The organism is Amycolatopsis sp. NPDC059027 (genome assembly GCF_042739735.1).
GTDB lineage: Bacteria > Actinomycetota > Actinomycetes > Mycobacteriales > Pseudonocardiaceae > Amycolatopsis.
The window spans coordinates 37,067-92,991 of the sequence record NZ_JBHYIK010000005.1 but is presented as its reverse complement, the minus strand read 5'-3'; the positions used below and the strand labels follow the sequence as shown (position 1 = coordinate 92,991).

At 69.7% G+C, this 55,925-nt stretch carries 55 protein-coding genes (1 of these 55 cut by a window edge); 39 read left to right on the top strand and 16 right to left on the bottom strand.

Features of this window, described 5'->3' with window-relative positions; genetic code table 11:
* The 4 genes from ACFWY9_RS05205 to ACFWY9_RS05190 form a co-directional block, all read left to right on the top strand.
* Positions 1-516, top strand: partial view of a sigma-70 family RNA polymerase sigma factor gene (locus ACFWY9_RS05205; RefSeq protein WP_378338211.1) — the 3' portion only. Its footprint begins 450 nt before the window's first position; 516 of the gene's 966 nt are visible here — the last part of the coding sequence; its start codon lies beyond the left edge, outside the window; the stop codon is at positions 514-516.
* A gap of 41 nt (positions 517-557) precedes the next feature.
* Positions 558-1,979, top strand: a complete 1,422-nt coding sequence (locus ACFWY9_RS05200; RefSeq protein ID WP_378338210.1) for a 3' terminal RNA ribose 2'-O-methyltransferase Hen1 — start codon at positions 558-560, stop codon at positions 1,977-1,979.
* On the top strand, positions 1,976-4,522 hold the full coding sequence (locus tag ACFWY9_RS05195; RefSeq protein WP_378338209.1) for a polynucleotide kinase-phosphatase: 2,547 nt from the start codon (positions 1,976-1,978) through the stop codon (positions 4,520-4,522). The genes ACFWY9_RS05200 and ACFWY9_RS05195 overlap by 4 nt, the downstream gene beginning before the upstream one ends.
* A 76-nt stretch (positions 4,523-4,598) precedes the next feature.
* Positions 4,599-5,219: a TetR/AcrR family transcriptional regulator gene (locus tag ACFWY9_RS05190; protein ID WP_378325065.1), complete on the top strand. Its 621-nt coding sequence runs from the start codon at positions 4,599-4,601 to the stop codon at positions 5,217-5,219.
* 28 nt (positions 5,220-5,247) lie between these two features.
* On the opposite strand, the gene ACFWY9_RS05185 is transcribed toward ACFWY9_RS05190, so the two are convergent.
* Together ACFWY9_RS05185 and ACFWY9_RS05180 are read right to left on the bottom strand one after the other, a co-directional pair.
* Positions 5,248-5,943, bottom strand: coding sequence for a maleylpyruvate isomerase family mycothiol-dependent enzyme (locus ACFWY9_RS05185; RefSeq protein WP_378325064.1), 696 nt, complete (start codon positions 5,941-5,943; stop codon positions 5,248-5,250).
* The gene (locus ACFWY9_RS05180; RefSeq protein ID WP_378338208.1) at positions 5,940-6,533 is read right to left on the bottom strand and encodes a TetR/AcrR family transcriptional regulator; all 594 of its coding nucleotides are present in this window, start codon (positions 6,531-6,533) and stop codon (positions 5,940-5,942) included. The genes ACFWY9_RS05185 and ACFWY9_RS05180 overlap by 4 nt, the downstream gene beginning before the upstream one ends.
* A gap of 121 nt (positions 6,534-6,654) precedes the next feature.
* Between ACFWY9_RS05180 and ACFWY9_RS05175 the strand changes: the two genes are divergently transcribed.
* Positions 6,655-7,587, top strand: coding sequence for an alpha/beta hydrolase family protein (locus tag ACFWY9_RS05175; protein WP_378338207.1), 933 nt, complete (start codon positions 6,655-6,657; stop codon positions 7,585-7,587).
* Between the two features lie 3 nt (positions 7,588-7,590).
* On the opposite strand, the gene ACFWY9_RS05170 is transcribed toward ACFWY9_RS05175, so the two are convergent.
* Both ACFWY9_RS05170 and ACFWY9_RS05165 read right to left on the bottom strand, forming a co-directional pair.
* Positions 7,591-9,135 (bottom strand): flavin-containing monooxygenase, encoded by a 1,545-nt coding sequence (locus ACFWY9_RS05170; protein WP_378338206.1) that lies wholly within the window; start codon positions 9,133-9,135, stop codon positions 7,591-7,593.
* Positions 9,135-10,058, bottom strand: coding sequence for a diiron oxygenase (locus ACFWY9_RS05165; RefSeq protein ID WP_378325060.1), 924 nt, complete (start codon positions 10,056-10,058; stop codon positions 9,135-9,137). Before ACFWY9_RS05165 ends, ACFWY9_RS05170 begins: the two co-directional genes overlap by 1 nt.
* A gap of 113 nt (positions 10,059-10,171) precedes the next feature.
* On the opposite strand from ACFWY9_RS05165, the gene ACFWY9_RS05160 reads away from it, so the two are divergent.
* On the top strand, positions 10,172-10,825 hold the full coding sequence (locus ACFWY9_RS05160; RefSeq protein WP_378338205.1) for a TetR/AcrR family transcriptional regulator: 654 nt from the start codon (positions 10,172-10,174) through the stop codon (positions 10,823-10,825).
* Between the two features lie 74 nt (positions 10,826-10,899).
* On the opposite strand, the gene ACFWY9_RS05155 is transcribed toward ACFWY9_RS05160, so the two are convergent.
* Positions 10,900-11,952, bottom strand: coding sequence for a LacI family DNA-binding transcriptional regulator (locus ACFWY9_RS05155; RefSeq protein WP_378325058.1), 1,053 nt, complete (start codon positions 11,950-11,952; stop codon positions 10,900-10,902).
* Between the two features lie 72 nt (positions 11,953-12,024).
* Between ACFWY9_RS05155 and ACFWY9_RS05150 the strand changes: the two genes are divergently transcribed.
* From ACFWY9_RS05150 to ftsW, 7 genes are all read left to right on the top strand, one after another.
* Positions 12,025-13,395, top strand: coding sequence for a sugar porter family MFS transporter (locus ACFWY9_RS05150; protein ID WP_378338204.1), 1,371 nt, complete (start codon positions 12,025-12,027; stop codon positions 13,393-13,395).
* On the top strand, positions 13,392-14,558 hold the full coding sequence (locus ACFWY9_RS05145; protein ID WP_378338203.1) for an ABC transporter substrate-binding protein: 1,167 nt from the start codon (positions 13,392-13,394) through the stop codon (positions 14,556-14,558). The genes ACFWY9_RS05150 and ACFWY9_RS05145 overlap by 4 nt, the downstream gene beginning before the upstream one ends.
* On the top strand, positions 14,555-15,997 hold the full coding sequence (locus ACFWY9_RS05140; protein WP_378325055.1) for a class I adenylate-forming enzyme family protein: 1,443 nt from the start codon (positions 14,555-14,557) through the stop codon (positions 15,995-15,997). The genes ACFWY9_RS05145 and ACFWY9_RS05140 overlap by 4 nt, the downstream gene beginning before the upstream one ends.
* 14 nt (positions 15,998-16,011) lie before the next feature.
* Positions 16,012-17,187 carry a CaiB/BaiF CoA transferase family protein gene (locus tag ACFWY9_RS05135; RefSeq protein WP_378325054.1) on the top strand — a complete coding sequence of 392 codons (1,176 nt, stop codon included), beginning with the start codon at positions 16,012-16,014 and terminating at the stop codon, positions 17,185-17,187.
* A gap of 76 nt (positions 17,188-17,263) precedes the next feature.
* Entirely contained in the window at positions 17,264-18,058 is a 795-nt protein-coding gene (locus ACFWY9_RS05130; protein ID WP_378325053.1) for an enoyl-CoA hydratase/isomerase family protein, read from the top strand.
* A gap of 21 nt (positions 18,059-18,079) precedes the next feature.
* The gene (locus ACFWY9_RS05125) at positions 18,080-18,856 is read left to right on the top strand and encodes an SDR family NAD(P)-dependent oxidoreductase (RefSeq protein ID WP_378338202.1); all 777 of its coding nucleotides are present in this window, start codon (positions 18,080-18,082) and stop codon (positions 18,854-18,856) included.
* A gap of 205 nt (positions 18,857-19,061) precedes the next feature.
* Positions 19,062-20,375, top strand: coding sequence for a putative lipid II flippase FtsW (gene ftsW, locus ACFWY9_RS05120; RefSeq protein ID WP_378338201.1), 1,314 nt, complete (start codon positions 19,062-19,064; stop codon positions 20,373-20,375).
* Between the two features lie 18 nt (positions 20,376-20,393).
* On the opposite strand, the gene ACFWY9_RS05115 is transcribed toward ftsW, so the two are convergent.
* The 3 genes from ACFWY9_RS05115 to ACFWY9_RS05105 all read right to left on the bottom strand — a co-directional run bounded on the left by ACFWY9_RS05115 (position 20,394) and on the right by ACFWY9_RS05105 (position 23,393).
* A complete protein-coding gene (locus ACFWY9_RS05115) occupies positions 20,394-21,194 on the bottom strand; it encodes a TIGR03084 family metal-binding protein (protein ID WP_378325050.1) in 801 nt (266 codons plus the stop codon).
* A 94-nt stretch (positions 21,195-21,288) separates the two neighbouring features.
* On the bottom strand, positions 21,289-22,806 hold the full coding sequence (locus tag ACFWY9_RS05110; RefSeq protein ID WP_378325049.1) for a glycerol-3-phosphate dehydrogenase/oxidase: 1,518 nt from the start codon (positions 22,804-22,806) through the stop codon (positions 21,289-21,291).
* The gene (locus tag ACFWY9_RS05105; RefSeq protein WP_378325048.1) at positions 22,803-23,393 is read right to left on the bottom strand and encodes a TetR/AcrR family transcriptional regulator; all 591 of its coding nucleotides are present in this window, start codon (positions 23,391-23,393) and stop codon (positions 22,803-22,805) included. Before ACFWY9_RS05105 ends, ACFWY9_RS05110 begins: the two co-directional genes overlap by 4 nt.
* A gap of 65 nt (positions 23,394-23,458) precedes the next feature.
* Between ACFWY9_RS05105 and ACFWY9_RS05100 the strand changes: the two genes are divergently transcribed.
* On the top strand, positions 23,459-25,039 hold the full coding sequence (locus ACFWY9_RS05100; protein WP_378325047.1) for an FAD-binding oxidoreductase: 1,581 nt from the start codon (positions 23,459-23,461) through the stop codon (positions 25,037-25,039).
* 76 nt (positions 25,040-25,115) lie between these two features.
* Positions 25,116-26,039, top strand: a complete 924-nt coding sequence (locus tag ACFWY9_RS05095; RefSeq protein ID WP_378325046.1) for a diacylglycerol kinase — start codon at positions 25,116-25,118, stop codon at positions 26,037-26,039.
* A 71-nt stretch (positions 26,040-26,110) separates the two neighbouring features.
* Here the strand turns inward: ACFWY9_RS05095 and ACFWY9_RS05090 are convergent, their stop codons facing one another.
* A complete protein-coding gene (locus ACFWY9_RS05090) occupies positions 26,111-26,491 on the bottom strand; it encodes a hypothetical protein (RefSeq protein ID WP_378325045.1) in 381 nt (126 codons plus the stop codon).
* Between the two features lie 667 nt (positions 26,492-27,158).
* On the opposite strand from ACFWY9_RS05090, the gene ACFWY9_RS05085 reads away from it, so the two are divergent.
* From ACFWY9_RS05085 to ACFWY9_RS05050, 8 genes are all read left to right on the top strand, one after another.
* Complete coding sequence (locus tag ACFWY9_RS05085) at positions 27,159-27,953, top strand: MlaE family ABC transporter permease (RefSeq protein ID WP_378325044.1); 795 nt, start codon at positions 27,159-27,161, stop codon at positions 27,951-27,953.
* A gap of 10 nt (positions 27,954-27,963) precedes the next feature.
* Positions 27,964-28,833 carry an MlaE family ABC transporter permease gene (locus ACFWY9_RS05080; protein WP_378325043.1) on the top strand — a complete coding sequence of 290 codons (870 nt, stop codon included), beginning with the start codon at positions 27,964-27,966 and terminating at the stop codon, positions 28,831-28,833.
* Between the two features lie 76 nt (positions 28,834-28,909).
* The gene (locus ACFWY9_RS05075; protein WP_378325042.1) at positions 28,910-30,205 is read left to right on the top strand and encodes an MCE family protein; all 1,296 of its coding nucleotides are present in this window, start codon (positions 28,910-28,912) and stop codon (positions 30,203-30,205) included.
* A 76-nt stretch (positions 30,206-30,281) separates the two neighbouring features.
* Positions 30,282-31,316: an MCE family protein gene (locus tag ACFWY9_RS05070; RefSeq protein WP_378338200.1), complete on the top strand. Its 1,035-nt coding sequence runs from the start codon at positions 30,282-30,284 to the stop codon at positions 31,314-31,316.
* Positions 31,313-32,335, top strand: coding sequence for an MCE family protein (locus ACFWY9_RS05065; protein WP_378338199.1), 1,023 nt, complete (start codon positions 31,313-31,315; stop codon positions 32,333-32,335). Before ACFWY9_RS05070 ends, ACFWY9_RS05065 begins: the two co-directional genes overlap by 4 nt.
* Positions 32,332-33,516 (top strand): MCE family protein, encoded by a 1,185-nt coding sequence (locus ACFWY9_RS05060; RefSeq protein WP_378338198.1) that lies wholly within the window; start codon positions 32,332-32,334, stop codon positions 33,514-33,516. Before ACFWY9_RS05065 ends, ACFWY9_RS05060 begins: the two co-directional genes overlap by 4 nt.
* Positions 33,513-34,763: an MCE family protein gene (locus ACFWY9_RS05055; RefSeq protein ID WP_378338197.1), complete on the top strand. Its 1,251-nt coding sequence runs from the start codon at positions 33,513-33,515 to the stop codon at positions 34,761-34,763. The genes ACFWY9_RS05060 and ACFWY9_RS05055 overlap by 4 nt, the downstream gene beginning before the upstream one ends.
* Positions 34,764-36,002: an MCE family protein gene (locus tag ACFWY9_RS05050; RefSeq protein WP_378338196.1), complete on the top strand. Its 1,239-nt coding sequence runs from the start codon at positions 34,764-34,766 to the stop codon at positions 36,000-36,002.
* Here the strand turns inward: ACFWY9_RS05050 and ACFWY9_RS05045 are convergent.
* Complete coding sequence (locus ACFWY9_RS05045; RefSeq protein WP_378338195.1) at positions 35,931-37,019, bottom strand: AraC family transcriptional regulator; 1,089 nt, start codon at positions 37,017-37,019, stop codon at positions 35,931-35,933. The two genes, ACFWY9_RS05050 and ACFWY9_RS05045, sit on opposite strands and share 72 nt — an antisense overlap.
* Positions 37,020-37,213: 194 nt before the next feature.
* Between ACFWY9_RS05045 and ACFWY9_RS05040 the strand changes: the two genes are divergently transcribed.
* From ACFWY9_RS05040 to ACFWY9_RS05025, 4 genes are all read left to right on the top strand, one after another.
* Entirely contained in the window at positions 37,214-37,777 is a 564-nt protein-coding gene (locus tag ACFWY9_RS05040) for a DinB family protein (RefSeq protein WP_378338194.1), read from the top strand.
* Positions 37,774-38,313 (top strand): TetR/AcrR family transcriptional regulator, encoded by a 540-nt coding sequence (locus ACFWY9_RS05035; RefSeq protein WP_378325034.1) that lies wholly within the window; start codon positions 37,774-37,776, stop codon positions 38,311-38,313. The genes ACFWY9_RS05040 and ACFWY9_RS05035 overlap by 4 nt, the downstream gene beginning before the upstream one ends.
* Before the next feature lie 19 nt (positions 38,314-38,332).
* On the top strand, positions 38,333-39,100 hold the full coding sequence (locus tag ACFWY9_RS05030) for an alpha/beta fold hydrolase (protein ID WP_378325033.1): 768 nt from the start codon (positions 38,333-38,335) through the stop codon (positions 39,098-39,100).
* Between the two features lie 120 nt (positions 39,101-39,220).
* On the top strand, positions 39,221-40,402 hold the full coding sequence (locus tag ACFWY9_RS05025) for an FAD-dependent monooxygenase (protein ID WP_378325032.1): 1,182 nt from the start codon (positions 39,221-39,223) through the stop codon (positions 40,400-40,402).
* Positions 40,403-40,473: 71 nt separating this feature from the next.
* Here the strand turns inward: ACFWY9_RS05025 and ACFWY9_RS05020 are convergent, their stop codons facing one another.
* On the bottom strand, positions 40,474-41,379 hold the full coding sequence (locus ACFWY9_RS05020) for a class I SAM-dependent methyltransferase (RefSeq protein ID WP_378338193.1): 906 nt from the start codon (positions 41,377-41,379) through the stop codon (positions 40,474-40,476).
* A gap of 253 nt (positions 41,380-41,632) precedes the next feature.
* On the opposite strand from ACFWY9_RS05020, the gene ACFWY9_RS05015 reads away from it, so the two are divergent.
* Complete coding sequence (locus tag ACFWY9_RS05015; protein ID WP_378325030.1) at positions 41,633-42,061, top strand: MarR family winged helix-turn-helix transcriptional regulator; 429 nt, start codon at positions 41,633-41,635, stop codon at positions 42,059-42,061.
* On the opposite strand, the gene ACFWY9_RS05010 is transcribed toward ACFWY9_RS05015, so the two are convergent.
* The gene (locus ACFWY9_RS05010) at positions 42,058-42,795 is read right to left on the bottom strand and encodes a class I SAM-dependent methyltransferase (RefSeq protein ID WP_378338192.1); all 738 of its coding nucleotides are present in this window, start codon (positions 42,793-42,795) and stop codon (positions 42,058-42,060) included. The two genes, ACFWY9_RS05015 and ACFWY9_RS05010, sit on opposite strands and share 4 nt — an antisense overlap.
* Before the next feature lie 94 nt (positions 42,796-42,889).
* Between ACFWY9_RS05010 and ACFWY9_RS05005 the strand changes: the two genes are divergently transcribed.
* Positions 42,890-43,528 (top strand): NAD(P)-dependent oxidoreductase, encoded by a 639-nt coding sequence (locus ACFWY9_RS05005; protein ID WP_378325028.1) that lies wholly within the window; start codon positions 42,890-42,892, stop codon positions 43,526-43,528.
* Positions 43,529-43,589: 61 nt separating this feature from the next.
* Here the strand turns inward: ACFWY9_RS05005 and ACFWY9_RS05000 are convergent, their stop codons facing one another.
* Entirely contained in the window at positions 43,590-44,510 is a 921-nt protein-coding gene (locus tag ACFWY9_RS05000) for a proteasome assembly chaperone family protein (RefSeq protein ID WP_378325026.1), read from the bottom strand.
* 187 nt (positions 44,511-44,697) lie between these two features.
* On the opposite strand from ACFWY9_RS05000, the gene ACFWY9_RS04995 reads away from it, so the two are divergent.
* Together ACFWY9_RS04995 and ACFWY9_RS04990 are read left to right on the top strand one after the other, a co-directional pair.
* A complete protein-coding gene (locus ACFWY9_RS04995; RefSeq protein ID WP_378338250.1) occupies positions 44,698-45,186 on the top strand; it encodes a PH domain-containing protein in 489 nt (162 codons plus the stop codon).
* Positions 45,183-46,712, top strand: a complete 1,530-nt coding sequence (locus ACFWY9_RS04990; protein ID WP_378325025.1) for a PH domain-containing protein — start codon at positions 45,183-45,185, stop codon at positions 46,710-46,712. The genes ACFWY9_RS04995 and ACFWY9_RS04990 overlap by 4 nt, the downstream gene beginning before the upstream one ends.
* Positions 46,713-46,767: 55 nt before the next feature.
* Here ACFWY9_RS04990 and ACFWY9_RS04985 read toward each other — a convergent pair whose 3' ends face one another.
* The 3 genes from ACFWY9_RS04985 to ACFWY9_RS04975 are packed head-to-tail and all read right to left on the bottom strand — an operon-like array spanning position 46,768 to position 50,044.
* Positions 46,768-47,391, bottom strand: a complete 624-nt coding sequence (locus ACFWY9_RS04985; RefSeq protein ID WP_378325024.1) for a TetR/AcrR family transcriptional regulator C-terminal domain-containing protein — start codon at positions 47,389-47,391, stop codon at positions 46,768-46,770.
* The gene (locus ACFWY9_RS04980) at positions 47,391-49,004 is read right to left on the bottom strand and encodes an FAD-dependent monooxygenase (RefSeq protein ID WP_378338191.1); all 1,614 of its coding nucleotides are present in this window, start codon (positions 49,002-49,004) and stop codon (positions 47,391-47,393) included. The genes ACFWY9_RS04985 and ACFWY9_RS04980 overlap by 1 nt, the downstream gene beginning before the upstream one ends.
* Before the next feature lie 8 nt (positions 49,005-49,012).
* Positions 49,013-50,044: an amidohydrolase family protein gene (locus ACFWY9_RS04975; RefSeq protein WP_378325022.1), complete on the bottom strand. Its 1,032-nt coding sequence runs from the start codon at positions 50,042-50,044 to the stop codon at positions 49,013-49,015.
* A 115-nt stretch (positions 50,045-50,159) separates the two neighbouring features.
* Here ACFWY9_RS04975 and ACFWY9_RS04970 point away from each other — a divergent pair, with 115 nt between their 5' ends.
* From ACFWY9_RS04970 to ACFWY9_RS04935, 8 genes are all read left to right on the top strand, one after another.
* Positions 50,160-50,939 (top strand): IclR family transcriptional regulator, encoded by a 780-nt coding sequence (locus ACFWY9_RS04970; protein WP_378325021.1) that lies wholly within the window; start codon positions 50,160-50,162, stop codon positions 50,937-50,939.
* Positions 50,940-51,065: 126 nt separating this feature from the next.
* Positions 51,066-52,079, top strand: a complete 1,014-nt coding sequence (locus ACFWY9_RS04965; RefSeq protein WP_378338190.1) for an ABC transporter substrate-binding protein — start codon at positions 51,066-51,068, stop codon at positions 52,077-52,079.
* Entirely contained in the window at positions 52,076-52,840 is a 765-nt protein-coding gene (locus ACFWY9_RS04960; RefSeq protein WP_378338189.1) for an ABC transporter permease, read from the top strand. The genes ACFWY9_RS04965 and ACFWY9_RS04960 overlap by 4 nt, the downstream gene beginning before the upstream one ends.
* Positions 52,841-52,906: 66 nt before the next feature.
* Positions 52,907-53,707, top strand: a complete 801-nt coding sequence (locus ACFWY9_RS04955; protein ID WP_378325017.1) for an ABC transporter ATP-binding protein — start codon at positions 52,907-52,909, stop codon at positions 53,705-53,707.
* 67 nt (positions 53,708-53,774) lie between these two features.
* Entirely contained in the window at positions 53,775-54,296 is a 522-nt protein-coding gene (locus tag ACFWY9_RS04950) for a GNAT family N-acetyltransferase (protein WP_378325016.1), read from the top strand.
* Between the two features lie 4 nt (positions 54,297-54,300).
* On the top strand, positions 54,301-54,822 hold the full coding sequence (locus ACFWY9_RS04945) for a GNAT family N-acetyltransferase (RefSeq protein ID WP_378338188.1): 522 nt from the start codon (positions 54,301-54,303) through the stop codon (positions 54,820-54,822).
* Positions 54,823-55,016: 194 nt separating this feature from the next.
* Positions 55,017-55,235: a hypothetical protein gene (locus ACFWY9_RS04940; protein ID WP_378325014.1), complete on the top strand. Its 219-nt coding sequence runs from the start codon at positions 55,017-55,019 to the stop codon at positions 55,233-55,235.
* Positions 55,214-55,651, top strand: a complete 438-nt coding sequence (locus tag ACFWY9_RS04935) for a VOC family protein (protein WP_378325013.1) — start codon at positions 55,214-55,216, stop codon at positions 55,649-55,651. Before ACFWY9_RS04940 ends, ACFWY9_RS04935 begins: the two co-directional genes overlap by 22 nt.
* The last annotated feature ends 274 nt before the right edge of the window (positions 55,652-55,925 follow it).

Sequence of the window (55,925 nt, the reverse complement as noted above, 5' to 3'; positions counted from 1 at the left end):
GACGTCCTCGCCTGGCCCGCCGCGGACGTCGCCGAGTTGCTCGGCACGAGCACGGCGGCGGTCAAGAGCACGCTCCAGCGCGCACGCGCCCGGATGGACGAGGTCGCGCCTGCCGCCGACCAGGTCACCGAACCCACCGAACCGCAGAGCCGCGCGTTGCTGGAGCAGTACATTTCCGCCTTCGAGAACGCCGACCCCACCGCGCTGGAACGAATCCTGCGCGAGGACGCCGTCCTCGAGGTGACCCCGTCGCGCACGTGGTTCTCCGGACGCGCCACCTGCCTGCCCTATCTCACCCGGTACGCCCTCGGCGCGCCCGGCGACTGGCGGATGCTCCCGGTCAGCGCCAACGGCCAGCCCGCCGCCGTGGCCTATCGGCTCGGCGAAGACGGAGCGCACCACGTGTACGGCGTGGCCGTGCTCACCACCAGCCCGACCGGCCTCGCCCGCATCACGGTCTTCGGCGATCCCGGCCTCGCCGCCCGGTTCGGCTGCCCTGACACTTTGCCGCGATAACCGTTCGTGACCACCACCGCTTGTCGGGAATACTGACCGGCGTGCTGCTGACCATCACGACCACCCACCACCCGGCGAGCGACCTCGGCCATTTGCTGCACAAGCATCCCGATCGCACGCAGCGGTTCGAGCTGGCCGCCGGAGTGGCCCACGTCGTGTACCCGGAGGTCTCGGACGAGCGTTGCACCGCGGCGCTGGTACTCGAGGTCGACCCGGTGGAACTGGTCCGTTCGGCGCGCAGTTCGCCGGGCGAGGGCTTCTCGCTGGGCCAGTACGTCAACGACCGGCCGTACGCCGCGTCTTCGCTGCTCGCGGTCGCACTGGGCAAGGTGTTCGGCTCGGCGATGAGGGGCCGCTGCGCGGCGCGGCCGGAACTCGCGGAAACGGGGATCCCGCTGGAACTCCACGTTCCCGTGCTGCCCTGCCGCGGTGGTCCGGAGTTCGCCGGACGGCTCTTCGGCCCGCTCGGCTGGACGGTGTCCGCGACGCCGATCGCCCTCGATCCGGCATTCCCCGAATGGGGCGAAAGCCGGTATGTGGATTTGCGCCTGACCGGCACGCTCCGGCTGGCCGACGCGCTGACCCAGCTGTACGTGCTGTTGCCGGTGCTGGACGACGCCAAGCACTACTGGGTCGCGGCCGACGAGGTGGACAAGCTGATCCGCGCCGGAGGCGAATGGCTGGCCGCACACCCGGAGCGGGAGCTGATCACCGCGCGCTATCTCGCCCACCAGCGCCGCTTCGCCACCGAGGCGCTCGCTCGACTGTCCGAATTGGACGATCGCCCGGCCGAAGCGGACGAGACGCCCGAGGTGTCGAACACCCATGACACGGCGGACGAACGGCTGCCCTCCCTCGCCGAACAACGACGCGCCGCGATCCTCGCCGAGCTTCGCACCGCCCACGCGGCCCGTGTCGTCGATCTCGGCTGCGGTGAAGGAAATCTCCTGCGCACGCTGCTGTCCCAACGGGAGTTCACCGAGGTCGTCGGGGTCGACGTCGCGGCGGGAGCGCTGAACACCGCCGAAGCCCGGCTCCGGCTGGAAAACCTGCCGGAACGCCAGCGAGCGCGGATCAAGCTGTTCCAGGGATCGGTCACCTACGCCGACGACCGGCTCATCGGCTACGACGCGATCGTACTGTCCGAAGTGGTCGAACACCTCGACCTGCCACGCCTGCCCGCGCTCGCCGCCGCGGTGTTCGGGGTCGCCCGTCCGTCCACTGTGGTCATGACGACACCGAACGCCGAGTACAACACCCGCTGGGGATCCCTGCCCGCCGGCACGAAACGGCATCCGGATCACCGGTTCGAATGGACTCGCGCCGAGTTCGCCGCCTGGGCGGACGAGGTGAGCACCACCTACGGCTACGAAAACCGGATGCTGCCGGTCGGACCGGAAGACCCCGAACGGGGCGCGCCGACACAGCTCGCCGTGTTCACGAAGAACGAAGGAACGTCATGACAAAGCTCGCCATCCCCGAACTGAGCCTGGTAGCGCTCGTCGGCGCCTCGGGATCGGGCAAGTCCACCTTCGCTCGTACCCACTTCGCGCCGACCCAGGTCCTTTCCTCCGACATGTTCCGCGGCCTGGTCGCCGACGACGAGAACGACCAGTCCGCGACACCGGACGCCTTCGACGCGCTCTACTACGTGGCGGGCAAGCGACTGCGCGCCGGACGGCTCACCGTCGTCGACGCCACGCATCTGCACCGCGAGGACAGGGCGAAGCTCGTCGCGGCGGCCCGCGCGCAGGACGTGCTGCCGGTCGCGATCGTGTTCGACCTGCCGGAATCGGTGGCGCGGCGGCGGAACGCCGAGCACCGCGACCTGCCCGGCCATGTGCTCCGGCGGCAGCACGAGGCACTGCGCCGCTCGGTGCGCCAGCTGACCAAGGAAGGCTTCCGCAAGGTCCACGTTCTGTCCACTGTGGAGGAAGTGGTCGCCGCCGAAATCGAGTACGAGAAGGCCTACAACGACAAGCGCGAGCTGACCGGGCCCTTCGACGTCATCGGCGACGTCCACGGCTGCCGGTCGGAACTCGAAACACTTCTCGCACGGCTCGGGTACATCGTCACCCGTGACGAAGCCGGACGTCCCACCGGCGCACGGCATCCCGAAGGCCGGACGGCCGTGTTCGTGGGCGATCTGGTCGACCGGGGCCCCGACACACCGGGCGTACTCCGACTGGTCATGGGCATGGTCGCGGCGGGCACCGCACTGTGTGTCACCGGAAATCACGAGCACAAGCTGGTCCGCGCCCTCGACGGCCGCAAGATGACCGTCTCCCACGGACTTTCCGAATCGCTCGCCCAGCTCGCCGCCGAACCGGCGGAGTTCCGTGCGGCGGCACGGGAGTTCATGTACGGGCTCGTCAGCCACTACCGGCTCGACGGCGGAGCACTGGTCGTCGCACACGCGGGGTTGAAGGAGGAATACCACGGCCGGGCCTCCGGCCGGGTGCGCTCGTTCTGCCTCTACGGCGAAACGACCGGGGAGACCGACGAGTACGGCTTGCCGGTGCGCCACCCGTGGGCGAACGAATACCGCGGCGCCGCGTCTGTCGTTTATGGACACACGCCGGTCACCGAAGCACTGTGGCACAACAACACCCTCTGCCTCGACACCGGCTGTGTGTTCGGCGGCGCGCTGACGGCGTTGCGCTGGCCGGAACAGGAAATCGTGGCCGTTCCCGCGGAAGCGGTCCACTACGAACCCGTGCGGCCGCTGCGCGCGCCGGAACCCGAGCGGCAGCCCGATCTGCTGCGCATCGACGACGTCCTCGGCACGCGGGTCGTCGAGACCCGGCACCTCGGCCGTGTCAAGATCCGGGAGGAGAACGCCGCGGGCGCGCTCGAGGTGATGAGCCGGTTCGCCGTCGACCCGCATTGGCTGCTGTATCTGCCGCCGACCATGGCACCGTGCCCGACGTCCCCGGTGGACGATCTGCTCGAACACCCCGCGCAGGCCTTCGACGCCTACCGGGGCGAGGTCCGCGAGGTGATGTGCGAGGAGAAGCACATGGGCTCCCGCGCGGTCGTGTTGCTCTGCCGCGATGCCGAAGCCGGCAGGCGACGGTTCGGCGCCACCGACGGCGCCGCGGGCGTGATCCACACGCGTACCGGCCGTCCGTTCTTCACGGGTGACGATCGGGAGCTCGGTGTCCAACTGCTCGACAGGCTTCGCGACGCCGTCGGCACGGCGGGCCTGTGGGACGAACTGGAGACCGACTGGTTGCTGCTGGACGCCGAGCTGCTGCCATGGTCGGCCAAGGCGGGCGACCTCCTGCGACGGCAGTACGCCCCCGTCGGCACCGCCGCCAGGACCGTCCTGCCCGCCGCGATCTCCTTGCTGGAGCGAGCCGCGTCCCGCGGCCAGGACATCGACGAGCTGGTGGCGCGCCAGCGTGCCCGGCTCGCCAACGCCGAAGCGTTCACCAGGGCCTACGGCCGTTATTGCTGGCCGGTCCGCGAACTGTCCGATCTCGCGCTCGCACCGTTCACGATCCTGGCCGGCGAAGGTGCCTCCTACGCCGGTCTCGACCGCGCCTGGCATTTCGAGCGGATCGACCGGTTGGTGGCGGCCGATCCCGGCCTCCTGCGCACAACCCGGCGTCTGGTGGTCGACGTCGGCGATCCGGCATCGGTGGCGGCAGGCACGAAGTGGTGGACGGAGCTGACCTCGGAAGACGCGGGCGGCGAGGGCATGGTCGTCAAGCCACTCGCCGGGCTGGTGCGCGGCAAGCGCGGGCTCGCGCAGCCGGGCATCAAATGCCGGGGCCGTGAATACCTGCGGATCATCTACGGGCCCGACTACAGCGAACCGGGGAACCTCGCGCGGCTGCGGGAACGCAAGCTCAACCGCAAGCGGTCCCTCGCGCTCCGGGAATACAGCCTCGGGCTCGAGTCGCTGGCCAGGGTCGCCGGCGGGGAACCCCTGTGGCGCGTGCACGAGGCGGTGTTCGGTGTGCTGGCACTGGAATCCGAGCCCGTCGACCCTCGTCTGTAACACCGTCTCGCGAATACCCCGCCCGGCGGGATTCACTCGGGTCCCCCGGCGATAGGGCGCGTGTTATTTTCCTAGAATGAACCCCGAGATGGAGGGTGAACGCGTCAAACGGGAACGCAATCAACGGGGCCATGGCGAACGGCTGCGCATCGAGATCCTCGAAACGGCGAGTGTGCTGCTGAACGAACTCGGCGCGGCGGACGGACTTTCCCTGCGCGCCGTGGCCAAGCGTCTCGGCATCGCCGCGCCCAGCGCGTACGCGCATTTCAGCGGCAAGGCGGAGCTGGTCGACGCGCTGGTCGGCTACGAACGCGGGCGCATCGGGGATCACATGGACGCCGCGGCCGAATCCGCGGGCGGCAATCCCCGGGATCGGCTACGAGCGTCGGTGCACGCACTGGCGATGTTCCTGCTCCGCAATCCGGGCGCGCACCGGGTGCTGCTGCAGGCACAACGCGCGACGGACGAAGTGCCGCGCGAGAACAACCCCACCCTCGAGCGCATCACCGTGCTGCTGCGGTCATGCGTGGACGCGGGACTGACCGTGCGCCTGCCGGTCGCGCGCGCCGCCGTGCTGCTCGCCGTCGGAGCGCCGAGCGCCGCGCAGATGGCCCTGCCCCGGCATTCGAGCGCCGAGGCCGAGGCCGCCGTGTGCGAGTTCGTCGACGACCTGGTCTTCCTGGTTCTCGGCCACTGAATCGTCCTCTGTGGACACGCGGTGCTCGTCACAGCCACCTTCCCAGGTCGGGCGGATCGGTCAGCGCCCCCGCACCCCGGCCGGTCAGCCACCGGCAGAGATCGGCAGCCGAACCGTCCACAGTGGCCGGTCGCGCACCGGGGACGTCCACCTGCCAGGTCCTGCTCCTGTCCACCGGGCGCAGCAGCAGGCCGGGCCCCCTGCCTTGCCGGGCGGCCGTGAGATCGGTCAGCAGCGCGTCGAGCAGCTCCGGCGGGAAGTCGTCGAACCCGGCGCCGATGCCGAGATCGGCGCCGTGGATCCACAGCTCCCGCGTCCGCAGCCACGGCACCTCCGCCACCGGCACGGCCTTTCCCTGCGCGGTGACCACGAACGTTTCCCAGCCGTCGCCGGGGAACTCGGCCAGCACGGCGCGCAGGCGGGTGTCGTAGTCGCGCAGCAGTTCCCGCAGCTCCGCCGGGGCGAGGGTAGCGCCGTGGTCGATCTCGGCGTTACGGATCTTGCCGTCGGCGTACATCGGTGTCACCACACCGGTCCTGGCCCAGCGCAGCAGCCGCGACAGCGCCTTGGCGTTGTACCCGATGTGGGCTACGAGGTGAGCGACCGTCCAGCCGGGCAAGGTACTCGCGGTGGCGAACTCCGCGTCCGGCAAAACGTCCACATGCGACAGTACGCGTTCCGCGCCCGTTTCGACCCATGCCAGCCGCTGTTCGACCAGGTTCACTTTCGGACCCCCTCGTCGACTCGGCGTAGTCCCGCGACGAGAAGCGCGACCAGCCGCCGCGCGTCATAGCGAGAATTGCCGCCGGCACCCGCGCAAAGGCCACCGACGCCGCGCATGAGTTCGTACGCGTCTTGGCCGGAGCGAATCTCTCCCTCGGCCGCCGCGGCGTCGAGCAACCGGCTGCACACCGGCACGAGACGGTCGAGGAAGTAGGAGTGCAACGGGTCGAAGCAGGGGTCGTCGGACTGCAGCACGGCCGCGAGCCCCTGTTTGGTGACCACGAAATCGACGAAGAGGTCGATCCACCGCGCCAGCGCGGCGTACGGGGTCTCGCTGGTTTCCAGCAGGGTGGGGCCCTCCTCGGCGAGGAACTCGACCTGGTGCCGGTAGACGGCGACGATCAGATCCGCTCGCGTCGGGAAGTGCCGGTAGATCGTGGCCGTCCCGACTCCGGCCTCGGCCGCGATGTCCCGGATCGGCGCCTCCACGCCCGACCTGACGAAGACCGCGGCGGCCGCGTCGAGCAGGGTCTTCTCGTTGCGTCGCGCGTCGGCCCGCTTGGGCCGGGCCACACGTTCGCCCTCGTTCACCGCACCCTGCCTCCGCTCCCGACGTTGCTAAACGGAACACTGTCCCGTATCGTCAAACGGGACAGCGTCCCGCTTGCTCATCATGGCAGATCAGGGACTCGCTTGGAAGGAAGTTCGCTTCATGACCGCATCCGGCACGGTGATCACGGACGTCGATCTCGGCGTCTCCGCTCCCGTCGTCTCGGTGAAGCCGGTGGTGCTCCCTGCCCCGGGCCGCGGCGAGGACCTGCGAGTACGGGTGTCCGCACCCGCGACCGGCGATGCCTTGCCGATCATCGTCTTCTCGCACGGATTCGGCTCGTCGCTGGACGGCTACGGCCCCTTGGCCGACTTCTGGGCCGCGCACGGTTTCGTGGTGATCCAACCCACCCATCTCGACTCGAGAACACTGAACCTCGCGCCCGGAGATCCCCGCACGCCACGGATCTGGCGATTCCGGGTCGAGGATGTGAAGCGCGTACTCGACCAGCTGGATTTCCTGGAGACTTCCGTTCCCGGACTCGGCGGCCGCCTCGATCGAAACCGCATCGCCGCGGCCGGGCACTCCTTCGGCGGGCAGACGACGGGCAATCTGCTGGGCCTGCGCGTCCTCGATCCGGAGACCGGGGAGGGCGAGGATCTGTCCGACCCGCGGATCAAGGCGGGTGTGCTGCTGGCCACGGCCGGTACCGGCGGGGCCGACCTGTCGCCGTTCGCGGCCGAGCACTTCCCGTTCATGAACCCGAGTTTCACGGACATGACCACGCCCGCCCTCGTGGTCGCGGGCGATCGGGACGACTCCCCGCTGACCACGCGGGGGCCGGACTGGATGGCCGACCCCTACTTCCTGAGCCCCGGAGCCAAGAGCCTGCTCACACTGTTCGGGGCCGAACATTCGCTGGGCGGCATCCCCGGCTACGAGGTCAAGGAAACGACGGACGAGCACCCCGGACGGGTCGCCCTGATCCAGCGTGCCACCTGGGCCTATCTTCGCCACGCGCTCGGCATCGAGGACGCCGGCTGGCCGGCCTTGCTGGAGAGCGAGAATCCCTTGGGCCGTATCGAATCCAAGTAGAACTCAGCTCGCGGACCGGACGCGCGGGGCCGGATCCGGAACCACCCGGGGTCCGGGTGCCGTGCGGAGTTCGTAGTGCGACAGCGGGAAGTGGCCGGCCCGCCAGCGTGCGGTGAGACTCGATTGTGGACGGACGATCGACGGTTCCCCGTTGCGGTCGAGGTAGTAACTGTTCGAACCCGCGCAGGACGGGTCCAGGAACAGCCCTTTCCGGTGCTGACGCCGCACTTCGGCGAGGAACCGGTCGTGCGCGTCCTGCCGCACGGCCGCGTAGGTGGCACCCCGGCCCCGAGCGTGGCTGATGACGCGCTCGGCGTGCCGGGTCTGCGTCTCGGCCATCACGAGCCACGACCAGCTCGTCGCGAAATGCGGGCCGGGGATCAGGAACAGGTTCGGGAAACTCGGCACCGTGATGCCCTCGTAGGCCTGGAACCGGTTCTCGAGCCACCAGTCGCGCAGGTCCGTCCCGCCCTCGCCCCGCAGCGCGTAACCGGGAACGCTGTCGTACTCGAAGAACTTGAACCCGGTGGCGAGCACGAGTGTGTCGATAGGACGGACGCGGCCGCCCTCGGTCTCGATGCCGCCGGGCAGGATGCGGCGGATGGGCGTGGTGACCAGCTCGACGTCGTCGCGGTTGAAGGTACGCCAGTAGTCGTTGGAGATCGCCGGGCGCTTGCAGCCGAATTCGTAGCCCGGCAACAGTTTCGCCCGGGTTTCCGGATCCTTGACCTGACGCCGCAGATGCTGCTCGGACTGCTTGCGGATGAGCTTCACCAGGAACGGCAGCCGGGCGTGATTGGTGACACCGAACAGCATCGCCAGCTCGATCCCGCTGCTGACGGCCGCACGGGCCGCCCACCGCACCGGCGGCACGTGTTCCAGCACCCACCGGGCCCGCGGCGACAGCCGGAACTCCGGTTTGGGCGCCACCCAGATCGGCGTGCGCTGGTAGACGTCGAGCTGGGCGACCCGATCGGCGATGGCGGGCACCAGCTGCACCGAGGACGCGCCGGTGCCGATGACCGCGACACGTTCCCCGGTGAGGTCGTGGTCATGGTCCCAGTGCAGGGTGTGAATGGTCTTGCCCGCGAAGGTGTCGATGCCTTCGATGTCCGGGATCTGCGCTTTGCCGAACACGCCGTGCGCCGAGATCAGGAACCGCGCGGTCAGCACCGCACCGTCCGAAGTGGTCACGACCCAGTGGTGGTTCTTCCCGTCGAACTCGGCGTCGACGACGTCCTTGCCCAGCCGCACATGGGAACGCAGGCCACGGGAGTCCGCGATGTGGTCCACATAGGACTTCACCTCGGCGCCCCGCGCGAACACACGCTTCCAGCTCCCGGTCTGGGCGAAGGAGAACTGGTACGTCACCGAAGGAATGTCGACCGCGACACCGGGATAGGAATTGTCCCGCCAGGTACCGCCGATGTCGTCGGCGCGTTCCAGGATGACGAAGTCGGTGATGCCCGCGTCCTTGAGGCGGATCGCGGCACACAGGCCGACGAAACCCGCGCCGACGATGACGACTTCGTGGTCCGGTGTCGTCATCACGCCGCCTTGCCGTCCGGGTGCAGGCCCGACATCCGCCACAGCAGCCTGCTCGGCCCGGCGATGATGTCCTGCTCGTGCAGGAACGCCCGCAGCTTCTCGAATCCGGTCGCGTAGATCCGCGCCCGATGTGGATTCTTCCTGGCCTCGCGACGCGCCCGGCGGGCCGTCGCCGCGTCGAGACCGGCGCGGCGGAACACCTCCGGCCGGGTGAGCACCGCCTTGAGGAGCAGGGCGCCGATCCCCGCGACGAGCCGCGCGAACGCCCGTTCCGGCCAGCGGGCCCGCGACATCCGGCGCGCCAGGTCCTCGCGGGCGAAGCGGATGTGGCGCGCTTCCTCGGTGACGTGGATGCGCATGACCTGCCGCACGAGCGGCTGCAGGTCGTCGTCGTTCATGGTGATCCGCTGCAGCGCGTCGAAGATCTCCTCACCCACCAGCGCCGCCACCCACACGGACGGCCCGGTGAGGATGAACGGCAGCACCCGGCCGAGGTTGTGCAGCACGAACCCCTGCCGGTACACGCGGCCGCCCGCCTTGTCGATGAGCCTGCCGAACATCGTCATGTGCCGGCATTCGTCGCCCAGCTCCGTCCACGCGTAGTGCACGTGGGAGCGCGTCGGGTTCTGTTCGTAGGTCATCCGCAGCAGCATCTGGTTGAGGATGTTCTCGAACCAGATGCCCACGCTGACGGTGTTGATCATCTCCTGGCGCGAGATCTCGATCCGCTGCTGTTCGCTCAGCTCGTCCCACAGCCGCGTCCCGTACAGGGTCACCATGCTCGGCGGCGTGAAGAACTTGCCCTCGACCAGCGGCGCGTCCCAGTCGATGTCGACATCGGGGTCGTACGAGCGTTTGACCGAACCGAGCAGCAAACGTCGTGCTGTGACTTCCCGCTCGCTTGGCTGCTTCGTCGCATCCATCAGGCCTCCCGATCGTGACGGCGGAGCCGGGCCTTATGGCTTAGCATCAGAACGCATGTAACAATGAAAGTCAAGTTGTAAAGTCCGTCAGGTCGGCAGGATAAGGTTTTGTCATGCGCGGTGACACCCTCGACGACGACAACCTGCTGAAGCGGGCACTCGACAGCGAGCTGCCGGACGACGAGACGACCGAACGCATCATGGGCGCGGCCCTGCAACAGGCCGAGGACTTCGGGCTGCGACGCTTCACCATCGACGACGTCGCCCGCCGGGTCCGGGTCTCCCGCGTGACGATCTACCGGTACTTCCCCAAGAAGGACCAGCTGCTCAACGCGCTGCTCATGCGTGAGCTGCGGCGCTTTCTCACCAAGGTCGACGCGGTCATCGCCGCCGAGCCGACGCCGGAGGCCAAGCTCATCGAGGGCCTGATCTTCTGCCTGGACTTCCTGCGCGGGCACCGGCTGCTCAACCGGCTGCTGCGCACCGAACCCGAACTGATCCTGCCGCACCTGACCACGCAGGCGGGCACCCTGATCGCCGCCGCGCGGGCGTGGATCGCCGGGCACATCCGCGACGAGGTCGGCGCCGGGCGGCTCGTCCTGCCGGACGAGGACATCGAGTGCGCCGCCGAACTCATCGCGCGCACGGTCATCTCCCTGGTCATCACCCCGGACACCGTGCTGCCCCTCGACTCCCCGGCCGGACGCCGCCGCCTAGCCGACCTCTACCTCACCCCCATCGTCCAAACCCTCCGCCCGAGCGAGTGACGCCCCCAATCACGTGAGATCTCCGTTCAATCACGCGAGATCGCGCCCCAAGCACGCGAGTGCGCCGGAGCGTCTCAGCGGGGCGGGGCCGTGGAGCCTCGGATGACCAGTTCCGGGGCGGGTTCGCGGATGACCTCGTGTCGCGGCGGGGCGCCGTCGAGCTGACGCAGAATCGCCGCGACCGAGCGTCGTCCCAGTTCCCGCAACGGAAGCCGCACCACGGTCAGCGGCGGCGAGAGGTGCTCGGCGAAGAAGACGTCGTGCAGCGCGACGATCGACAGATCGCGGGGGACTTCGAGCCCGGCCGCGCGAGCGGCGGTCATCGCGCCGACCGCCGAAAGAACGTTGCTGACCACGATCGCCGTGACGTCCGGGCTCGCGGCGAGCAGTTTCGCCAGCGCCACCCCGCCCGCGTCGGTCGTGTGGCCACCGGCGAGCGACGGTCCATCTTGGACACCCGCCGCACGCAGCGCGTTCCGCCAGCCGCGGACCCGCGCCTCGGAACGGGCCTTGGGCGCGCCCAGCTTGAGATGCCCGATCGCGGCGTGCCCCAGGTCGAGCAGGTGCCGGGTGGCGACGTGCGCGGCCGCTTCGTCGTCGAGTGCGACACTGCCCACGTCGTCCCGCGTGCGGTCGTTGACGAGCACCAGCGGCAGCCGCGCCGAAGCGATGTTGGCGACCGTGTCGTCGGCGGTGGTACTGCCGCGTTGCAGCAACAGGCCGTCGATCCGGTTGCCCCGCACGATCCGCTCGAAGGCCTTGTCGCCCCGCGCGAGTTCGTCCGCGTCGGCGAGCAGCAGGGCAAAGCCGTTCGCGCTGGCCTCGGCCTGCGCGCCGTCGAGGATTTCGCTGTACACCGGGTTGCTGGTGTCGTGCACCGCCATCCCGATGATGCCGACCTCGGCCTTCCGCAACGCCCGCGCGACCTCGTTGGGCGTGTAGTTCAGCTCCTCGGCGACAGCGAGTACCCGCTGCCGGGTGTCCTCCCGGATCCGCAGCGTCTCGTCGCCGCGCAGGAGCCGGGACACCACGGCCGCACTGACGCCGGCGGCACGCGCGACGTCGCTCATCTTGGCGCGGCCGTTATGCGGCCGTGACGAGCTCGACGGTTGACAGTTCTCGGGCACGGACGCAAGCTTACCTCGCGGTAAATCGATTTACTTACCCACGGGTCCCCGCCACAGTGAGGAGATCGGACGATGGAGTCCGCGGTGCCCTCGCCCAGCGCGAACACACGCTTCGTCCGCTCCGTCGCGGTCGTCGCGGCGCTCGGCGGACTGCTTTTCGGCTACGACACCGGGATCATCTCCGGTGGCCTGCTGTTCATCCGGACCGAGTTCCACCTGTCCGCGCTCATGGAGGGCGTGGTCGTCAGCTCGCTGCTGGTCGGGGCCACGATCGGCTCGCTCGTGTCGGGCAGGCTGGCCGACCGGTACGGCAGGCGCGCGGTGCTGCTCGGCACCGCGGCCGTGTTCGCGGCGGGCGCGCTGCTGGCGGGACTCGCCCCGGACGAGACCCTGCTGGTGCTCGGCCGGTTCGTCCTCGGCCTGGCAATCGGCCCGGCCTCGGCGGTCGTCCCGCTGTACATCGCCGAGATGGTGCCCGCCGACCGGCGCGGCGCGCTGGTCAACTGCAACCAGCTGATGGTCACCATCGGCATCGTCGTCTCCTACGCCGTCGGGTTCGCGTTCGCGCCGATCGAGGGCTGGCGCTGGATGCTCGGCCTGGCCGTCGTCCCCGCCGCGCTGCTCGGCGCGGGCATGTGGTTCCTGCCGGAAACGCCCCGCAACCTGGTCCGGCGGCAGCTGCCCGGCCAGGCCAGGACGGTGCTGCGCTCGATCCACGGCAAGGAAGACGTCGAATCCGAACTGGCCGAAATCCGCGCCGCCGACGAGCGGGACCGGACGTCGGTCGCGGCCCGCGGCGTACTACGGGACCGCTCGGTGCGGCCGATGCTCGTCGTCGGCATGGGCCTGGCGGTGTTCTCGCAGATCGCCGGGGTCAACACGATCATCTACTTCGCGCCGTCCGTGCTGGCGGACTCCGGATTCGGCGCGTCGGGCTCGATCCTCGCGCAGGTCGGTGTCGGGGTGATCAACGTGCTGATGACCGTCGTCGCGATGACGCTCGTCGACCGCGTGGGCAGGCGGCCCATGGTGATCACCGCGTTCACCGGGATGGGCGCGGGCATGCTGCTGCTCGGCCTGGTGTACCTGCTGCCCGCGCAGGGTGGTGCCGTGGCGTGGTTCGCGCTGGCCTGTATGGCTGTCTACATCGGATTCTTCGCCTTCGGCGTCGGGGCGATCCTGTGGGTGCTGATTTCCGAGATCTACCCGCCGAAGGTCCGCGGTGCCGCGGTCGGCATGGCCACGATGGCACACTGGCTCGCGAACTTCGTGGTGGCGCTGACTTTCCCGCTGCTGATCGCCGCCGCGGGCGCCACCGCGACGTTCTGGATCTTCGCGGTCGCCTGCGCGGCGGCGACGCTTTTCTGCGTGCGGCTGGTGCCGGAAACGAAGCGGCGTTCGCTCGAAGAGATCTCCGGCGGCGCACCGGCGGTGGCCTCATGATCGTGCTGCGGGGGATGGCGTGGGGCCATCAACGTGGGATCGGCTGCTTGCGTGCGGTGTCCACTGTGTACACGGAAGCGAATCCGAGGGTGTCGGTCGTCTGGGACTCCCGCTCGCTCCAGGACTTCGAGGACATGCCGATCACCGAGCTGGCGGACCGGTACGATCTGATCGCGATGGACCACCCCTACGTCGGCCAGGCGCAGACGACGGAGGCGCTGCTCCCGCTCGAAAAGGTCATGTCCGCGGGGTCGCTGGCCGCGCAACGGGCGGGGAGCGCCGGGCCGAGCTACGCTAGCTACACCTGGGCCGGCAGCCAATGGGCGGTGGCGATGGACGCGGCGGCGCAGACGACGGCGTATCGGCCGGACGTGCTCGGCCAGCTCGGCTGGAGCATGCCGCCGCGTACCTGGGACGGCGTTTTCGAGCTGCTCAAGTCCCTTCCCCGCCACCGGAAAGCCGTCATCCCGGCGAATCCGACGCATCTGCTCGGCAGCCTCCTCACCCTGTGCGCGCAGCAAGCGGGCACGCACGAAGGCTGGCTCGGCCGTTACGGTTTACGTCCCGACGTCGCCGTGCCCGCGGCCATCCGGTTGCAGCACCTACTGGACCTGGCCGACCCGGTGTCGTGGACCAGCGATCCCATCCAAACGCTGGAAGCCCTGCGCAGCGGGGACAGCGTCGTCTACGCGCCGATGATCTTCGGCTACGTGAACTATTCCCGAGTGGACAGTGCCGGGCATCCCCTGCGCTACGCGGATATTCCCTCCCTCGACGGCGCACCGGCGGGGTCATTGCTCGGCGGGGTCGGATTGACCATCTCCTCGCGATGTGCCGAACCCGAAGCGGCGGCACGGTTTCTCGAGTACGTCGTCAGCCCGGGTTGCCAGACCGGGGAGTACGTGGAGTCCGGCGGCCAGCCCGGTCACCGCGCGGCGTGGACGGACCCCGCGATCGACGCGAGTTGCGGGAACTTCTTTTCTCGCACGCTGTCCACCTTGGACAACGCGTTCGTCCGGCCACGTGATCCGGCCTATCCGTCGGTCCATCATCGCGCAGGGCTGGAGATCCACCGGCTGGCACGGCAAGGCGCCAGTGCCGTCGAAATCGTCCGCCGGTTCAACGACGTCTGCCTGATGACCTACGCGAGCGCGGGCCTATGACAACGTTGCCCGAGCTGGTTTCCGCCGCGCACCGGCGTTTCGCCGAGCACCCCGCCGTACTGGGCGAGCATGGCACGATCACGTTCGCCGAACTCGGTGCCCAGGCACGTTCCGTGGCGTACACCCTGGCCGAACTCGGACTACGGCCCGGGGATCGGGTCGTGATCGCGCTGGACAACCGGCCGGAGGTCCTCGCGGTCGAACACGGAGTGTGGCTCGGCGGGTTCGTGCGGGTCGCGGTCAGCACCCGGCTGCATCCTGAGGAGATCGCCGGAATCGCCGCGGACTGCGCGGCTGCCGTCGTCGTCTGCGCGGCCGATCTCGCCACGCGGCTGGACGAACTTTCCGTGTGCACACCGGAACAGCTCCTCCGCGGCGGTGCCGGTCCCGAGCCACCGCATTCGCCCGGCGACCTCGTCGCGCTGATGTACACGTCCGGGAGCACGGGCAAGCCGAAGGGCGCCCGGGTGACGAGCGCGGCGTGGGTCGCGATGCTGGAGGCGATGTGGACCGCGCTGCCCCCGATCGGGCCCGGCGACGTCGTGCTGCACGTGGCGCCGATCAGCCATTTCGGTGGCTCGGTGGGAAGTGCGTACACCCTGGCTGGTGCGGCCGCGTTGCCGTTGCCGCGTTTCGACCCGGAAACCGCACTGGCCACGGCCCGGCGACATGGGGTGACCGCGATACCGCTCGTGCCGACCATGCTGGACCGCCTGGTAGCCGTCGCGGAGCAGGATGCGTTGCCACTGAAGGCGGTGGTCTACGGCGGGGCGCCGATCCATATTCCCGCGCAGGTCCGGGCGCGCGCGGTGTTCGGCGATGTCCTGTACCAGTTCTATGGGCTCAGTGAAGCGCTCGCGCCGCTCACCGTACTGTCCGAAGTGGACCATGCCGGCCCCGATCCACTCCGGCTCGCCTCGGTGGGGCGACCGGTGTCGTCGGTCGAGTTGTCCGTTGTGGACGATCAGGGCGAACGCGTCCCGAACGGCGGGATCGGCGAGATCCGGGTTCGCGGGCCACAGATCATGCCGGGGTACTGGAACGGCGTGGAGATCCCGGCGGGCGGCTGGTTCGCCACCGGCGATCTCGGCTTCGTCGACGAGGACGGCTACCTGCACCTGACCGGGCGCCGCAGCGAGCTGATCGTCACCGGCGGGTTCAACGTCTATCCCGCCGAAGTGGAGAACGTGATCGCGGCACTCGACGGTGTCGCCGCGGTAGCCGTGCTCGGAGTTCCGGACGCGCAGTGGGGTGAGACCGTTGCCGCGGTGATCGTCGCCAAGGACGGTCGCGAACTGTCCGCAGTGGATATTCGAAGAGCCTGCGCGGATCGGCTGGCCGGGTACAAGAAGCCCCGGCGGATCGTGTTCGCCGACCGGCTGCCCGTCAACAGCACCGGCAAGGTCGCCAAGCAGGTGCTGCGATCCTGGTTCCAGTAGAAGGAGGAAGTTCTGTGCCACAGGCGTTGGACGGCGTTCGCGTCCTCGATTTCACGCAGATGATGCTCGGCCCGTACGGGACCCAGGTACTGGCCGACCTCGGCGCCGACGTGATCAAGGTCGAGCGGATCGACGGCGAATGGGAACGCGGGCTGCGGATGCAGGGCGACCTCGTCGACGGCGACTCGGCCGCGTTCCTCGCGATGAACCGCAACAAACGCTCGGTCGCCGCCGATCTGCGGTCGGCCGAGGTGCGGGACGCGCTGCTGGAGATCGGCGCCACCTGCGACGTCGTGGTGGAGAACTTCCGGCCCGGCGTGCTCGCCCAACGCGGTCTCGGCTACGAGGATTTCCGGCGGGTCAAACCGGACATCATCTACTGTTCGGGTTCCGGCTGGGGTCAGGACACGCGCTACGCCAAGGAGAACCGGCCCGGCCAGGATCTGCTGATCCAGTCGATGTCCGGCCTGGCGGCCAACGGCGGCCGGGCGGGCGACCCGCCGACCCCGGCGGGGACCGCGATCGTGGACGCCGCGACCGCGCTGACGCTGGCGAACGGGATTCTCGCCGCACTGGTCGCGCGGCTGCGCCACGGGGTCGGCCAGCGGGTCGAGGTCGACCTCTACTCCACCGCGATTTCGTTGCAGTGTCAGGAGATCTCGTCACTGGTCAATCAGGACACCGAGTTCAGCCGGTCGGTCGCAGGCGTCGGGCAGGCGTGGCTGGAGGCCCCGTTCGGGATCTATCGCACCGCCGACGGCTGGCTCGCGGTCGCCATGGCCCCGCTGGACGTCGTCGGCCCGCTGTTCGACGTCCCGAAGATCGCCGGGCTCGACGCGTGGAAGAACCGCGACGAGGTGAAGCACCGCATCGAGGAACGCACCGCACGAAGGTCCACACAGGACTGGCTGGACACGTTGCTGCCCGCGGGTGTGTGGTGCGCCAGGGTCCGCGGCACCAAGGAGGCCGTGGACGAGCTGCGCGCCGACGATTCGGATCTTCTCGTCCGCACCCGGCTCGCTTCCGGCCGTGAGGTCGAGCTGATCGGCTGTCCGATCCGGATGTCCGAAACCCCGTGGGCACTGCGGTACGCGCCGCCCGCGGTGGGCGAGCACACCGACGACGTGCTCGGCGAAGTGCTTTCCGCGGACGACCTCGCGCGGCTGCGTGCGGACGGAGTCATCGCATGAGCGAAGCTTGCGAGCGAATCATGGATATCATGCGCCAAAAGGGATCGAACACTGTCTCGCGGAGCGAGGCGTTCGCATGAACGGGGAAAGGCGGATACACCAGCACCTCGTGGAGACCAGGACGGGCGCCGTCGCGACGTTGCGGATCGACCGGGAAGGCGCGCTGGGCGCCTTGTCCCGGTCGATGGTCGAGGCACTGGGCGGTTACCTGACCGCGCTGCGGTCCGATGAGGACGTTCGCGTGCTGGTGCTGACCGGCACCGGGCGCGGGTTCATCGCGGGAGCGGACATCAACGAGTACTCCGGGGTCACCCGGACCGCGTTCGACGACTACCAGAAGCTTTCGCGCGGCGTTTTCGACCAGCTGGCCCAGTTGCCCCAGCCGACGATCGCGGCGGTCAACGGGTACGCGCTGGGTGGCGGCTTCGAAATCGCGCTGTGCTGCGATTTCCTCGTGGCCTCCACGGCCGCGCGGTTCGGGCTGCCGGAGATCTCACTCGGCCTGCTCCCCGGCGGGGGCGGTACCGTGCGGCTGGCGCGGCAGATCGGCGTTCGGCTCACGAAGGAGCTGGTGCTGACCGGGCGGCGGCTCAAGCCCGACGAGGCGCAACGGCTCGGGCTGCTCACCGCGCTGACCGAGCCGGACGATCTCCTGGCCCGCGCGGGCGAACTGGCCGCGACCATCGCCGCACAGGCACCAATCGCGGTCCAGGAGGGCAAACGGCTGGTCGACGACGGCGTCGAGACCGGGCTCGCCGCCGCGCTCACCCGCGAGCAGCAGGTGTTGTCCTGGCTGTCCACAACGGACGACGCGCGGGAGGGAGTCGCCGCGTTCCTGGAAAAGCGCGCGGCGGTTTTCCGCGGCCGGTGATCACGTTCGAGGAGGAGTCCGATGGGATTCGACGGCAGGGCCGCGCTGGTCTCCGGCGGCGGTAGCGGGATCGGTGCGGCGACCGCGCACCTGCTGGCCGAGCGTGGCGCGGCGGTGGGTGTCGCTGACATCGATGCCACCGCTGCGAGCGCAGTGGCCGCCGAGATCACCGCCGCGGGCGGGAAGGCGGCCTCGACGCCGTGCGACATCCGCGACGCGGCGTCAGTCGCCACGGCCGTCAAGTCCATTTCGGACTCCTTGGGCGGTATCGACGTACTGGTCCAAAGTGCCGGAATCGTCAAGTACGGCACGGTCGTCGACACGCCGGAGTCCGACTGGGACGCGGTGCTCGAGACCAACGTCAAGGGCCTTTACCTCCTGGCGAAACACTGCGTGCCGGTGATGCGGGAGCGCGGCGGCGGAGCCATCGTCTCGGTGTCCTCGGCACAGGCCTTCGCGAGCCAGCCGCTGGTCGCGAGCTACACCGCGAGCAAGGCGGCGCTGGTGGCACTGACCAAGACCCTCGCGATCGACCACGGTCCGGACCACATCCGGGTCAACTGCGTCGCCCCCGGTTCGGTCCGGACGGCGATGCTGGAGGACAGCGCGCGGCAGTTCGCGGGCGGCGACACCGAGAAGGCGTTCGCGGATTGGGGAAACCAGCACCTGATCGGGCGAGTGATCGAACCTCGCGAGGTCGCCACCGCGATCGCGTTCCTCGCCTCCGCCGACGCGAGCGCGATCACCGGCACGACGCTGCTCGTCGACGGCGGCCTCACCGCCCGCCTCGCCGTCTGATCACGCGAGATCTCCGTCTGATCACGCGTGATCTGCGTCTGATCACGCGTGTCCTCCGGACGGGCACGGGTCCGGCGTGTTCCCCTGGCAGGAGGGCGAAGCGTGTCCCGGCCACATGGTCAAATAGTTGTGCAAGTATTGAAGCAATGAGCCGAGGAGGACCCATGCCCACCGCCGACCCGTACCGCCGTCGAGGCGCCAGAGCATGACGGCCGGCCAGGCGGGCGCACGGAAACGCGGCAAAACGGGCGTGATCGCGGTACGAGACGCCTTGACCGGCTGGTTGTCGCGCCCGCTCGCGTCGTTCCACCTGGTACTCGGGTTGTGCGGGATTCTCGCGGTGATCGGCGTGGTGATGGTGCTCAGCGCGTCCTCGGTGTCCTCGTACGACCCGGCGACCGGCACCGGGCAGTACGCGCAGTTCCAGAAACACCTGGTCTACCTCGGCATCGGCGCCCTCGTGTTCTGGCTCGGGCTGCGCACACCGCTGGCGAAGATCCGGAAGCTCGCGCCCGCGTCGATGATCGTGTCGATCGGGGCGTTGCTGCTGGTGCTGACGCCGCTCGGGTCCAGCGGCGGCGGGGCGCAGCGGTGGTTCGTCATCGCCGGGCAGTCGTTCCAGCCGGTGGAAGTGGCGAAGCTCGCGCTGGCGCTGTGGGGCGCGCACGTCCTCGTCGCGAAGTACAACCTGCTGCACCAGTGGCGGCACCTCATGGTCCCGGTCGTCCCCGCGGCGCTGCTGATGTTCGCGCTCGTGATGGCGCAGCCGAACCTGAGCGGCACGATCACGCTCGGCGTCGTCCTGCTCGGGCTGCTGTGGTTCGCCGGGATGCCCAAGCGGTTGTTCGCGATGCTGCTGCTCGGCGCGGCCGCCGGTGCGGGCGTCCTCGCCGTCGTCGCGAAGTACCGCCTCGCGCGGGTGCTGTCCTTCCTCTCCTCCAGCCCGGACACGAGTGACGAGGGCTACCAGGCACAGCAGGCGCTGTACGCGCTGGCGGACGGCGGCTTCTTCGGCAAGGGCCTCGGCCAGGGCATGTCCAACTGGGGCTACCTGCCGGGTGTGCAGAACGACTTCATCTTCGCGCTCGTCGGCGAGGAGCTCGGCTTCCTCGGCTGCGCGGTCGTGATCAGCCTGTACGTCGGCGTCACGATCGTCGGGATCCGGATCGCGACCCGCAACATCGACCCGTGGATCCGCATCGTCGCCGGCACCCTGACGCTGTTCGTCGTTTCGCAGGCCGCGATCAACATCGGCTACGTCGTCAACCTGCTGCCCGTCACCGGCGTCACGCTGCCGCTGGTGTCCTACGGCGGATCGTCGCTGCTGGTCACGATGCTCGTGTTCGGCATCCTCGCCAACTGCGCCCGCAACGAGCCGCAGGCCGTCGCGGCCCTGCGCAACCACGGGCCGGGCAAATTCGGCACGCTGCTGCGGCTGCCCGCGCCCCAGCCGTACGTCCCGCAGGCCCGCACCCGCCCGCGGGCACGGCCGCCCGCACGGCGCCGCGCCCCTCGCTGACCCCTTGCGGAGAGGAGGTCAGCGGCGGAACTGACCGGGGCGGCGGCCTTCGCCCGCCGGGCCGCGGTACGCCTGCGCGATGTCGAGCCACTGCTCGGCGACGTCGCCGGTCGCGGTGAGCGCGAGGTCGTCACGGTGACGACGGCGCGTGGCGAGCAGGCAGAGATCCAGGACCGGCCCGGCGATCCGCTGCGTGGCGTCCTCCGGCCCGGTGGCCCACGGCTTGCCCGACGGCGTGGTCAGCTCGAACCGGAACTCGGCGTCCGGGGTGGGCAGGTTCCGCGCCTGGTAGCCGAAGTTCCAGGTCCGCGCGATGAAACCGGCGAGGAAGACGATCCGGTCGGTGCGCGCCGGCTGGAGGTCGAGCGCGTCCGCGATGTCCTGGCCGTGCGCGAACAGCTCCATCATCCCGGCGCAGGCCAGCACGAACGGCGGCAGCGGGTTGACCAGCCACGGCACGAGCGCGTCGGCCGGGACCGCGGCCAGCGCCTTGATGCCGGTGTCCCGCTCCGTGCGCCAGCGGGAAAGCAGCACCTCCGGCGGGTCGTTGACGAACTCGGCGAGCGCGCCGTTCACCGCGGCGTCGAAGGCCTTGCCGTCCTTCACCCCCGAGGTCAGCTCGCCGAACCCGGCCGGGTCCGCGGCCGCCATCCCGGCGATGCGGAAGATGAACGCGAGGTGGCCGATCTGGTGGGTGATCTTCCAGCCGGGCGCGGGCGTGTCGAGCCGCCACTGCTCCGGGCTGAGATCCGCGACGAGGCGGTCGACCTCGGCGGCCTCGGCCGTCAGAGCCGCGATCACGGTACGCAGGTCGGTCACGACAGTCCTCCTTGGCGGCAACGGGCCCTTCCCTGTGTCCCGAGTGTCCGCCAGCGAACGGCCGTGGTCTTCTCCCACCGTGCACAGCTGTGGCTCAGAGGTGGTGCGCGGCAACGATTTCGGTCACGGCGGACTCGGCGCGCCCGGCATCGGCAGGAACGAGCCCGAGCCGGGTACGTCGCTCGAGGACATCGGCGACGTCGAGCGCGCCCTCATGGGACACGGCGAACTCGACCTCGGCACGCGTGACGTCGATCCCGTCGGCGACCGGTTCCAGCGGACGCGGCACCGTCGCGGCGTCGACGACGGCACGAGCGGAACCGCCGTACCTCGCGACCAGCGACGCCGGGAGTCCCCCTGACGGCACGCTGTCCGGATGGCCCGGCGCGCCGACCAGCGGCAACGTCGTGGTGCGGCAGGGCAGCGCGCTCAGCCCGCGCAGCCGGACGGCGGCGTCGACGGCGTCCTGCGCCATCCTGCGGTAGGTGGTGAGCTTCCCGCCGACGACCGTGACGACCCCGGACGGTGACTCGCGGACGGCGTGCCGGCGCGACAGGTCGGCGGTGCTGCCACCGCCGGAGTCGATGAGCGGCCGCAGCCCCGAGTAGCTTCCGCGCACGTCGTCGCGGGTCACCGGAGTCCGCAGGTAGGCGTTGACCGTGTCGAGCAGGAAGGTGACCTCGTCCTCGTCCGCCACCGGGACGTCGGGGATCGGACCGGGCGCGTCGACGTCGGTGAGGCCGACCACGACCCGGCCGAGCTGCTGCGGCAGCGCGAACACGAACCGGCTGGTCGAACCGGGGATCGGCACGGTCAGCGCGGCGCGCGGGTGGCCGAACGCGGCGGCGTCGAAGACCAGATGCGTGCCCCGGCTGGGCCGCAGCCGGATCGACCGGTCCACCTCGCCCGACCAGACCCCGGCCGCGTTGATCACCGCTCGGGCGCGCAGCGTCAGGGTTTCGCCGGTGAGCGTGTCGGTCAGCCGCGCGGACGTGCCGTCGACGTCCTCGGCACGCACGCGGGTGAGCACCTTCGCGCCGTGCTCGGCGGCCGTCCGTGCGATCGTCACGACGAGCCGCGCGTCGTCGACGAGCTGGCCGTCGTGCGCGACGAACGCACCGCCGAGCCCGTCCGCGCGGATCTGCGGAGTGAGCGCGAGAGCCTCGGCCGGGCCGATGCGCCGCGCCGGCGGCAACCTCGACGCCGGGGTCCGGGCGCCGACACGCAGGGCGTCCCCGGCCAGGAATCCCGCCCGGATGACCAGCCGCTGCGCGCGGCCGATCGAGGGCACCAGCGGGACGAGCTGGGGCAGCGGCCGGATCAGGTGCGGGGCGGTCCGGGTCATCAGGATCCCGCGTTCGACAGCGCTTTCGTGGGCGACACCGACCTGGCCGCTCGCCAGGTAACGCAGGCCGCCGTGCACCAGCTTCGAGCTCCAGCGGCTGGTGCCGAACGCGAGGTCGTGCGCCTCGACGAGCACCGTCCGCAGCCCGCGTGACGCGGCGTCCAGCGCGGCGCCCGCGCCGGTGACGCCACCACCGATGACCAGGACGTCGACATCGGCGAGTTCTTCCAGCGCGCGAGCACGCGTCTGTCCATTGAGGACTGTCATGAGGCGAGATATCCGTTCAGTGCCTTGGCGAGTTCGCGCCGCCACGCCTCGTCGGGCAGCAGGTCCGCGACCATGCGGTGCGATTGGACGGTCGACTGGGCGATGAGCAGCACCATCGCGGCCAGCTCCATCGGGTTCCCGGCACGGATCGAGCCGTGCTTCTGGCCCCGTTCGATCCCGTCGGCCAGCGCCGCGAGCAGGCCGCGCTGGCTGGTGCCGAGCCGCTCGACGACGTATTCGGTGAGCAGCTGCGGTTCCGAGACGAGCAACGCGCCGAGCAGCGGGTGGTCCCGGATCCGGATCGCGATCTCGACCGACCGCTCCACCAGGGATTCGCGGTCGTCGCCGGTGTCCGGAACGGCCTCGCGCGTCCGCAGGACCTCGCGGGTCAGCAGCGCGCCGATGACCGCGCGGACGTCGGGCCAGCGCCGGTACACCGTGGGCCTGCTGACGCCGGCACGCCGTGCGATCTCGGCCAGCTGGGTGCGCTGCACACCGAAGTGGACGATCAACTCGGCGGCGGCGTCGAGGATGACGTCGTCGGTGCTGCGGGAATCACCCCGTCGGGGATCGTTACGGCTTGACATTATGTGTAACACTGTAGCCCATGGCCGCCGGAACGCAAGCACCTCGTTCACTGCCCCGCCCACCCATGCGATGGGACGCCTGGGGCGACCCCGCCCTGGCGAAACCGTTGTCGGACAACATCAAACAGTTGCTCCAGCAGGTGCTGGGCACGTCGGCCGACGACGTAGCCGAGCGGTCCGCCGACGACGTCCGCTTGCTGCCTTCGGCACTGCCGGAGGAGGATCGCGCCGCGCTGGCCGCCATCGTCGGACCCGAGTACGTCGGCGTCGCCGACGCCGATCGCCTGCCCCGCGCGGGCGGGAAGTCCACTGTGGATCTTTACCGCCGCCGGAGCAGCGAACCCCAGGACGCGCCGGACGCCGTTGTGCTGCCCGGTTCGGAGGACGACATCGCCGCCGTCCTCGCCCACTGCGTGCGGCGCCGGATCGCGGTGGTGCCGTTCGGCGGCGGGACGAGCGTGGTCGGCGGCGTGGACCCGATCCGCGGCGACTTCACCGCGGTGATCACGCTCGACCTGCGCCGCTTCGACCGGCTCGAAGCGCTCGACCCGGTGTCCGGCGAGGCGACGCTCGGCGCGGGTCTCCCCGGCCCGAAGGCCGAAGAACTGCTTGCCGCGCAAGGATTCGAACTCGGGCACTACCCGCAGAGCTTCCGGTTCGCGACGATCGGCGGGTTCGCCGCGACCCGCTCGTCCGGCCAGGATTCCGCGGGCTACGGCCGGTTCGACGAGATGGTCCGCGGCCTGCGCGTCGTCACCCCGTCCGGCATTCTCGACCTCGGCCGCGCACCCGCCTCGGCGGCAGGGCCGGACCTGCGTGAGGTGTTCCTCGGCTCCGAGGGCGTGTTCGGCGTGATCACCGCGGTCCGGCTGCGCGTGCACCCGCTGCCCGCCGCGAAAATCCACGAGGCGTGGAACTTCCCGGACTTCGCCACTGGCGCGGCCGCGCTGCGCGCCGTCGAACAGCAGGAGACCGGGCCCACCGTGCTTCGCCTGTCCGACGAGGCCGAGACCGGGATCAACCTCGCGATGACCGATCACGTCGGCGGCGACCAGGTCGCCGGTGGCTGCCTCGCGGTGACGGTGTTCGAGGGGACCGCTGAGCAGGTGGCGGCGCGGCACGAGCGCACCCGCGCCGTCCTGCTCGCCGCGGGCGGCACGTCGCTGGGCGAAGAGCCCGCGGTGGCTTGGGAACACGGCCGGTTCGGCGCCCCGTACCTCCGTGATTCCCTTTTGGACGCCGGCGCGTTGTGCGAGACGCTGGAGACCGCGACCCAGTGGTCCAATGTGGACAATCTCAAGGCCGCCGTCACCACCGCGCTCCAGGAATCCCTGCGGGAGACCGGCACCGAGTCACTGGTGATGTGCCACATTTCGCACGTGTACCCGACCGGCGCGTCGCTGTACTTCACCGTCGTCGCCGCACAGAAGGGCGACCCGATCGCCCAGTGGTCGCACGCGAAACGCGCGGCGGGGGACGCGATCATGGCCGCGGGCGGGACGATCACCCATCACCACGCCGTGGGCGCGGACCACCGGCCGTGGATGAGCACCGAGGTCGGCGAGCTCGGGGTCCGGATCCTGCGCGCGGTCAAGGACGCGGTCGACCCGGCGGGGATTCTCAATCCTGGGAAACTGATTCCGTGAGCGATGCTTGCGAGCGAACCATGGATATCATGCGCCAAAAGGGATTCAACACTGTCTCGCGAAGCGAGTCGATCGCATGAAGGACATCCGCTCGGTGGTGGTGCTGACCAATCCGGCCGCCGGTGCCGGGCACGCCGACCGGGCGGCCCGGCAGGCGACCCGACGCCTGCGTGACCGCGGCGTCGACGTTCTCGACGTCGCGGGCGGGGACGCGGAGGACGCCTTCCGGCTCGCGGCCGAAGCGGTCCGGCAGCGGGTCGACGCGCTGGTGGTGGTCGGCGGAGACGGCATGATCTGCCTGGCGTTGCAGGCATTGACCGGCAGCGATGTCCCGCTCGGCATCGTCCCCGCCGGGACGGGAAACGACCACGCCAGGGCGTACGGCCTGCCGACCGGCGACCCCGAAGCCGCCGCCGACGTGATCGCCGACGGCCACGTCGAGACGGTGGACGTCGGCCGGATCGAGGCGGACGACGGCACCCGCCGCTACTTCGGTTCCGTGCTGGCGGCGGGGTTCGACTCACTGGTCAACGACCGCGCCAACAGGCTCCGGTGGCCGCGCGGGCGGGCCCGGTACAACCTGGCGATTCTCGCGGAGTTCGCGAATCTGCGGCCGTTGCCGTTCCGGCTGACCCTGGACAACGGGCTCGTGCTGGAGCAGGACGTCCTGCTCGCGGCGGTCGGCAACACCGCGAGCTACGGCGGCGGGATGCGGATCTGTCCCGGCGCCGACCACACCGACGGCCTGCTCGACGTGACCGTGGTGCGTGCCATGCCACGCCGGACGGCGCTGCGATTCCTGCCCACCGTGTTCGCCGGAACGCATGTCCGGCACGCCGGGGTGGACACCTACCGGACCGCGTCGGTGCGGCTGGAATCGCCAGGGATCACGACCTACGCCGACGGCGAACCGGTCGCCCCGCTGCCGGTGGAAGTCAGCGTCCTGCCGGGGGCGCTGTCCGTTCTCGTTCCCCGCAAGGAATCCCGTCTGTCCACATAAGACAACGGCGTGGCGCGGTCGGCAGGCTGGAGTTGCCGACAGCGCCACGCCGTCATGTCATCGAGCCGGGATCAGGACTTGTTGCCGTTGCAGGCCTTGTAGTTGGAGGGACTGGCCGGGTTGAGCCAGTTGAGCGGGCCGTTCCACAGCCACGGGGCGACACAGAGGTTGTTGCCCACCTCGATGCCGTGGTGCCCTCCGGACACGTTGCCGTTGCAGGCACTGTAGTCGTTGCCACTCCCGATGTTGCCCACGTTGCCGGGGCCGTTCCAGAGCCACGGAAGCGCGCACGCGTTGTTCAGTACGCTGATGCCGCCGTGGTTGCGGTGGTCACCCCTGCCGTGATCCGTCGTCGTCGCCGGCGAGGCCGACGCCGTGCCTGCCGCGACCACCATCGCACCACCCACGAGCACGCCGGCGATCACAGTCCTCTTCAGCGAAACCATACTCACGAGAACGCTTCCTCTCCACGTCACTTCAGGGATAGCCGATGGCGGCCAAGGACTTCCGTCCTCGTGGTCACCTGCGACTACCGAGCAGTCTCCGCGCAGAACCGGGTCACGAAAAGAAAACACGGGCTTGATCACTCGAAGGTGTCGCGTGTGGACCTCCTTCGACGGACTCTTGGTGCAGACAAACACTTTCGAGCTACAACGCCGGGGTGCGAGGTCCCCGATTCCGGACTATGTTGGCTCACCCGATCCGGGCACCGTCCGGTTCGATGGCACCTTCCCGGATTGGTGGTACACGCTGTCCACCGCGAGTCCGCCGAGTCCACAAGGGACGAACCAGCACGATGACCGACGTCCCGCTACACGTTGTTCGAGGATGTCCCGAAAGCGTCGTTCGGGACGTTCAACGTCGGCTACGCGTCGTTCGGGACGTGGCTCCGACGCCGGGGCGGCCCGCCGCCACACCGAGGGACGCCCCCGTCGCACCCAACGCACCAAGGGCGTCCCTCGGCACAGCGCGCGGAAGCCCCAATCCCCATGCCCGGGCAAGGCACTGACCTGCGCCGATGAGCGATCCGGTCACGGACCGTGCGCGATCGGGTCATCCAAGGCAGGCTTGTCGCGGCCTATCGTCGATCGGTACCTCAACGAGAGAGGTCGTCGCCGTATGAGCACGAGATCGTCCAGCGCCACCTTCCCCGGCGCGGCGGTGTTCGGCCAGGTCGGCCGCATCACCGCGCTGTTTCTCGCGGTCGCGCGCGGCGTCTTCCGCAGACCGTTCCAGCTCCGCGAGTTCCTTTACCAGTCCTGGTTCTTCGCGAGCGTCACGATCCTGCCGACGGCGCTCGTCTCGATCCCGTTCGGCGCGGTCGTGGCGCTGCAGCTCGGATCGCTGACGCAGCAGATCGGCGCGCAGTCGTTCACCGGCGCGGCGAGCGGGCTGGCGATCGTGCAGCAGGCGAGTCCGCTGGTCACAGCGTTACTCGTGGCGGGGGCGGGCGGCAGCGCGGTGTGTGCCGACATCGGGGCCCGCACCATCCGCGAGGAGATCGACGCCATGGAGGTCCTCGGCGTCGATCCGATCGCGCGGCTCATCGTGCCGAGGGTGCTGGCCGCGATTCTCGTGTCGGTGCTGCTGAACGGCCTGGTCAGTGTGGTCGGCATGGTCGGCGGGTACGCGTTCAACGTCCTCGTGCAGGGCGGGACGCCGGGTGCCTACCTCGCCAGTTTCAGCGCACTCGCGCAGCTGCCCGACCTGACCATCTCGTCGCTCAAAGCCGTGCTGTACGGGCTGGTCGCCGGCGTCATCGCCGCGGACCGCGGGCTGCACCCCAAGGGTGGCCCGAAGGGTGTCGGCGACGCGGTCAACCAGTCCGTCGTCATCACCTTCCTGGTGCTGTTCCTGATCAACGTCGTGCTGACCGGGATCTACCTGCAGGTGGTCCCGCCGAAGCTGAGCTGAGGGGCCGTCGATGACCACCACCTCCCCGGAACCCCCCGTCGTCGCCCGCGCGAAGCGGGCCGCCGCCAGGACGTTCGGCAAGCCGTCGGACGGACTGGCCGACATGGGCCGCCAGTTCGCCTTCTACGGCAAGGCGATCGCCTGGATTCCCCGCACCCTGCACCGCTATCTGCGGGAAACGCTGCGGCTGCTGGCCGAGGTGTCGTTCGGCAGCGGCGCGCTCGCGGTCATCGGCGGCACCCTCGGCGTGATGATCGGCATGACGATGTTCACCGGGACCATCGTCGGCCTCCAGGGCTATTCGGCGCTGAACCAGCTCGGCACCAGCGCGCTGACCGGGTTCTTCACCGCCTACTTCAACACCCGCGAGGTCGCGCCGCTCTCGGCGGGCCTCGCGCTTTCGGCCACGGTCGGCTGCGGCTTCACCGCCCAGCTCGGCGCGATGCGGATCTCCGAGGAGATCGACGCGCTGGAGGTCATGGCGATCCCGAGCCTGCCCTACCTCGTCACCACCCGCGTGCTCGCCGGGCTGGCCGCGGTGATCCCGCTCTACGTCGTCGGCCTGTTCACCTCCTACATCGCGTCGCGGCAGATCACGGTGTGGATCTACGGCCAGTCCGCGGGCACCTACGACCACTACTTCACGCTTTTCCTTCCCCCGCAGGACGTGCTGTGGTCGTTCGGGAAGGTGATCGTCTTCAGCCTCGTGGTGATCCTCAGTCATTGCTACTACGGCTACAAGGCGTCCGGCGGCCCGGCGGGCGTCGGGGTCGCGGTCGGGCGGGCCGTGCGGACGTCGATCGTCTCGCTGACCATCCTCGACTTCTTCCTCAGCCTGGCGATCTGGGGCGCCGACACGACGGTGAGGATCGCCGGATGAGCGAAGCTTGCGAGCGAATCATGGACACCATGCGCCAAAAAGGATTCAACACTGTCTCGCGAAGCGAGGCGATCGCATGAGGTCGCTGGGGAAGCTGCGGTATCACCTGCTCGGGGTGGCGTTCCTGCTGACGCTCGCCTGCTTCGTCACACTCACGATCGCCTTCTACCGCAAGGCTTTCACCACCACCGCGCCGGTGACCGTGCAAACCGACCACATCGGCAACCAGATGCGCGTCGGCGCGGACGTCAAGCTGCGCGACGTCGTCGTCGGCACCGTTTCCGAGGTCCGGTCCAACGGCCGGTACGCCGAGATTTCCCTTGCGCTGCAACCGGATCAACTCGGGCACATTCCGGCGAACGTGTCGGTTCGGCTGCTGCCGAAGAGCCTGTTCGGCGAACGGTACGTCTCGCTGGAGGTCCCCGGCCGGGCCGCGGCCGAGCCGCTCGCACGGGGCGCGGTGATCGGCCAGGACAGCAGCCAGGACGCCATCGAAACCGAAAAGGTGCTCGACGATCTGCTGCCCGTCCTCCAGGCCGTGCAGCCGGAAAAGCTGTCGTCGACGCTACACGCGGTGTCGACAGCGCTGGACGGACGAGGCAAGAGCATCGGCGAGACCATCGGAATGCTCGACAGCTACCTGCGCCGGATCATGCCGAGCATCCCGGACCTCACCTCGATCATCGCCGACACCCCGGCCGTCACCGGCACCTACAACCGCGCCGGGCCGAAACTGCTCGACGCGCTGACCGACCTCACCACGACCAGCCAGACCCTGGTGCAGGAGCGAGCCAAGCTCCAGAACCTGTTCTCGGTGGCCACGACGGCGACGATGGACGTCAACCAGTTCCTGGCCGCCAACAAGGACAATTTCATCCATCTCGTCGCTTCGAGCCGCCCCGCCGCCGAGGTGCTGGCCAAGTACGCGCCGGAGTACCCGTGCCTGTTCGGCCAGCTGGCCGACATCGTGCCGAGGGCCGACGCGTTCTACGGCAAGGGAACGGACCACCCCGGGATCGCGAAGTTCACCATGGAGATCACCGCGAGCCGCGGTCAGTACCTGCCCGGCGTCGACACCCCCCGCTACGACGATAAACGCGGTCCACGCTGCTACGACCTGTCGAAGACCGGGAAGTTCCCGCCGCAGTACCCGGCGGATGGTCCGTTCGCCGACGGCTCCTCGAAACCTCCGGGATTGAAACCCGGTGGTGGGAGCGCTCCCGCCGGGGACGTCGCGAACTCCGCCGCGGAGAAGGAACTGCTCGGCAGCCTGCTCGCGCCGCGGCTCGCGGTCGCGCCCAGTGCGGTGCCGGGCTGGGCGGGTCTGCTGGTCGGACCGCTCTACCGCGGAGCGGAGGTGACCGTGTCATGAGCGACGCTTGCGAGCGAATCATCAACACCATGCGCCAAAAAGGATTCAACACTGTCTCGCGAAGCGCGGCGATCGCATGAGGGGTATGGCCGGTCCGGTCCTCAAGCTGGCGATCTTCGTCGCGGTCACCGCGCTGTGCACCGGCGTCCTCGCGGTCACGCTGGCCAACACCAGCTTCTCCCCGGAGAACAGCTATGTCGCCCAGTTCAGCGACGTGCTGGGACTCAACCCCGGCGACGACGTGCGCATGTCCGGGGTGAAGGTCGGCTCGGTGACCTCGGTCGAGCCGAAGGATCCGAAGTACGCCGAAGTGCGGTTCAAGGTCGACCGGAGCAGACCGCTGTCGGCCGAGACACGGGCCGCGCTGCGGTACCGCAACCTCATCGGCCAGCGCTACATCGCGCTCGACTCCGACGTCCCCGGCCCCGGCGCGGAACTGCGGCCAGGCGGGACTATCCCGGTCGCGCACACCACGCCCGCACTCGACATGACCGCGTTGTTCAACGGGTTCCGGCCGTTGTTCCGCGCGTTGAAACCCGAGGACGTCAACCAGCTCTCGGGCGAGATCATCCAAGTGCTGCAAGGAGAAGGCGGCACGATCGAGAACCTGCTCTCGCACACCGCGTCCCTGTCGTCCACACTGGCCGATCGCGACAAGGTGGTCGGTTCGGTGATCGACAACCTCAACGCCGTACTGTCCACAGTGAACGCCCACAGTGGACAGTTGACCTCGCTTGTCGACCAGACTCAGCAGCTCGTCTCCGGGCTGGCCGCGCAGCGCAAGCCGATCGGCGACGCCATCACCGGGATGGGCGACCTCGCCGACAGCACCGCCGGACTGCTCGACAAGTCGAGGGTGCCGTTGAAGGACAGCATCGCCGGGCTCCAGTCGCTCGGCAAGAGCCTCAACGACTCCCAGCCCGTCGTCGAGAAGTTCCTCCAGACGCTACCGGGGAAGCTGGAGAAGATGACCGGCCTCGTCGACTACGGCAGCTGGCTGAACTTCTACCTGTGCAACCTCGAAGGCACCGTCGGGCTCGGCTCGCTCAACGTGACCGTCCCGATCCTCCCCCTGCCCGCCACCAGCACATCGCCGAGGTGCAAACCGTGAAGCCGATCAGGGAACGGAATCTCCCGGTGCTCGGCGTCGTGTCGACCGCCGTGATGGCGCTGGCGGTAGTGGTCGCGATGAACGCCGACAAGGTGCCCTTCCTCGGCGGCGGGGGCGTCACCTACGCCGCCGACTTCGCCGAGGCCGCCGGGATCACCGACTCCGCCGAGGTCAGGGTGACCGGGGTGAAGGTGGGCGAGGTCCGCGACGTCACGCTCGACGGCGACCACATCCGCGTCGAGTTCACCGTGCGGAACGTGCCGGTCGGCGACCGGAGCACCGCGTCGATCGAGATCAAGACGTTGCTGGGCCAGAAGTACCTCGCGCTCAGCCCTGCCGGGGACAGCCCGCAGAACCCGCATCGGGCGATCCCCCGTGAGCGGACCCGCGTGCCGTACGACCTCAGCCCGGTGCTCAACGACCTGACCACGACGGTCCAACAGGTCGACACGGCCCAGCTGGCGAAGAGTTTCCAGACCATTTCGGACACCTTCGCGAACACCGGCCCCGGCATCAAATCCACTTTGGACGGAGTAACCCGGCTTTCGGCGGCCATCTCCGCGCGGGACGAGCAGCTCGGCACGTTGCTGCGCAATGCCAGTCAGCTGTCCGGAACGCTGGCGGGACGCGACGACCAGGTCCGGACGTTGATCAACGACGGGCAGGCGTTGCTCACCGAGATCCAGCAGCGCAAGAGCGCGCTCGATCACCTGCTCTCCGCGACGACGTCGCTGGCGAACCAGCTGCACGGCGTCGTCGGGGACAACGCCGCCCAGCTCGGCCCCGCGCTCGACGAGCTGAGCAAGGTCACCGATCTGCTGAAACGCAATCAGGCCAATCTGGAGAACGGTCTGCACAACCTGGCGCCGTTCGCCCGGCTCGGCACCAACGCGCTCGGCAACGGCCGCTGGTTCGAGGTCTACATGTGCGGCCTGCTGCCCCCGGTGGTGAACGCCGGTCCACTGTCGATCAACCCGCAGGGCTGCCTGCCTCCTTCGGCGAAGGGAGACGGCAAGTGAAGACCCGGAAATCAGTGCTCGCCTATCGGATCGGTGCTCTCGTCTGTGTCGCGGTACTGGTGCTGGCCGGGGCGCTGTGGTGGTTCGGCCGCATCGGCGGCGGCACCAAGGTGACCGCGTACTTCGGCAACGCGGTCGGCGTCTACCCCGGCTCCGACGTCCGGGTGCTCGGGCTGAAGGTCGGCGGCATCGACGCCGTGGTGCCGGACGGGCCGGGAGTCCGGATCGAGATGTCCGTACGCAACGGCGTGAAGATCCCGGCCGGGGCGAGCGCGGTGATCGTCGCGCCCACGCTGGTTTCGGACCGCTACGTCCAGTTCACCCCGGTCTACACCGGCGGCGCCGTACTGGCTCCCGGCACGGTCATCCCCCGGGAACGCACCGCCGCGCCCATCGAGGTCGACGACATGGCTCGTAGCCTCGACCAGCTCGTCAGCGCTCTGGGCCCGAACGGGGCGAACACGAACGGCGCCGTGTCGGACGCGCTCAAGACCGGGGCCGGCAACCTCGCGGGCAACGGCGAGAACATCGGGGCGACGCTCAAACTGCTCGGCGATGCGGCGTCCACACTGGACAAGTCGAAGGGCGACCTGTTCTCCACAGTGGACAATCTGGCGAAGTTCACCAAGACACTGGCGGATTCGGACAACCAGCTACGCGGTCTCTCCGGTCAGCTCGCCGACGTCACTTCGTTCCTCGCTTCCGAGCGGCAGGACATGGGCACCGCGCTGGGCTCGATCGCCGGCGCGCTGGGCGAGGTGCACGACTTCATCGCGAACAATCGCGGCCGCATCCAGTCCAATGTGTCCTCGCTGACCGGGATCACCCAGGCGCTGGTCGACCAGCGCGGCGCGCTCGCCGAGGTCATGGACGTGGTGCCGCTGCTGGCGAGCAACGCACTCAACACCTACGATCCGGCGTCGGGAACGTTGCAGGCGCGGGCGAACCTCAACGAGCTGACCAGCCCGCCGATCCTGATGGTGTGCCGCCTGATGAAACAGGGCGCGCCCCCGCAGATCCCCAAGGTGCTGCTGGACGCCTGCGAGAAGCTCGCCCCGGTGCTGGACGGCACGCTCGGGCTACCGTCGGTCGCCCAGGTGCTTTCCTCGGTACAGCAAGGAAAGCTGCCACCACTGCCGCTTCCGGTGATCGACGCGATGTCCCCGGGAGGCAAGCCATGACCTGGAGGGATGTGCTGAAGGACGCCTTCGGTGCACTCAATGCGCTGAAAGCGCCCTTCAGTGCGGCCAACGCACTGAAAGCGTCCTTCAGCACCCGCGCGCTGGCACTGGCCGGGGTGTCGGTACTCCTCGTCGCGACCGGCTGCAGCGGCGGCGTGTACGACATGTCCCTGCCCGGCGGCGCGGATCTCGGCGACCGGCCGTACTCGGTCCAGGTGCAGTTCGGCGACGTCGCCGATCTGGTGCCGCAGGCCGCGGTCAAGGTCAACGACGTGCCCGTCGGCAAGGTCACCGCGATCGAGCTGGGCAAGGACAACCACACGGTCACGGTGAGCGTGACGGTCAACCGCTCGGCCGTGCTGCCCGGCAACGCGACCGCGCGGCTGCGGCAGTCGAGCCTGCTCGGCGAGAAGTACGTCGACCTGTCCCCGCCCGTAGGCCAGGCGGCGCAGGGGCAACTGGCCGAAGGCGCGACGATCCCGGTGAGCCGAACGACCAAGACCGCCGAGGTCGAGCAGGTGCTCGGCGCGGTTTCACTGCTGCTCAACGGCGGCGGGCTCGAACAGGCGCAGACGATCACCAAGGAACTGAACCAGGCGATGTCCGGCAACGAGACCCGGATCCGCTCCCTGCTGTCGAACGTGACTACGCTCGCGTCCACTTTGGACAAACAACGCGAGTCGATCACCAAGGCCGTCGACGGCGTCGCCCAGCTGTCCGCCACGATCGCGAAACAGCGCGGGGACGTGGCGAACGCGCTGGAGAGGCTGACGCCGGGCGTGCAGGTGCTCAACCAGCAGCGGGAGCAGTTCGTCGGCCTGCTGCGGGCGGTCGACAAGCTTTCCGGCGTCGCGGTGGACACGGTGAACCGGAGCAAGGACGACATGGTCGCCGACCTGCGGGCGCTCGCGCCGACCCTGCGTCAGCTGGCCGCGGCGGGCGATTCGCTGCCGAAGTCGCTGGAACTGCTGCTCACGTTCCCGTTCTCCGACGCCGGTCTCGCCGTCATCAAGGGCGACTACGCGAACGCCGAGATCGTCGCCGACTTCAAGCTCGATTCGTTGCTGAACAACTTCGGCCGTTCGGCGCAGCCGATCATTCCCTTGCCCGGCAACACCGCCGGGCCCGATCTCCCCGGGCACGCCGCGCCCCCGGCGTTGCCCCTGCCCGGCGACGCGGCCCCCGCCGCACCACCGGTCCAAAAAGGACTCGGCGGGCTGCTCGGCGCGATTCTGGGAGGTGGCTAGATGTTGCTGCGCCGGGTCAGGATCCAGATCCTCGCGTTCGCGCTGATCGCCGTCGTCGGCATCGGCTACGCGGGCTGGCGGTTCGCCGGGCTGGACCGGCTGTTCGGGCACCGCGGCTATCTCGTCACCGTGCAGCTCGAACGCGGCGGCGGCCTGTTCCCCGGCGCCGACGTCACCTATCGGGGCGTGGGCGTCGGCCGGGTCACCGGCCTGGAGCTGACCGCGGCGGGCGTCGACGCGAAGCTCGACATCAGCCCCGACGCGCCGCGGATCCCGGCGTCGGCGAAGGCCGTGGTGAGCAACCGGTCGGCGATCGGCGAGCAGTACCTCGACCTCCGGCCGGACACCGCGGGCGAGCCGTTCCTCACCGACGGCGCCCGGATCCGGCAGCAGGACACCGCGCTGCCACCGCGCGCGGAGAAGCTCCTCGCCGACTCCGACGCGCTGCTCACCAGCATCCCGACCGACGCGCTGCGCACCGTGGTCGACGAGCTGGACAAGGCGTTCGCCGGGAACGGGCCGGCGATCCAGCAGCTCGTCGACACGACGAACTCCTTCCTGCCGACGGCGACCGAGCATCTGCCGCAGACGACGTCACTGCTCGCGGACGGGAAGACCGTCACGCACACCCAGCGGGACCTCGCCGAGCCGATCACGTCGTTCAGCACCGATGTGCAAACGCTTGCGCGGCAACTGAAGACGTCGGATCCGGACATCCGCAAGCTGATCAACGTCGCGCCGCCGCTCGCCCAGCAGGCGGTCGACATCCTGCGCCAGTCCGGCTCCGACCTGTCCGTGGTGATGGCGAATCTGCTCACCACCGCGGACGTCGTCAAGACCCGGGTCGACGGGCTGGAACAGGCGCTGGTGCTCTACCCGTACGTGCCGGTGGTCGGCAAGGCACTGTTCCCCGGCGACGGCACCGCGCATCTCGGCCTGGTGATCAACTTCTTCAACCCGATGGCCTGCACGAAGGGCTACGAAGCGACGAAGGCGCGTGCAGGCTCGGACACCCAGCCCGCGCCACCCAACCAGCAGGCGTACTGCGCGGAGCCGCCGGGCAGCCCGACCGGTGTCCGCGGTGCGCAGAACGCGCCGTACGGCGGAAAACCCCGAGAAGTCGCCGCGCCCGCGCAGACCGCCGCCCAGCCGGGGACCCCGGCCCCGCTACCCGGCCTGCTCGACGCCGTCGGTGTCGACCTCACCGGACTCGGTGCGCTGCTGGGCCTTCCTGGCTAAGCCGCCTTCGGTGCCGCCCGGCCGATACGAGCCGGGCGGGCTGCCGGTCCAGCGGCGGAACGCGCGGCGGAAGGCGCTCGGCTCGGAAAACCCCAGCCGTTCGGACAACGCGGCGATCGACTCCTCACCGCGGACGAGGCTCGCGATCGCGGCGTCACGGAGGACGTCCTCCCTGATCTGGCTGATCGACGTGCCCTCCTCGCGCAGCAATCGGCGTACGTGCTGAAGGCTCAGCGAAAGGCGAGCCGCGACCTCCCGCGAGGACACCGCGGACGGCGAGTGGCCGCGCAGGCCGAAGGACAGGATGCGGCGCACCTGGTCGACGATGCTGCTGTCGTATTCACGGCGGGCCAGCAGATCCGCCGGCGCGTCGCCGAGGAACCGCAGCAGATCGTCCTCGTCCCGCACGATCGGCGCGGGCAGGACGTCACGGTCGATCGTGATGGCCGCGCAGCCCGCACCGAACCGCACCGGGGCGTCGTAGACGAGGTCGTAGTCCTGCACGTACGGCGGCTCGGGTTGGGGCAGTTCGACCAGCCGCAACCGCACGCGGCTGTTGGCCAGCCAGCCCGCGAACCGGTGCAGCACGAACAAAACCGTGTCGGTGATGATCGTTTCGCAGCACCCGAACTTCTCGACGTCGGCCTCGATACGGCAGGTACCGGGGCCCAGCCGCGTCCGCAGATCCGGCATGCCCGGCACGACCCGGGAGAACTCGCAGCACCGGTCGAGCACCGCGGCGAGGTCCGGCTGGTGGATCATGCCGAGCGCCATCATCCGGAACGTGCCCAGCGGCAGCGGACGCGGGCTGATCCCGAACATCTCGTCGCCGGTGAGCCGCCACAGATCGCGGATCATGGCGCTGGCCTGCTCGACGGTGATCCGCGCGCGGTCGTAGTCGATCAGCGAACGCGCGATCCCGGCCTTCGCCAGCGCCGGCCGGACGTCGATTCCTCGCCGCTCCACGGCACGGACCGCCGAACGCACGAAATGGATCGCCACCGTGTGACCGGCCATGTGTGCTCCCCGTCGGCGTCGCTGCCTCGCGCGGAAACTACCAGCTTCCAGGACGGTCGGGTTAACGACCGACACCGCCGATCCGTGACGGCGACCCCGCTGACCAGGTAATTCGCGATCGAGCGGAGCAGGCTTGCGTGACGAGCCCACGACACACCATAATTCTCCACCAACCAGTTGGTGGGGAGGCAGGTATGGACGTCGACTGGGCCGCGGAACTCGGGGATCAGCTGGACTGGCACTGGCGAGAACGGCTGCGGCCCCGGCTGGCCGGGCTGACCGACGCGGAGTACTTCTGGGAGCCGGTCCCGGGCTGCTGGACCGTGCGGCCGCGTCTTGCCGGCGAGGAACTCGGCGGCGGGCGGTTCACCGCCGACTACGCCGCGCCCGCCCCCGAGCCCCCGCCGGTCACCACCATCGCCTGGCGGCTGGCGCACCTCACCGTCCACGTTCTCGGCAAGCGCTCCGACACGCAGTTCGGCGGACCGCCCGTCCAGTACGACACGTTCCTCTACGCGGGCGACGCCGAGACCGCGCTGGAGCAGATCGACCGGGCGTATGCCGCGTGGTCCGCGGGGATGCGCGCACTCGGCCCGTCGGAGTTGCGCCGTCCCGCGGGCCCGGCCGAGGGCCCGTTCGCCGGCCGTCCGCTGGCGGCGTTGATCCTGCACATCCACCGCGAGGTCATCCACCACGGCGCGGAAATCGCGTTGCTGCGCGATCTGTACCGGGCACGCCGGACGGAGCGGGAGCCGTGACGGCGACGCGGCCCGACCGGCGAGCCGAGATCATCCAGGCCGCGTTCCGTCAGGTGGCCGCGGTGGGGTTCGAGGGGCTGCGGCTCCGGCAGATCGCCGACGACGTCGGAGTCGACCATTCGACGCTGCACCACCACTTTCCCGGCAAGAAGGAGATCGTCGCCGGGGTCGCCGAATACGCGATCAGCCGGTTCGAGGCGCCGGTACCCGAGGGGGCAGGCCCGGCGGAGTCCTTGCGGGCCTATCTGCTTCACCTGCGTGAACTGCTGGCGGATTCGCCGGAGGTGTTCGTCGTGACCGCGGAACTCGACCTTCGTGCTCGCCGGGACCCCATGGTCCGGGAGGTACTGGCGCGGCACGAGGCCAACTGGCGCGGCTCGCTGCACGCGCTGCTGTCCGCGCGGGGCGCGTGGTCGCGCCGGGTGGACGCGGCCTACGCGGTGGAGCTGGTGATCGCGGTGGTCAAAGGCGTCCAGCTGGCACCGGACGCGGCGAGCGCGGCTTTCGCGCAGCTGGACGCCCTGCTCACGAAATAGCCGACAGGAGAACCGCCCGATGATCGATCCGCCCGCGCACCGATTCCGCGGCGACGACGGCTGGGAACTGGCCTACCGCGAAATCGGTGAAGGCCGCCCGCTCGTGCTGCTCCACGGGTTCACTTCCAGCGGACTGCTCTGGCTGCACCAGGGGCCCGCCGCCACGCTCGCCGAGCACGGTTTCCGCGTCATCCTCCCGGATCTGCGCGGCCACGGGGACAGCGCGCGGCCGCACGACCCGGCGGCTTATCCGCCCGATGTCCTTGCCGACGACGGGCTCGCACTGGTCGAGCGGCTCGGGCTCGGCGACTACGACCTCGGCGGGTACTCGCTGGGCGGCCGGGTCGTGCTGCGGATGCTGGCTCGCGGTGCACACCCTGCCCACGCTGTCGTGGCGGGGCAGGGGCTCGGAGCGGTCACCCGCGCGGGCAAACGCGCCAGTCCGTATCGCGCCGTGCTGACCGCTCTCGTCGATGATGTCCCCCTCGAGCCAGGTTCCCCCGAAGCGGAGACCGCGTACTGGATCACCCAGCTCGGCGGCGACCCGCGCGCGCTCCTGCGGGTCCTGGACGCCGATGTCCCGACGTCCCGCGCCGCGCTGTCCCGGATCACGACGCCCACCCTCGTGACGGCCGGTGACCAGGACGGCGGGCACGCGGATGCGGACGCGCTCGCCGCTGCCCTGCCCGGTGCCCGGTTCGACCACGTCCCCGGCGACCACTTCACCGCGTTCACCAGCCCGGAGTTCGCGACCACCGTCCTCGCCTTCCTCGCTCGGCCTTCCTGACCTGGTCAGCGCCGCTGACGGCGGTGGTCAGCGGTCGTCAGCGGTGGTCAGCGCACCGTGCGCCGACGGTCAGCGCGGGCCCGCAGTCTTGTGGTCATCCGAAACCGAAAGGAACCCGAGATGACCACCACCGTGCTCGTGTCCGGCGCAGGCATCGCAGGCCCGGCCGCCGCCTACTGGCTGCACCACCACGGCTTCACCGTGACCGTCGTCGAGACCGCCCCCGCCCTGCGTCCCGGCGGCCAGGCCGTCGACTTCCGCGGCGCGCAGATGGAGTTGTTGCGCCGCATGGGAATTCTCGACGAGGTCCGTCGCCACGAAACGGCGATGGACACGGAGACCATCCTCGACCTCGAAGGCAATCCGGCGATCGAGGTCCCGACCAGCTTCATGAGCGGAGAGGTCGAGATCCTGCGCGGCGACCTCAGCCGCATCCTGTACGAGCGGACCCGTGACTACGCCGAGTACGTCTTCGGCGATCGCGTGACGTCGCTGATCGAGCAAGCCGAGGGTGTCGACGTCACCTTCGCGAGCGGCCGGACTCGCACGTTCGATCTTGTCGTGGGTGCCGACGGGGTGCACTCCGGGGTGCGGGCGGCCGCGTTCGGCCCGGAGGCCGGTTTCCGGCGCGACTCCGGGTTCCAGATCGCCGGGTACACCGTGCCCAACCACCTCGGCCTGGACCACGCGGGACTGACCTACAACGAGCCCGGCCTCGGCGTGCGGGTGACCAGCGCCCGGGACCCGGAGCAGATGCAGGTCGGTCTCGTCTTCGCCGGGGACGGCCCCGGGCGGTGCGGCGCCGAACAGCAGAAGCGCTTCCTCGCCGAGAAGTACGCGGGGATGGGCTGGGAGATGCCGAAGCTGCTCGACGCGCTCGACAGCGCGACGGACCTGTACTTCGACTCGATCAGCCAGATTCACCTCGACCGCTGGTCGAAGGGCCGGGTCGTACTCCTCGGCGACGCCGCCTGGTGCGCCGGTCCCGGTGGCAACGGCACCGGGCTGGGCATGATGGGCGCGCACGTCCTCGCCGGGGAACTGGCGGCCGCGGGTGGCGACCACCGGACCGCGTTCGCGCGGTACGAGGAGAAGATCCGTCCCGCCGCGAAGCTCGGGCAGCGCAACGGGGGCGGGTCGGGGACCTTCCTCGCCCCGCTCACCGAGAAGAAGATCCGGCAGCGCAACCGGATCTACCGGATGATGACCAACCGGCTGCTGGCCGGGCTCTTCGACAAGTTCACGTCGAAGGCCGCGAACATGGTGCGCTGCCAGGACTACCCGAGCCCGGTCGCGGCGTGATGGGGGTAAGGACTCGTGAGCGTTCCGGCCGGGTTGGAAGCGGCCGTGTCGCTCACGAGTCCTCGGTCGGGCTAGCCCCGCTCGGCGCCCGCCTTGGCACCGACCGCGGCGTCCACTGTGGGCACACCGGTGATGCGGACGGTCACCTGGTTGTCGCTGTAGGTGTAGGCCTCGTACTCGTACGCGACGCCGGTGCGCTCGACGTGTTCCATCCAGGCCCGGTACTCGTGCCGTTTCCAGCCGGGGAAGTTGAAGAACTCGTCGAAGTGGACGATGCTCCCCGGCCGCAGCCGCGGGCCCACGAGGTCGAGGACGGTCTTGGCCGAGCTGTAGAGGTCGCCGTCCACGTGCAGGAAGTCGACGTGCCCGGGATGCGTTTCCAGGAAACCGGGCAGGCTGTCGGAGAACAGGCCGACCACCAGCTCCGCGCCGGGGACGTCGGGCAGGTCGTCCCTGGCGAACGCGCCGGCGGGCATGCCGTTGAGCCAGGCCTCGGGAAGTCCCTCGAACGAGTCGAAACCGTAGACCTCGACGCCCCCACGGGCCTTCGCGATCGTGCGCAGCGTGTTTCCGGTGGCGACACCGAACTCCAGCGCCATCCCGCCGGTCGACGGGGCGATCGAGAGCGCGTAGTCGAGTGTCTCGGGCGGACTGCCGAAATGCCGCGCGCCCACAAGGTTCTCGCGGGCGAAGCGGTTGCTCTCCAAAGCCGCGTCCTGATCCCCCGCGTAGACGATGTCGCGGCGGCTGCGGATCTCGAACTCCACCACCCGATCGAGGAGGCGGTCACCCTGACGAATGACCTCCTCGCGCAGTTCGCGCATCTGGTCGTTCAACTGGGCACTCAGCCGGTCCAGCTGTTCGGTGTACGGATCGTGCAACCGAGTGGCCGCCCGGTGCAGGATCCTGCCGACACGGCGTTTCACCGCGGCGCCGACTTTCCTTGCCGATAAACGATCTTCGTGCAGGCCGTCCATTCCGAGACAGTACCTGCAGTACCTGTATCGCGGGGAACCGGCCGTGCTACCAGTGTGTAACGGCCGTGCGCGCTCCGCGCACGGCGTCATCGCACCTCCCGGTGTCCACTGTGTACGGACCACGGGACACCCGGCTTTTCGGGACCACGAAAGCGTTTGCCCCGCGAAGCAGCACCCGAAACGGAACCGTGCTCTCGCTTCACCAGTGAAGCTGGGATGACGCGGACGTACCGGGACTGTCAAGATTGTGAATATGTCCGAGCCCGCCGATCGGCGTCTCTACTTCCTGCTCCAGCGCGCCGCGCATCAGCTGCGCGTAACGGCCGACCGGCGGCTGACCGCCGCGGCAGGGGTCACCAGCGCGCAGGTCGGCGCGTTGTTCGCGGTGCGCGAGCAGCCGAGGCTCACGCAGCGTGAACTGGCCGCGATCCTCGGGCAACGGGAGTCGGCGATCACCGCGATGGTCGGCAGGCTCACCGACGCCGGGCTGCTCGGCAGGGACACCCACCCGAACCAGCACCGCGCGGTCGTGCTCGAACTGACCGCGGCGGGCGCCGAAGCGCTCGACCGGGTGACTCCCGAGATCCAGAAGTTCAACGCCGAGCTGCGCGACTTGCTCGGCGACGACGGCTTCGACCGGACCGCCGATGCGTTGCGCAAGCTGGTCGACTGGAAGTTCTAGGCCCGCGAGACAACGAGACTGAACCCGGCGTCGTACTCGTCCTTGCCCAGCAGTTCGGCGTTGTTCTCGTGCCAGCGCCCGCTGTCGAGGTCCGCCCGCAGGCGCGCGATTCCCCGCTCGACGACCGCGGCCGGTGTCTGGGCGAACGCGGAAGCCGCCTGGCGCACCCGGGGATCCAGATACGCCCCGGGACGCCGCCAGTTCGCGAGGAAGATGCCGTCGGTGAAATCCCACGGCACCGGCATCGGCACCACCACGTCGGTGCCCAGCGCGTCGGCGATGGCGGCGGCCGAGGGACGCGAGAGTTCCAGCCGCAGGATTTCCGGCAGGTAGTCGCGGACCATCCAGAAGTCGCCGACGCGCGCGGTGTCGTAGGCCAGTACGACCCGCAGCGGAGCCACCCGGCGGAGTTCGGCGAGGCCCCGGCGCCAGTCCGTCCAGTGGTGCACGGTCAGCACGGCGAGTGCCGCGTCGGCGGCGTTGTCCACCACCGGCAGCGCTTCCGCGACGGCGCGGACCACGGGCGGCGCACCGGCCGGGCGCTGGCGGATCATCGCGACCGACGGTTCGACCGCGAGCACCGTCCGGCCTGGTGGCGCGTACGAACCAGTGCCGGAACCGACGTCGAGCACGGTGCCGGCGCCATCGAGCGCATCGAGAATCGCGGAGAGCCAACGGGAGTCCGTGCGGCGTTGCGAGGCGTAGCCGACGCCGATCTCATCGTAGAGGGCCATGGACGCACTCTACGGATCTCGTGGCCGGAGCCGCTTTCGTTGCGGTAACCGAGGGTCCGTCGCCTAGCTTCGCCCTCGGAGAGAGGAGCTTGCAGTGAAGATCGTGATTTTCGGGGCGGGCGGACGAGCCGGGCGGCACGCGGTCGCCGAGGCGGTGGCACGCGGGCACGAGGTGACCGCTGTCGTCCGTTCGCCGAAGCGCTACGCGGCCCCGGATGGGGTGACCGTTCTGGCGGGAGACGTCACCGACGCGGACAGCGTCGCCTCGGCCGCCTCGGGCCACGACGCGGCGATCAGCGCGGCGTACGCGTCCGAGCTGGCTTCGGGCGAGTTCTTCCCGGCGGCCGCACGGGCCCTGGTGGCCGGACTCGGCCGGGCCGGGGTAGCGCGGCTCGTCGTCGTCGGGATCGGGTCGATGCTGCGGGACGGCTCCGGCGTCGTCCTGCACGACGCACCCGGCGTCCCCGCCGAGCACCGGGACTTCTCACTCGGCCACGTGGCGGAGTTCGAGATCCTGCGCGCGTGCGACCTCGACTGGCTCGTCGTCGCGCCACCGCCGACATTCCTCGACGACGAAGCCGCGCGCACGGGCCGCTACCGGACCGCGGACGGCGTCGTGATTCCGGCCCCCGGCGACGCGGCGTTGTTCCCCTACGCCGACCTCGCCGTCGCGCTCGTGGACGAGGCCGAAACCCCGGAACACTCCCGCATCCTGCTCGCCGTGGGGCACTGAGGCCAAGGGGCTGAGGCCCCCTACCCGGCACAGTACGGGCAGGGGCCGACGAAAAGCGGGGTCAGCGGTCGGGGTTGTCGCCGCGCTGTTGTTCGGCGAGGAAGCGTTCGAACTGGGAGCCCAGCTCCTCCGCCGTCGGCATGTGCTCGACCGATTCGGCGAGCAGACTGTCCCGTTCGGACGCTTCCATGAACGTGTCGTACTGCCGCTCCAGCGCGTGCACGACGTCGGCGACCTCGTCGGACTCGGCGACCTGCCGGGCGATCTCGGCGTCGGCGACGCTCGCCGCCTCGCGCAGATCGCCCTCCGAGATATTCAGCCCGGTCGCCTTCGTGAGCGCCTCCAGCAGCTTCACCGACGACGCCGGATACGTCGACTGCGCGAGATAGTGCGGCACGTGCGCGGCGAAGCCCAGCGCGTCGTGCCCCCACTGGCCCAGCCGGTACTCCAGCAGTGCGGCGATGCTGCCCGGCACCTGCAGCCGGTTCGGCAGCGGCTGGTGATCCCCGATGAGGTCCTTGCGGGTCGCGTGCGCGGTCAGCCCCAGCGGACGGGTGTGCGGCGCGCCCATCGGGATGCCGTGGAACGCGACGGTCAGCCGCACCGCCCAGCGCTCGACCAGGCTCCGCACCGCGACGCAGAACCGCTCCCAGTCGTGATCCGGCTCCGGCCCGGTGAACAGCAGGAAGGGCGTTTCGTCCGCATCGTGCAGCAGGCGGACGACCAGCTCCGGCGCGTCGTACTCCTCCCAGTGATCCACCGCGTAGGTCATCGTCGGGCGCCGCGACCGGTAGTCGATCAGCCGGTCGACGTCGAACCGCGCGACCACCCGGTGCTCCCCGGAGTCCAGCAGATGTTCGGTGAGCAGCCTGCCCGCGGACCCCGCGTCCATGAATCCTTCGAAGGAGTGCAGCAGCACCGCCCCGGTCAGATCGGGAACGTCCGAGTCCACCTCATACAGATCCTCGGGATCGAGTCCCACTGATCCTCCTGCCGCTCGCTGTCGGTTACGCCGTCCCCCGGTCAACGCGGCGCGCCCCCGCGTCCATTCCCCCTCGGTGACCGTGATGGTAACGCCACGCACTCGAGACCGGATGAGCCGTCGTGACAGTTGTCGTGGTCGCGCCACTCCCCGATGAGGCACGCTGAGGGGCGTGAACGGAGAAACCATGGCGTTGCGCCTGCGCCCGCCGGAGCACCGGGTGAGCCGCAAGGCCATCGGCTACTGGACCGCGACCGCCGGGATCGGCTGGGCCGTCGTCATCGCCGTGCAGGCCGTCATCGTCCTGGCCAGCGACGATCCGCCGTCCTGGCTGTCGGTGACGCTCGTCGTCTCGTGCGTGCTCGGTCCGCTGCACCTCATCGTGATGCCGCAGTGGCGCTACCGCGTCCACCGCTGGGAGGTCACCGGCGAGGCCGTCTACACCCAGGCGGGCTGGCTCAAACAGCAGTGGCGCATCGCGCCGGTGTCCCGCATCCAGACCGTCGACATCGAACGCGACCCGGTGGAGCAGGTGTTCGGACTCGCCAAGATCACCGTCACGACGGCGTCCTCGGCCGGGCCGCTGCGCATCTCCGGGCTCGACCACAAGCAGGCGCTCGCCCTCGCCGACGAGCTGACCAAGCGGACCCAGGCCGTGCGAGGCGACGCGACATGAGCGCGGCCGAAGCTGTGACACCGCCCGCCGAAGGCACCGGCGAAGCGCCGTGGCACCGGCTGGACCGGCGCATGCTGCTCATCCGGCCGGTACTGGACGTCGTCAAGTCCATCCCGGTCCTGTTCGGGGCGCTGATCCTCGGGCACGGCAACAGCTGGCAGTGGATCGGGCTGGTGGCCACCGGCCTTGCCGTGTGCGTCGGCATCTCGCACGTGCTGACCTCGCGCTACCGCGTCACCGGCGAGCAGGTCGAATGGCGTACCGGACTACTGCTGCGCAAACACCGCGCCGTGCCCCGCGACCGGATCCGCGCCGTCGACGTCATGTCCGAGCCGAAACACCGGCTCTTCTCCCTCGCCGCGGTGCGCATCGGCACCGGACGGCACAACCACGGCAAGGGACCGGGCAAGGACGAGCTCGTCCTCGACGCGGTGACCCGGCAGGAGGCGCAGCGGCTGCGCACGCTTCTGTTGCACCGCAAGGCGGAACCGACCACCGAGACGTCCGCACCGCCGGAAACCCTGATCGCCGAGGTGGACAGGCGCTGGCTGCGGTACGCGCCGTTCACACTGTCCGGGCTCGCGGTCGTCGGCGCGATGATCGGCACGATCTACCACTTCGCCCACGAACTGCACATCGACCCGGTCGAGTTCGGCCCGCTGCGCTCGCTCGCCGACCGGATCACCGCCGCACCGCTGTGGCTGATCGTCGTACTCGCCGCGGCCGCGCTGCTCGTGGTCGTCTCCCTGCTTTCGGCGGGCGGGTACGTCCTGTCGTTCTGGAACTTCCGGCTGACCCGCGAACCCGCGGGCACCCTGCACATCCGCCGCGGCCTCGTCACGACACGCTCGGTGTCGATCGAAGAGGATCGCCTGCGCGGCGCGGAGATCAAGGAACCCCTCCCACTGCGCCTGGTCGGCGGGGCCCGCTGCACGGCGATCGCGGCCGGGCTGCACCACGGCAAGCGTGAGGACGGCGGAGGCGGGCTGCTGCTGCCGCCCGCCCCGGCAGCCCGCGTCCACGAAGTCGTCGCGGACGTTCTGGGCGAGGACCCGTTCGGCGCCGGGCTCGTCCGGCATCCGCGCCGGGCACTGCACCGGCGGCTGACCCGCGCGATCTTCGGGACGCTGCTGCTCGCGGCGGCGTTGTCCGGCCTGGCGTGGATCGGCTTCCTGCCGGACTGGCCGTGGATCGCGGCCTGCGCGCTGGTCCCGGTCGCCGCCGTCGTCGGCTGGGACCGCTACCGCACCCTCGGCCACCGGCTCACCGGCCGCTACCTGGTGACCCGCTCGGGCTCGCTGGCCAGGAACACGGCCGCGGTCCGCTGCGACGGCCTCACCGGGATCGTGCTCGACCGCTCGTTCTTCCAGCGCCGCGCCGGGCTCGTCACCCTGGTGGCCCCGATCGCGGCGGGCAAGGGCGGCTACCACGTCGTCGACGTCGCCGAATCCGACGCCCTCGCCCTCGCCGACGCCGCCCTCCCCGGCCTCCTCACCCCGTTCCTCACCGCGCACTCGCGTGATTGAAGGCGTAACTCGCGTGATCACGCGAGATGCGCGGCTGATCACGTGAGATCTCCGGCTAATCACGCGAGTTCGCCGTGAGGCCACGCAGGATCACCGCGAGGCCGTATTCGAAGTGGTCGTCGTGGTGGGGGGCGGGGATGTCGGCGATCGCCTCGGCGGTGTTCGGGTGGAGAGCGGGATCGACGGCGGTTTCGAGTTCGCGGGTTTTCGCGCCGTCGGCGGGCAGTTCGCGCGCGGCCTGTTCCTCCACGGTGTGCCCGACGACGAAGTACACCAGCGTGTCACCGGACCACACCGCCTCCCGCGCCGAAAGACCGCCACGCCGCAGCAACGTCACCATCAGTTCCCCGAACGCCAGCGCGTTCGGCGCCGCGAAGAGCAGACCGGAGAACAACCTCGCGCCGTCCCGCCGGGAAAGCAGCACGGAACGGAGCCGCCGCATCAGCTCCGCGAGCCGTTCGCGCCACTCCCCTTCGACGTCGAAATCCCGCACGACGGCCCCGAGCAGCGACTCCGCCATCGCCTCCAGCAGCATGCGTTTCGTGCGGAAATGCCAGTACGTCGCACCGTTCTGCACCCCGAGCGCGTCCGCGAGCCGTCGCATGGTCAGCTTGTCCAGACCGGCTTCGTCGAGCAGGTCGAGCGCGCCGGCGACCACGGTTTCACGGCTGAGCCGCATCAACTTTCCTTCCAGCCGGTGACGAGCCCGGCCAGACCGTCCGCAGTGTCCATATCGGACGGCGGGGCCGAGCCACGCCATGCTACGTGCAGATCGGGCCGCAGCAGCACGAACGGGTGGCCGTACACCGCCGCGGCGTCGGCCGAGGGCACGTCACGACACCGGAACGGCACGCCCAGCCTGGCGAAAGCCTTGGCCAGCGCGGAGAAATCAGCCTCGGCGCCGACACGGAGCATCGTGTACTCCGCTCCCAAGATATCCTGAACCGGCCTGCCGTCGTCCAGCCAGACGTGGGGTAACCGCGCGCCCGGAGCCGTCGTCGGCTCGTAGGCGAAACAATCCGGGTCGGGCGCGGGCCCGTCGTCGTGGGCGATGATCGGCGAGTCCAGATACCGGTACCCCAGCTCGATCCCGAGCAGGTCGTTGCTCAGCCGCTGCTCCCGGTCCGCCCGTTCCGCCAGCGCCAGCCGCACCGCCTCCCCTGCGGCGCCGGGCTCGGTGATCTCCGGGCGCCACAGGCTCCGCCACGCCAGCCGCCCCAGCGTCGCCTTGCGCGACGCGCCGACGTTGCGGATCCCGACCGGGCGCCGTTCCGCCTCGTACGCGTCCAGCAGACCGGGCCCGCCCCAGCCACGCAGTGTCCCGGTGAGCTTCCACGCGAGATCGACGGCGTCGGCGTGGCCGGTGTTCATCCCGAGTCCGCCCGCCGGGATCATCAGGTGCACCGCGTCCCCGGCGAGCAGCACCCGCCGGTCGCGGTAACGGTCCGCGACCATCAGCCGCTGCCGCCATGTCCCCACGTACTCCGTCCGGTACGCGATCGGGAACCCGACGAGCCGTTCGAACAACGCGGGCATCTCCGCTTCGGCGAGTCCCGAGGCGTTCAGCGAGAACCGCCGCGTGTCGTCCTGCACCACCAGGTACGACGAGAGGCCGTCGGCGAAGTGGTAGTGCCTGCCTTGCCCGATCGGGATGCGCGCGTACAGCTCGTCGCTGACGAACAGCGCCTGACGCATTTCCAGCATCGACTCGCCCCGCAGCCCGATGCCGAGCGCGTGCCGCACGGTGCTGCTCGCGCCGTCGCAGCCGACGAGGTAGGCCGCCCGCACGGACTCCGCCGCGCCGTCCGCGCGCACGATCGTCGCGGTGACCCCGCGCTCGTCCTGCTCGAACGCCGTCAGCTCGTGCCCGAAATCCACACGCGCGCCGGGCAGCGCGTCCACCGCCGCGCGCAGCAACGGCTCCAGCGTGTACTGCGAGATCAGCTGGTACGGCTCGGCGGGACGACTCCCGTCCCGCACCGCGCGATAGGCGGCCTTGAGCCGGTGCACCGACGGGTATTCGTGGTGCACCAGCGGCGGTCTGGTCAGGTTTTCCAGGCAGATGAAGACGTCCATCGGCAGATCGCCGTCAAGACCCGCCGCACGAATTACGTCGACAAGACCGAGTCTGCGGAAATTTTCCATTGTCCGCGCGTTACACCGCTCCATTTTCGGCAACCGGCCGGGCTCGGCGCGTTTGTCCACGACGCGGACACGGATTCCACCGCGTGCCAGGGCGATCGCGAGAGTCAGCCCGACCGGCCCGGCGCCGGCCACCAGCACCTCGGGCATGGCGTCCCTTATCCGGCCGCGGCGGACGCGCCGAGATCGACCAGCCGGGTGACATTGCCGTGGTAGATCGCGTCCCGTTCCGCGTCGGTCAGGTCGAGGGACGCCAGATTTCCGATGGTGGCCCGGATGTAGCCGGGCCCCTGCTCGGGGTCGTAGGGACTGTCCGACGCGAACAGCACTTTGTCCGGCCCGTAAAAGCGGATCACGGTGCGCAACGCGTCTTCCGCTCCGAAAAGCGCAGTGTCGACGTGGAACATCCGGAAGTAGTCGATCGGCCGCCCGGTGAGCGGATACCCCGTGACGTCGGCTTTCTCCGCTTCGGGGGTCCGCGCGCCGAGCTGGTCCCAGCCCGGCCCGACCCGGCCCGCGAAATGCGGCACCATCGCGCCGCCGTGGTGGACGAGGAACTTCAGCCCCGGCCACCGCGCGAGCACGCCGGAGAACACCATCCGCGCCATGAACGCGGAAAGGTCGTACTCCCAGCCGAACGCCCACCAGATCTCGAACCGGGACCGGCTTTCGGCAGGGTAGTCCGGCCAGGCCGCGGTTCGGTTCGGATGCACCTGGACCAGTTTCCCGCTCTCGGACAGGCGCGCCCACAGCGGGTCGAACCGCGGCTCGTCCAGCGGATGCCCGTTGACATGACAGTAGATCTGCACGCCCAGCGCGCCGAGTTCGGTGAAACTGAAATCGATTTCCTCCAGCGCGCGGTCGACGTCGTTGAGCGCGACCGCGGCGCAGAACCCGGCGAACCGGTCGGGATGCCGCGCCACCAGCTCGGCGAGTCCTTCGTTGCCGAGCCTGGCGAATTCCGCGCAGCGCGCGGGCGGGCCGAAGTCCTCCAGCGCGGGCGCGGCGACGTTGATGATCTGGCGGTAGTCGCCGAACTCGTCCATCTGCCGGAAACGCACGCCAAGATCGGTCAGCGCGGGAATCCCCCGGGTACGATTCCGCAGATTCCGCACCGCGGGGACGTCGAGTTCGAAGAACTCCTTGGCGTACCGGGCCGGAAGGATGTGACAGAACGCGTCGATCTTCACCGATCACTCCCTCCGCGCCGGCCCCACTCGACGCTGGTCAGTGTTTTACACATCGTGCTAATTTATTCACTCGATGTGATAGCGAAGGTAGTTCGCGCCGCCCGGAGAGGTCAAGATGTCGCCTGCCGCACGCCCGATCGACAGCGCCGCGCCCCCGCGTCGCACGCCCGGCGCCAGCAGTTCACGAAAGGTCCTGCAACTCCTGCTCGCGTTTTCCGAGCGCCGCTGGGAATGCAGCGTCGCCGAACTCGCCGGGATCATCGGGACCCCGGTCGCCACCACGTACCGCTATGTCGCACTGCTCAAGGAACTCCAGCTGCTCGAGGAGGGCAGAGCGGGGCGCTACCACCTGACCAGCCAGGTGATGCCGCTGGCCCGCGCGGCGCAGCTGGCCAACGACCTCGCCAGGCTCGCCAAACCCGCGATGGAGGACGCCGCCCGCGAGCTCGGCGAAACCGTCATGCTGTTCCAGCAGTTCGGCGACGTCGCCGTGTGCGCGGACCGCGTCGAATGCGACAAGGCCATGCGTTTCACGTTCCAGCCGGGGCATTCGCTGCCACTGGGCACCGGCGCGTCCGGCAAGATGCTGCTCGCGCTGCTGCCCGAGGGCGAGCGCGAACGCCGCATGCCCGCCATCATCCAGCGGCGCGGCGTCGGCGTGCGCGAGGAGCTCCGGCGCGCCATGACCAACCGCTACTCCACCAGCCACGCGGAAATCGACGAGGGCGTGTGGGCCTGTTCGGTGCCGGTGCACACCGCGGGCTCCCGGCCGACGGTGCTCAGCATGGCGGGCCCTGCCGCGCGCATCGGCGACGACCAGAAACGCGTCGCTATCACCGCCCTGCAGGCGTACGCGAATCGCATCCAGAAAGCCGTTTCCTCCTACTCGCTGTGAACGGCGGATTCACCTGTCCGCTATTCGGTCGATTGACGGTCGTAAAGTCCGCACACTAGATTTATTCCGTATTTCACCATTCAGTTCTCACATTGTGCTAAATCTTTTCGACCTCGCGGAGTGCTCGTGCGGAGACCGTGGCTGACCTCCGTGGTCGCGGCCGCCCTCTGCGCGGCCTCGCTGACCGCCTGCGGAACGGCCCACCCGGCCCGGCCGGACAACCTGATCACGATGACCGTCGCCGCGCCGACGGTGACCGACTTCGACGACTACGTCGCGAAGGCGAAAGGCTTCTACGCCAAGCACGGGATCACCGTCCAGCGGGTGCAGACCGGCACCGCGACGCAGTCGGTGCAGTTGCTGGCTACCGGGGAGGTCGACGTCGGCCGCGGCCTGGCCAACACCGTGCTCGCACGCCTGCGCACCGAGAGCGCGCTCGACTTCGTCGATGTCGCGGACACCACCGTGCGGCCACCGTTCGTCATGTCCGCCAAAGGAATCAGCGGTTTCGCCGACCTGCGGGGCACGTCGGTCGGCATCCCGTCGGTGACCGACCAGGCCACCGTCGTCACCCACCAGTTCCTCCAGCGCATGGGCGTCGACCCGGCCGGTGTCGAGATGATCCCGACCGGCGGCACCGGGAACCGGCTCGCCGCGATGAACGCAGGCGGCACGTCCTCGACACTGCTGCTGCCGCCGGTCAACTTCACCGCCGAACAGCAGGGCGCGAAACGGCTCGGCTACCTGCCGGAACTGCTCGGCCCCGGCTACCAGTTCTCGTTCACCGGCGTCGTGGTCCGCGCGTCCTGGGCACGGGACCACCGCGACCAGCTGGTCCGCTATCTCGCCGCCCGCGACGATGCCCTGCGCTGGCTGAACGACCCCGCCAACGCCGAAGAAGCCACCAGGATCCTCGCCGCGGAAACGAAAAGCCCGCCGCAGCGGGCGAAACAGACCTACGAACTGCTGTTCCGCTCGAAGGTCCCGGCCTTCGCCGACCGCATCGGGGTCAGTGTCCCGGCTGGCGAAGGCGTCATCGACGGCCTGCGCCTCGTCGGCCTGCTGCCCGGAAACCCCGTCGACGTCCGGGATTTCGTCGACGATTCCTACGCCGCCGAAGCCAGGAGGACACCGCGATGACCAAGGCACGCACCCGGACGCTGGGCGCGGTGTCGATGCTCGGCGGCATCGCGCTGTGGGAGCTGTTGTCCCGCACCGTGTTCGACCCGCTCTTCCTGCCACCACCCAGCGCGATCTGGACCCGGTTCCTCGACCTGGCCGCCGACGGCAGCCTGCCGCGCAACCTCGGCGTCTCCGCGCAGACGTACCTGCTCGGCCTCGCGTTCGCGATCGCGGGCGGCGTCGTCCTCGGTGTCGTGATGGCCGCGTCGCCGCTGCTCCGCGATCTGCTCGACCCGTGGGTGTCCGCGCTCAACGCGACGCCGGTGATCGCGCTGGCCCCGTTGTTCATCCTGATGCTGGGACTCGGGATCGCCTCGAAGGTCGTGATCTGTGCGCTCGTGATGGTGTTCCCCATCCTGGTCAACACCTTCTACGGCTTTTCCACGACCGATCCGCAGCTGGTCGAGGTCGCCCGCGCCTACGCCGCGACCCGCTGGCAGAACTACGTCAAGATCAAGCTGCCGATGGCCTTGCCGATGGTGATCGCCGGACTGCGGCTCGCCGCGGCACACGGCCTCGTCGGCGTGGTCGTCTCGGAACTGTTCGGCGCGAAGGCCGGAATCGGTTTGCTGATCCAGAGTTCCGCCGAAACCTTCGACACCCGGGCACTGTTCGTCGGAGTGGTGGTGCTCGGCATCGTCGGGGTCGCGATCACCTACGCACTCGCCGCCGTGGAACGGCGAGTGGGGCGGTGGCGTGTTGTCCAACAACAGGAATAAGGGGGAGAGGATGAGCAGGGGGACGCGCATCACGAGTACGGGGAAACCTACTTCGGGCGGAGGCAAGTGAATTCCGCGAAACTGCGGCTGGAGAATCTGGGCAAGATCTTCCGGCGCAAGGGATCCGAGGTCGAGGCGCTGCACGGCCTCGACCTCGAGGTCCCGGCCGGCGAGTTCGTCTCGGTTGTCGGCGCGTCGGGCTGCGGCAAGAGCACGCTGCTGCGGCTGGTGGACGGGCTGATCCCGCCCACCACCGGCATGGTGACGTTACACGGCAGGCGGGTTTCGGGTTCGGGGCCGGACCGCGCGCTCGTCTTCCAGCAGGACCGGCTGCTGCCGTGGCGCACCGTCGAGCGGAACATCGGGCTGGGCCTCGAATTCCAGGGATTGTCCAAAAAGGAGTGCGCGGAGAAGGCGGCGGAACTGCTCGACCTGGTCGGGCTCCCCGGCTTCGCCGGCGCCTACCCGCACGAGCTGTCCGGCGGGATGCGCCAGCGGGTCAACATCGCCCGCGCGCTCGCCGTCGACCCGGACGTTCTGCTGATGGACGAGCCGTTCGCCGCGCTGGACGGCCAGACCCGCGAGCTGATGCAGGGCGAACTGCTGCGGATCTGGCAACGGCGTTCGAAAACCGTGCTGTTCGTCACCCATCAGGTCGACGAGGCGGTGTACCTGTCCGACCGGATCGTGGTGCTCACCGCGCGGCCGGGCCGGGTCAAAGCCGTCCTCGACGTCGCGCTGCCACGGCCGCGCACACTGGCCACGAAGCATTCGCCCGAGTTCGGCTGGCACGTCGAGCAGGTGTGGAGCCTGATCGAGGGCGAGGTCCGGCAGTCGATGGAGCGGGAACTGCGGCACGAACGCTGAGGACCGCCGCACCAACGGATGGCTGAAAGGGTTCGCGCGGCGGCGGCGAACGCGGTAGGACTGTGAGGTGATCCGTTCCGCTTCCCGCGAGGACCTCCCCGTTCTCCGCGACATCGAGCGCGCCGCGGGTGCCCCGTTCCGCGAACTCGGCATGACCGCGATCGCCGAGGACGAACCACCGTCGATCGAGGAGCTGGCCGCGTTCCAGCAGGCAGGCCGCGCCTGGGTCTGCACCGACGAGCACGACCGCCCGGTCGCCTACCTGCTCGCCGAGGTCGTCGACGGGTTCGCCCACATCGAGCAGGTCTCGGTGCGGCCGAGCCACGCCCACCGCGGGCTCGGCCGTTCGCTGATCGATGTCGTGGACACCTGGGCCGCCGAGCACGGCCTCGCCGGGCTCACGCTCACGACCTACGCCACCGTCCCGTGGAACGCGCCGTACTACCAACGGCTGAACTTCGAGATCGTCGACGACGCCGAGCTGAGCGACGGGCTCCGCACCATCCGGCGGCACGAGGCGGCACGCGGTCTCGACGCCTGGCCCCGGGTCGCGATGCGCCGCACTCTCGACGTCCACAGTGGACACTAGGCCGATGAACGCGACCACCATGACCTGGCACACCCGGCCCGAAACGGCCGCCGACATCGCGGCGATCCACGAGATCAACGTGGCCGCCTTCCCCACCCGCGAGGAGGCCGACCTCGTCGACGCCCTGCGCGCCGACCCGGACGCGTGGCTCGACGGCCTGTCCTTCGTCGCCGAGACACCGGACGGCACTCTCGCCGCACACGCCCTGTACACCCGCTGTCACGTCGACGACGCTCCCGCGCTGTGCCTCGCGCCGTGCGCGACGCTGCCCGCGTTCCAGCGTCAGGGCGCGGGTTCGGCGGCCATCCGCGCCGGGCTCGAAGCCGCGAAGGCGCGGGGCGAGAACCTCGTGCTCGTGCTCGGACACCCCGAGTACTACCCGAAGTTCGGCTTCGCCCCGGCCTCGCGGTGGGGTATCCGGCCCTCCTTCGAGGTGCCCGACGACGCGATGATGGCGCTGGCCCTCGACCCGGCGCGCCCGGCGCCCTCGGGCGTCATCCGGTACCCGGCGGCGTTCGGGATCTGAGCCTGCTCGCTCGGGCGGGGGACCCCGGGTAGCGAAGATCGTCGAACACATGTTCTACTGGGCGCGCCGGTCCCGGAGGGGGAAGCTCCGCGGGCCGGCTCCCAGACACAGGAGGCAGCGTGGGCATACCATCGCGAAGCACCGCTCACGCTGCCGACCGGGTGCGGGTGTCCCGCAAGAACACAGGAGGCAGCGTGGCGGTCAAGATCACCCATCTCACCAACGGCCAGCAGGTCCGCTTCGCCAACGCGGACGGTGCGCGCCGGTACGCCGAGATCATGGGCGGCGGCGTGGACAAGTGGCGGTTCACGGTGGTCCCGGCCGATCGACCCGCGGGCTTTCCGGCTGCCTCTCTCCAAGAAATGTCGGTGCCGGTGGTTAACGTCCCGGTATGGCGTATGACTTCCAAGTGACCGTGGACGCGGCCGACCCACACGTGCTCGCCGACTGGTGGGCGGAGACGCTCGGCTGGCAGGCGGAGCCGACCGACGAGGCGTTCATCCGCGAGATGATCGCCAAGGGCTATGCGACGGAGGACGAGACGAGGACGTACAAGGGTGCCCTCGTGTGGAAGGCCGGCGCGGCGATCCGACATCCGGATTCGCCCCCGGAGGGCCCGCCAAAGCGCGTGCTCTTTCAGCTGGTCCCGGAGGCCAAGACGGTGAAGAACCGGGTGCACCTGGACGTCTGGGTCGGCGCGGCGAACGTCGAGGAGCAGCGGGAGAAGCTCACCGCGCGGGGCGCGACGTTCCTGCACAGCGGCAGGCAGGGCCCGCACAGCTGGGTCACCATGACCGATCCGGAGAACAACGAGTTCTGCATCTCGTGACGCCGGGCATGTGTCCCGGACGACGCGTTCGGGACGTGTGCTTGGGGGCGCGTCGCGAGGTGCCGAGGGACGCCTTCGGTGCGTCAGCCGCACCGAGGGACGCCCTCGTCGCATTGCGGCGGCACGACTGGACCGTTCGCGACATCACGACGTGACGAAGGGACCTTTCGTCGCACCGGACACGAAGAAACTACCCTTCGCTCCACCCCCGGGCGCGGAAAGGCCGACCGCTAGCGTCCCGAACAACCCCTTGCGAACGCGCAACTTCCCCAAC

What these genes read in the sequence shown, in the direction of transcription:
- ACFWY9_RS05195 (WP_378338209.1), top strand. Translation starts at nt 1,976, where the DNA reads ATGACAAAGCTCGCCATCCCCGAACTGAGCCTGGTAGCGCTCGTCGGC.
- ACFWY9_RS05190 (WP_378325065.1), top strand. Translation starts at nt 4,599, where the DNA reads ATGAACCCCGAGATGGAGGGTGAACGCGTCAAACGGGAACGCAATCAA.
- ACFWY9_RS05175 (WP_378338207.1), top strand. Translation starts at nt 6,655, where the DNA reads ATGACCGCATCCGGCACGGTGATCACGGACGTCGATCTCGGCGTCTCC.
- ACFWY9_RS05170 (WP_378338206.1), bottom strand. Translation starts at nt 9,135, where the DNA reads ATGACGACACCGGACCACGAAGTCGTCATCGTCGGCGCGGGTTTCGTC.
- ACFWY9_RS05165 (WP_378325060.1), bottom strand. Translation starts at nt 10,058, where the DNA reads ATGGATGCGACGAAGCAGCCAAGCGAGCGGGAAGTCACAGCACGACGT.
- ACFWY9_RS05160 (WP_378338205.1), top strand. Translation starts at nt 10,172, where the DNA reads ATGCGCGGTGACACCCTCGACGACGACAACCTGCTGAAGCGGGCACTC.
- ACFWY9_RS05150 (WP_378338204.1), top strand. Translation starts at nt 12,025, where the DNA reads ATGGAGTCCGCGGTGCCCTCGCCCAGCGCGAACACACGCTTCGTCCGC.
- ACFWY9_RS05145 (WP_378338203.1), top strand. Translation starts at nt 13,392, where the DNA reads ATGATCGTGCTGCGGGGGATGGCGTGGGGCCATCAACGTGGGATCGGC.
- ACFWY9_RS05140 (WP_378325055.1), top strand. Translation starts at nt 14,555, where the DNA reads ATGACAACGTTGCCCGAGCTGGTTTCCGCCGCGCACCGGCGTTTCGCC.
- ACFWY9_RS05130 (WP_378325053.1), top strand. Translation starts at nt 17,264, where the DNA reads ATGAACGGGGAAAGGCGGATACACCAGCACCTCGTGGAGACCAGGACG.
- ACFWY9_RS05125 (WP_378338202.1), top strand. Translation starts at nt 18,080, where the DNA reads ATGGGATTCGACGGCAGGGCCGCGCTGGTCTCCGGCGGCGGTAGCGGG.
- ftsW (WP_378338201.1), top strand. Translation starts at nt 19,062, where the DNA reads ATGACGGCCGGCCAGGCGGGCGCACGGAAACGCGGCAAAACGGGCGTG.
- ACFWY9_RS05110 (WP_378325049.1), bottom strand. Translation starts at nt 22,806, where the DNA reads ATGACAGTCCTCAATGGACAGACGCGTGCTCGCGCGCTGGAAGAACTC.
- ACFWY9_RS05105 (WP_378325048.1), bottom strand. Translation starts at nt 23,393, where the DNA reads ATGTCAAGCCGTAACGATCCCCGACGGGGTGATTCCCGCAGCACCGAC.
- ACFWY9_RS05100 (WP_378325047.1), top strand. Translation starts at nt 23,459, where the DNA reads ATGCGATGGGACGCCTGGGGCGACCCCGCCCTGGCGAAACCGTTGTCG.
- ACFWY9_RS05095 (WP_378325046.1), top strand. Translation starts at nt 25,116, where the DNA reads ATGAAGGACATCCGCTCGGTGGTGGTGCTGACCAATCCGGCCGCCGGT.
- ACFWY9_RS05085 (WP_378325044.1), top strand. Translation starts at nt 27,159, where the DNA reads ATGAGCACGAGATCGTCCAGCGCCACCTTCCCCGGCGCGGCGGTGTTC.
- ACFWY9_RS05080 (WP_378325043.1), top strand. Translation starts at nt 27,964, where the DNA reads ATGACCACCACCTCCCCGGAACCCCCCGTCGTCGCCCGCGCGAAGCGG.
- ACFWY9_RS05075 (WP_378325042.1), top strand. Translation starts at nt 28,910, where the DNA reads ATGAGGTCGCTGGGGAAGCTGCGGTATCACCTGCTCGGGGTGGCGTTC.
- ACFWY9_RS05070 (WP_378338200.1), top strand. Translation starts at nt 30,282, where the DNA reads ATGAGGGGTATGGCCGGTCCGGTCCTCAAGCTGGCGATCTTCGTCGCG.
- ACFWY9_RS05055 (WP_378338197.1), top strand. Translation starts at nt 33,513, where the DNA reads ATGACCTGGAGGGATGTGCTGAAGGACGCCTTCGGTGCACTCAATGCG.
- ACFWY9_RS05050 (WP_378338196.1), top strand. Translation starts at nt 34,764, where the DNA reads ATGTTGCTGCGCCGGGTCAGGATCCAGATCCTCGCGTTCGCGCTGATC.
- ACFWY9_RS05045 (WP_378338195.1), bottom strand. Translation starts at nt 37,019, where the DNA reads ATGGCCGGTCACACGGTGGCGATCCATTTCGTGCGTTCGGCGGTCCGT.
- ACFWY9_RS05040 (WP_378338194.1), top strand. Translation starts at nt 37,214, where the DNA reads ATGGACGTCGACTGGGCCGCGGAACTCGGGGATCAGCTGGACTGGCAC.
- ACFWY9_RS05030 (WP_378325033.1), top strand. Translation starts at nt 38,333, where the DNA reads ATGATCGATCCGCCCGCGCACCGATTCCGCGGCGACGACGGCTGGGAA.
- ACFWY9_RS05025 (WP_378325032.1), top strand. Translation starts at nt 39,221, where the DNA reads ATGACCACCACCGTGCTCGTGTCCGGCGCAGGCATCGCAGGCCCGGCC.
- ACFWY9_RS05020 (WP_378338193.1), bottom strand. Translation starts at nt 41,379, where the DNA reads ATGGACGGCCTGCACGAAGATCGTTTATCGGCAAGGAAAGTCGGCGCC.
- ACFWY9_RS05015 (WP_378325030.1), top strand. Translation starts at nt 41,633, where the DNA reads ATGTCCGAGCCCGCCGATCGGCGTCTCTACTTCCTGCTCCAGCGCGCC.
- ACFWY9_RS05010 (WP_378338192.1), bottom strand. Translation starts at nt 42,795, where the DNA reads ATGGCCCTCTACGATGAGATCGGCGTCGGCTACGCCTCGCAACGCCGC.
- ACFWY9_RS04995 (WP_378338250.1), top strand. Translation starts at nt 44,698, where the DNA reads ATGGCGTTGCGCCTGCGCCCGCCGGAGCACCGGGTGAGCCGCAAGGCC.
- ACFWY9_RS04990 (WP_378325025.1), top strand. Translation starts at nt 45,183, where the DNA reads ATGAGCGCGGCCGAAGCTGTGACACCGCCCGCCGAAGGCACCGGCGAA.
- ACFWY9_RS04985 (WP_378325024.1), bottom strand. Translation starts at nt 47,391, where the DNA reads ATGCGGCTCAGCCGTGAAACCGTGGTCGCCGGCGCGCTCGACCTGCTC.
- ACFWY9_RS04980 (WP_378338191.1), bottom strand. Translation starts at nt 49,004, where the DNA reads ATGCCCGAGGTGCTGGTGGCCGGCGCCGGGCCGGTCGGGCTGACTCTC.
- ACFWY9_RS04970 (WP_378325021.1), top strand. Translation starts at nt 50,160, where the DNA reads ATGTCGCCTGCCGCACGCCCGATCGACAGCGCCGCGCCCCCGCGTCGC.
- ACFWY9_RS04960 (WP_378338189.1), top strand. Translation starts at nt 52,076, where the DNA reads ATGACCAAGGCACGCACCCGGACGCTGGGCGCGGTGTCGATGCTCGGC.
- ACFWY9_RS04945 (WP_378338188.1), top strand. Translation starts at nt 54,301, where the DNA reads ATGAACGCGACCACCATGACCTGGCACACCCGGCCCGAAACGGCCGCC.
- ACFWY9_RS04935 (WP_378325013.1), top strand. Translation starts at nt 55,214, where the DNA reads ATGGCGTATGACTTCCAAGTGACCGTGGACGCGGCCGACCCACACGTG.